Source organism: Methylomonas sp. Kb3 (assembly GCF_002834115.1).
GTDB lineage: Bacteria > Pseudomonadota > Gammaproteobacteria > Methylococcales > Methylomonadaceae > Methylomonas > Methylomonas defluvii.
The window spans coordinates 1-57671 of the sequence record NZ_PIZT01000006.1 but is presented as its reverse complement, the minus strand read 5'-3'; the positions used below and the strand labels follow the sequence as shown (position 1 = coordinate 57671).

Sequence of the window (57671 nt, the reverse complement as noted above, 5' to 3'; positions counted from 1 at the left end):
TTTGCGTCTGCCTGTGGAACTGCCCTGCCCGCTGAATAGCTCGATTGCTATTCAGCTGCGCATTCCGTACGACAATATTCAGCAATATGAATCGCAACTACCGCTGGAACTGATGTGTAGCATAGTGTGGTACAAGCCTATCGATGGCGAGCACCACTACGGGGTTAAATTCAACGAATTCATGCCGCCGGAAACCGCGCAGAGCTTAAAAGCCTGTTTTGCCTTTTTCAATCACTCCGCAACCTATTAACCACGGCTTGGAAATACTTAGTGCAAAAATTCAATCGAATTCGTTGCAGCATGGACATTTCCAATCGACATCGGCTGGCCGCGTCGGATGCACGTGATTCAGCAGTTTTTTCGAGCCGCCGAAATCATGATAGTTTTGGCAGACTTTTTCGAATGCGGCCTTGGGCGATGCGGCATAGCTAAACTTAAATTTGGGATACCTGCCGACATGTTGCTTCAAGCGGGCGTTTAGGTCGGTTTCCGAACGGCCGACGTATTTGACGACAAACTTATTGGTTTTTTGATTAATAATGCCCAAGGCGTAATTGCCTTCGGCGCTTTCCGTAATTAATTCGTTGATTTTGGCATTGCTCAAATCGTAAGCCCCTTGCATATCAAGTGAAGCCATAGTTCCTCCAGTAGCGTCTCGCTATTCTTATAATCAAGTCGTAGGTCTGGCAAATATGCCTGATGACAGGATAATACTCTTATCTGGCCCAAGTATTACTTTAAATATTGCAAGTTCAGTCCGACGCCTTTGTAAGGCGCTGCCGATCAGACAGAACATAGCGCTTGGGATTAGTGAATTTTACAGCTGCCCACAACCAGGAGTCGGGATGCATCGCTTGATATTGTCGGGATGTTTGATCAGTGTGGTTAGTTGGCTGCTGGCCTTCCCGGCGCACGGCACCAATTGGCAAGTCGGCCCGCAGCGCGCGCTTAAGCTGCCTAGCGCGGCTGCAAGACTCGCCAAAGACGGCGATGTGGTCAGCATCGATGCCGGGCTATACCAGGGCGACGTCGCCAGTTGGCCGCAGCAGCGCTTGACCATACGCGGAATGGCAGGCGGCGCCCACCTGGAAGCACTTGGCAATTCAGCGGAAGGCAAAGCGATTTGGGTACTAAAAGGCAATGACACGGTCGTTGAAAATATCGAACTTTCCGGGGCCAGCGCACCGGCGCTGAACGGTGCCGGCATCCGCTTCGAAGGTACTCATCTGACTCTAAGGAATTGCCATTTTCATCATAACCAGATGGGTATCTTGACCGGCGTTAACCCTGACAGCGACATCTTGATTGAAAATTCGGAGTTTAACGACAACACCGTCGATTATCCGCGCTACGGTAAACTCGGCCATAACATCTACATTGGCAATATCCGCCGTTTTACCCTGCAAAATTCTTATATCCACGATGCCAGCACCGGCCATAACGTCAAATCGCGGGCCAGGGAAAACTATATTCTTTACAATCGCATCACCGACGAGCGTAACGGCTCCAGCTATTTGGTGGACTTACCGGATGGCGGTGCCGGCTACTTGATTGGCAATCTGTTTCATCAAAGCGCCAACACCGAAAATGCCGCGATGCTGGCTTTTGCCGCCGAACACAACCAAACTCAGCCGAATCAACAGCTATATCTGGTGAACAACACTTTCGTCAACGATTACCCCGGCGGCTCGTTTCTGCATAATCACAGTATTGCCACCGCGATGTTAATCAACAATCTGTTGATAGGCGAAGCCACCGCCATGATTGGCCCCAACCAGGAAAACCACGACCTCAAGGCTAAGGCCAACGTGTTACTTGATCCGGCAAGTTACGATTACCGCCTGAAACCTAATGCGCCGGCAATCGATCAGGGCATCTCCCCCGGACTCGCCGCCAACGGGATGCTGCTTAATCCCCAATTTGTCTATCGCCATCCGCGCGGCAGCGAAAAACGCCGCCAACAAGGACCGCTTGATGTGGGCGCCTACGAATTTATCGCCAAACAGCCCGATTAAACCTCAGCTGAACAAAGCCAAGGCCTTTTTCAACGTTGACCACACACCCCAACTGAGCGGGATCAGTACATAAAGCCAGAATACCGCCAACAGCCAGGGGCTGGAAGATTTGCCCGATTCGGAGTTATTCATAAAAAGTGCCCTGCCTTACTTAATGTTCGGCTTCGTCAGCCGGATAAATACCGTCCAGCTCGTCGAAATCGCCGTGTTTCATATGATGTTTCTCATGCACCGGGCGGATCGATAGATTGGCGATAAAACCCACCACCAATAGTCCGGCCATAATGTACATGGTGACGTTGTAGGCATCGGCCTTAGCCACGCCCTGGCCTATTTGATATTCGCGAATGTAATTCACCAACACCGGCCCCAACACGCCAGCGGTTGACCAAGCGGTTAATAAGCGGCCATGGATTCCGCCGACAAAGCGCGTGCCGAAAATATCCGCTAAATAAGCCGGAATCGTCGAAAAACCGCCGCCGTACATACTCATGATCAAGGCGTACAGCAACACGAACAGCGCCATATTGCCGCTCATACCCATGGTAGGTATGGTGGAATACAAGCCAGCGCCCACCGCGAAAAAAATAAAATAGGTGTTTTTACGCCCGAGATAATCCGACGCCGACGACCAAAAAAACCGCCCGCCCATATTGAACAAACTCAGCAAACCGACGAAACCGGCCGCCGAGGCCGGCGTTACCGAGCCTTTAAACATCTCCTGTATCATCACCGAAGCTTGCCCCAGCACACCGATACCGGCCGTCACATTCAGGCACAGTACCAGCCACAGCAAATAAAATTGCGGGGTTTTTAAAGCTTGGTCGATATGCACGTGCTTATCGGTGATCATTTTGTTTTGCACCAGCGGCGGCGTCCATCCCGCAGGCTGCCAATCAGGCGGCGGGATGCGGATGGTCAATGCACCTATCAGCATCGAACAAAAATACAGGCCGCCCATCACCAAAAATGTTTGCACTACGCCAACCGATTCGGCCGATTTAAACTGGTCCATCAGCAACACCGATAAGGGCGCGCCTATCATCGCCCCGCCGCCGAAACCCATGATAGCCATACCGGTCGCCATACCGCGCCGGTCGGGAAACCATTTGATCAACGTCGATACCGGCGACACATAGCCCAAACCCAAACCAATACCGCCAATCACCCCATAACCCAGATAAATCAGCCAAATTTCATGCAGGTGCACGCCCAGTGCGGAGATTAAAAAACCACCGCCAAAACAGCAAGCCGCAACGAACATCGTCAGGCGTGGCCCGACTTTTTCCAGCCATTTACCGCCGAACGCCGCCGACAACCCTAAAAACACAATCGCCAGGCTGAATATCCAGCCCAGCGTCGTCAGCTTCCAATCCTCCGGCGCGGAGGTACCGATGCCTATTACCCGAGTCAATGGATCGTTGAACACACTGAACGCATAGGCTTGGCCGATGCACAGATGCACCGATAAAGCCGCCGGCGGCACTAACCAACGGCTATAGCCGGGCTGCGCGACGCTATGTTGTTTGGAAAAAAATCCCGACATACTTGAATCCATTGTTTAACTAAATTTTTGATAGTGGCGTTTTACCGCAGCGCCGGCCCATGCGGCATTTTAGCATTGCCGGCCGGTGGGCTTTAAGTCAAATATCCGCGGACCTAAATCAGTACCAAGCCGGCGAAACAAGCCATATACCGCGAAACCGTCCATTTATCTAACATAGATTAATTAAAAAACTCAGCCCTTATGCCCTGCAACACCCGCCGTGTTGGGACTTCCGTTCCCGGCACACTAATTGCTGCCACCCAAAAGCCTTCTAACTTCTAAATACCTGATAAAAACAATGAAAAAAACCAAGTTACAGGATTTTCCAGTTGCCCAACCCGGCCACCTAGCAGGCGTCGCCGCCTTGCTGTTTTCGCTGCACGGCATCGCTCACGCTGCCGAGCCATCGCCGACCGAGGATCTAAAAACCAGCGAGACCAACAGCAAAACCAAAACGGCCAGAACCACTAGCCAAAGCCAAACCAGCGACACCACCACTACACTGGATACAGTCACCGTAGCGGGAACGGCTCCCTTTAATCCACCCAACCAAAAACCGCAACTGGATACCGAAGCCGCTACCGGCAGCCGCCTGGGCCTGACACCTCGCGAAACGCCGGCTTCGATCACGATTATTGATCGGGCAACTTTCGAAAAGCGCGGCGCGCAGACTACGCAGGAAGCCTTGGAAAGAGCCCCAGGCATCATCGTATCGTCGCAACCCGGCTCGGCGGGCTCGGTGTCGATGCGGGGTTTCACCGGTTCGCAAATCACGCAGCTGTTCAACGGCATTACCGTGCAATATGATGTCGTGGCCGCCCGCCCCATCGACAGTTGGCTCACTGATCGCGTCGAAGTCTTGGGTGGGCCGTCCACATTTTTATACGGCCAAGGTGCAGTAGGCGGCTCGGTCAACTATGTCAGCAAAATTGCGCATCGCGGCCCGGATGAACATCACGGCTTAGTTTCGCTGGGAGAATACTTAAATCGCCGGGCGTCCTACGGTTTCAACGGCCAACTCGGCAATACCGATAACTGGCTGCAAGCCGACATCAGCTATTTGGGTTCCGAAGGCTATATCGACCACACGGAAGCCGATTCCGGCGTGATGTCGTTTTCCTTGTTAAGCGACATTACGTCCAAACTGTCGCACACCATCGCCTTCGAGCATCAGATGGAAGACCGCGATTCTTACTGGGGCACGCCGGTGCTGAATCCGGTCGTCAACGGTAGAATAGTCCCCTGGGGTACCGCCGGTTTAGGGCCCACCGAAGGCCAAATAGACCCCGGCACCCGCTTTAAAAACTATAACGCCAGTGGTTCGGTATTTGATCAGCAGGTGTTTTGGTTACGCGACATTGTCGACTATCAACTGTCCGATAACACCCAATTCAAAAACACCTTTTACTATTACAAAGCGGATCGCCAGTATTTAAACGTAGAAGGTTACGACTGGAACAGCACGAATTCGCTGATTACCCGCAATAAATCGTTTGCGGTAAATCACGATCAAGCCTTGGTCGGCAACCGATTCGAAATCGTGCATAGCAGTAATTGGTTCAGCCTGCCTTCGAAAATTTCGGCCGGGGTCGACATTGCCTACAACAAGCAAACCCGCGCACCCAGCATGGAAAGCTCGACAGGCACCGTCAGTATCGTTAACCCATACAATTTCAGCACCGGCACCTACTACGACAACCCTCTGGCCACCGGGCCAATCTCCAACGCCCGCAACGAACTGTATACCGTCGCCGGTTATGCCGAAAACCGCCTGACTCTGGTGCCCGATTTAAACTTGATCACGGGCGTGCGGGTAGACGATATTCGTCTGGATGCGAAAAATTTACGTACTTCCTTTGTGCCTCCGACCGCCACCAGCCCCGCCGCTTTCGGCCGCCGCTGGACGGCTGTAACTTGGCGGGCAGCGTTGATGTACGACATCACCTCCACCTTTAACGTCTACGCACAATACAGCACCGCAGCCGATCCGCCGTCCGGCATTTTGACCACCGGCACCTTCGCCGCGCTGCAAGACTTCGATCTCACCACCGGCCGGCAAGCGGAGGTGGGTACCAAATTCGATTTTTGGGACGGCAAAGGCTCGGCGACACTGGCAGGCTATTACATCGAACGGAAAAATCTATCGATAACCGATCCGACGGACCGAAATCGGCAGTTACCGATTGGCGCACAGTCCTCTGGCGGTGTAGAGGCCAATATCGGGGTACAACTCACCGACGAATGGAGCGTGCAAGGCAACATGGCCTACGTCGATGCCCAGTACGACAAATTCCTGGAAACCGTCGGCACCAGCACGGTCTCAAGAAAAGGCAATCGGCCGGCCAATGTCGCCAAATGGGTGGCTAATGCCTGGCTGACCTGGGATTTCGATGCCGACTGGCAATGGAATTTTGGCTCGCGCTACGTCGGCGACCGTTTCGTCGATACCGCCAACCTGATCAAAACCCCGGCTTATGCGGTATTCGATACCCAACTGTTCTGGAAATTTAATCCAAAAGCCACGGTCACCGCGCGGGTTAAAAACCTGTCCGACGAGCAATACGTCGAATGGGGTAGCGGCGGTAACGCCCCGTTATTTTTCGTCGCCGCACCGCGTACCTTCATGATGGAATTGAAAGTAGACTTTTAATGCTCAACGGGCTAAAGCGCAATCTATATCTGGTTCACCGTTGGCTGGGTATAGCCTTGTGCTGTTTCATGGCCATGTGGTTCGTATCCGGCGTCGTGATGATGTATGTCGGCTACCCCAAACTGACACCACAGGAAAAGCTGAGCGCCTTGCCTGGCTTGGCGGCTGAGCGCTGCCGCATCAACCTTGCACAAGCATTGGAAGCTAGTGCTCAAGCCAAAAGTCCCGATAGCGTGCGCTTGACCAGCGTGGCCGGCGCGCCGCGTTATGTATTTGCTTACGGCAAAACCCAAATCGCCGTGGATGCCGAAACCGGGAACCGTGTCGATCAGGTGACGCCGGCCCAGGCCTTAGCGTCAGCCGGCAGCTTTCTGGCGACGGCTGACGGCTATTATCTGGATCGCATCGACGAAGACGCCTGGACGCATTCCAAAGCGCTGGACGAACATCGGCCGCTGCACCGCGTGCAAATGGCCGACGAGCAAGCCACGCTGCTTTATATTTCCAACACTACCGGCGAAGTGGTGCGCGATGCCACTCGCCACGAACGCACCTGGAACTGGCTGGGCGCCTGGATTCATTGGCTATATCCGTTTCGCGGCGGCGCTTTGGATCGTTACGCGGCGGACATTGTCATTTACACCGCGCTGGCCGGTTCGGTATTAAGTTTGCTTGGCCTAATCGTTGGCATACTGCGTTGGCGTTTTCAGGGCCGTTACAAACATGGCACAAAAACCCCATACCGCGAGGCCTGGATGCGGTGGCATCACCTGCTGGGATTGGGCTTTGGCGTAATCGCCTTCACTTGGATACTCAGTGGCTTATTTTCGATGAATCCGTGGAAAATATTCGACTCCACCGCCGCCAAACCCAAGCTCCAGACCTACATGGGCGGAGACATTTCGCCGCAGTATTTCCCGTTGTCCGCAGCGGAAGCCTTGGCGCGTTTTCAAAATACCGGGTTTCAGCCGCGGGAAATCGAATGGCGCGTACTGAACGGCCAAGGTTTTTACATTGCTTTTGATGGTCAGGGCCGCAGCCGTATCCAGACGGCGCAGACTGATAGCCGGGTTTTCGAGAAATTCGAGTGGCCGGCCCTGCAAACCGCAGCCGAACGGCTCATGGCTCCGAATAAAATTGCCAGGCAAAGCGTGTTAAACGAATACGATTTTTACTACTACAGCCGCGCCGCGCATACCATGACCGGGCACATCGACAAACGTTTGCCTATCCTGCGTTTGGAATTTGCCGACGCCGACAGCACCTGGCTGCATCTCGACCCCTACACCGGTCACTTCAGCAAACTCGATGCCGGTAGGCGCGTCAGCCGCTGGCTATTTGCCTTTTTACACAGTTGGGACTGGCTGCCTTTACTGAACAATCGGCCTGTCTGGGATATTGTGTTGATAGTATTCAGCACCGGCGGCTTGTTGATTAGCGCAAGCGGCATCGTCATCGGCTGGCGGCGTGCGAAGCGCAAGCTGGCTATTCATTAAGCCAACCCACGAACACCGATGCTTCCAAGCAGGCGGGAGCCACCCATCCCTTATCAGCGCTCCCCAAGCCTGATCGGCTTAGTCGATAACCGTTAGAAAACGTCAGCCAAAACGCTTATTCTGTCGGCACGTTTAACCTCGCCGGGTAGTCCCCTTCTACCAAAACGCCAAAATGCTACGGATACTAAAACCATGAACGACTCAAGAACCCGCTTGGACAGAATCAATACCCGGATTAGAAACAACCCGCTGCTGTCATTGTTGATTGCAGTCAGCACGCTGGTTATTGGCCTTTCGACGTTTACCAACGCCACCCGGAATCTAATAGATCTGTTAAGCGGCGCAGAACAGCGGCCGGCAATCAACGGATTATGGCAAGCCCAAGTCAGCTATGACTGGCCGAACGCTAATTATCAAGAGCGATTCGATTTCGCCGGTAGCGATACGCAGCTATATGGCAGCGCTACATTTACCGGCAGCCCAAACGGCATTTTAGAAGGCGAGATCGCCGGAGGCACCTTGCGTTTTATCACCAAAACCCCGGAATCGCTGGGATCAGGTCCCACACAACAGGCTATCCATCGGTATCAAGGCAAAATGGCCGGCGATGAAATTAAATTTGTGATGCAAACTGAAGGCGGTTATTCGACGCACGTGCCTGTTGAGTTTACCGCGAAGAGAACCGGCAATCCGGCGCTTCAGCCGTCAGCTAACTGATATTTGCGCAGAACAGCAAAGTGACAGGCTTCGCGCCGCTGCCCCTGGCGGCATTTCCAAGTAGACAGCACGATCCGGTGTTTGCGATCTAAAAATATGATCTGAGTTGATTGGCTCGCTCGCAAATTGAATGATTTGGCGAAATGCCACCATAACAGTTATGCGCTTTTTCAAGCCATACAGATTTCATTTCACTAAATCTGTACTTAAAAATTAGGCAATAAACTGAATCTGTTTGGCTTTTTCCTAGCTTAGTAAAGTATTCACCGTCGACCAGGCAACGCTGGCGGCCAGAAATACGTCCCTGTATCCATCCCGCCGATACAGGGCATTTTTTACTAACATCCAGGAGAACTTCATGCCCGCAGTCACCGCACCAGCACATCAAAAAGGCGATTGTTTTGTCGATTTCGAAGAAAAAGTATTTGAAGACGTCAAAGCCGAGCCAGGCCAGAAAGCCTTGGTCAAATTCCATACCGTCGCCTTTGAAGGATCGATCGGCTTCGTCAATCTGCTGCAAGCCACCCGTTTGCAACGCAAAGGCTTCGAAACCTCCATCCTGCTATATGGTCCGGGCGTGACATTGGGTTTGCAACGCGGTTTTCCGCGCCTGGGTGACGAATCATTTCCCGGCCATCAAAACTACGCCAATCAGCTTGCCAAATTCATCGAAGAAGGCGGCAAAGTCTATGCCTGCCGCTTTGCCTTGCAAGCCCTGTATGGTCATGGCGAACCCAGCCTGTTGCCGGGCATCCGTCCGATCAGCCCACTAGATGTGTTAGACATCGTGTTACTGCACCAGCGCGACAACGCCTTCATCCTGGATACCTGGACTTTATAAACCGTAACGCCGAACCCTTCATCGAGAGGGCGTCGTAAAAACCAAAATGTAGGTTGGGTTAGCGTAGCGTAACCCAACAAAATCAAATTGTTGGGCTTCATTGCATTCAGCCCAACCTACGTTTTGAGCTTGTTGATCATCCACAGGAGAAAAAAGTGACCAATCCCAACATCGTCAGAGCGGCGGCGGTACAGATTGCGCCGGTGTTCGAATCCGCCACCGCCACCGGCGACAAGGTTTGCCAAGCCATCAGCGACGCCGCCGCGAAAGGCGCACAAATCGTGGTGTTCCCGGAAACCTTCGTGCCTTATTACCCCTACTTTTCCTTCGTGATGCCGCCGGTCACCCAGGGCCGAGAACACTTGAAGCTTTACGATTACGCGCCGACGGTACCTGGCCCGATTACCGACGCGGTCGCGGCGCAAGCCAAGGCGCATGGCATTGTGGTGGTGTTGGGCATCAACGAGCGTGACCACGGCAGCTTATATAACACGCAACTGATTTTCGATGAAACCGGCCGCCTGGCGCTGAAACGCCGTAAGATCACCCCGACTTATCACGAACGCATGGTTTGGGGTCAAGGTGATGCCTCGGGCTTAAAGGTCGTGCAAACCGGCATCGGCCGTATCGGCGCGCTGGCCTGCTGGGAACATTACAACCCGCTGGCCCGCTATGCGTTGATGGCCCAGCACGAGCAGATTCATTGCAGCCAGTTTCCCGGCTCCTTGGTCGGGCCGATCTTTGCCGAGCAAATTGAAGTGACGATCCGCCACCATGCGCTGGAATCCGGTTGCTTTGTCATCAACGCCACCGGCTGGCTCAACGATGAGCAAATCGACGCGGTCACTACCGAGCCAGCCCTGCAAAAAGCCCTGCGCGGCGGTTGCTGCACGGCCATCATTTCGCCGGAAGGCCAACATGTCGTCGAACCGTTACGGGAAGGCGAAGGCATGCTGATCGCCGATCTTGATATGAATTTAATCAGCAAACGTAAACGAATGATGGATTCGGTCGGCCATTACGCCCGGCCTGAGCTACTTAGTTTGCGCATAGCCGACAGGCCGGCAGTACCGATGTTCAGCGACCTGCCCGCCGTTTCATCTCACCCCATCCAGGAGAGCGACCGCGATGACGCTATCAGCACACACTAAAGTCGGCGTGGCAGAGCTGATCGCCGATTTGCAATCCTTAGGCTTACGCCTGGAAGGCAGCGAAGTCGGCATCACAGGACGGCGTGGCGGTGCCGGCCCTTCTGACCACAAAGCCGTTAACTTGTCGGGCCGAACCGTGATGATACCGATAGCCACGGTCTCGGCTTGCGAGTCGCCGTTCGTCGCCAGTCGGCCCGATGTCAACGGTATCAGCGAGATTCGCCGAGACGGCGCTGTGGTCAGCCACGTTCAATTCCCGCGCCAGCCACGTTTTTATGTTTTGCAAACGGTAGACGGCATTCCTTATTCGCAGATCGCCACGCTGCATTCGTCGGATGTGTTAGCGACCACGCTACTGCAATCCTGTATCCGTTTCGGCAACCGCAAAACATCCTGCCAGTTCTGCGCCATCGGTCAGTCACTGGCAGCCGGTAAGACCATATTACGCAAAACACCCGAACAATTGGCCGAGGTCGCGAAAGCCGCGGTCGAACTGGATCAGGTTAAACACATGGTCATGACTACCGGCACGCCGAATCTCACCGACAGGGGCGCGGCAATGCTCTGCGAAAGTGCCGAAGCTGTTAAAACAGCAGTCGATCTGGCGATTCAAGGCCAATGCGAGCCGCCGGACGACAACATCTGGTTCGAACGCATGAAGGCTTACGGCATTGATAGTTTGGGCATGCATCTGGAAGCGGTGACGCCGGCAGTGCGCGAACGCATCATGCCCGGCAAGGCCAGCGTGCCGCTGGACCGTTACATGGATGCGTTCGACGCCGCGGTGGCGGTATTCGGTCGCGGTCAGGTGAGTACCTATATCCTGGCTGGCTTGGGCGACACGCCGGAAGCGATTCTGTCGATGTCCGAACAGTTGATCGCCAAAGGCGTTTACCCCTTCGTGGTGCCGTTTGTGCCGATCAGCGGCACACCCTTGCAAAACCATCCGGCACCGACGCCGGCCTTCATGGCAAAAATCCTGCCGCCGTTGGGCGCGATGCTGAAGCAGGCGAACCTGCTGTCCCAAAACATGAAAGCCGGTTGCGCCAAATGCGCTGCTTGCTCGGCACTGGCCAGTTATGAGGTGTGAGATGTGGACAACCAACTTTAAACCGTTTTTTGCCAACGCTTACCTGATCAAATTCGTCACCGAAGATTGGGAACGCAAACAAATGCGGGCGCTACGCCAAGCCGTGTTCTGTGAAGAACAAGGTATTTTTGCCGGCGACGATCTGGACGACATCGACCACATAGCCACCCCTATCGTCGCCATCGCCTGCGTCGCTGGGTTGCCGGATCGCGTTGTCGGCACTGTGCGGATTCATCAGGAACAACCCGGCGTTTGGTGGGGCTCGAGGTTGGCGGTGGATCAAGATTATCGTAAACAAGGCAGTCTCGGTGCGGCTTTAATCAAACTGGCGGTTACCAGCGCCCATGCCCAGGGTTGCACCCGCTTTCTGGCGCAGGTGCAAAGCCGCAACCAATTGCTGTTCCGCCGACTGCACTGGAAAACCTTGCAGGAAATCGCGGTGCACGGGCGGCCGCATTATCTGATGCAAGCAGACTTGGCTTGGTATCCGCCTTATGCAGACGGCGCCATCGGTTTTGTAACGACCAGTCGGATCGCGGCATGAGTTCATTGACTGAATTGACCAAGAGCATCCAACAGGGCTTGGGGCTGGCGCATAAGCGCGACATCGCCGAGGTGGTGGGAAGACTCTATGGTTCCCACGCTCAGCGTGGGAACCCAGCCCCGGACGCTCCAGCGTCCCGAACCGCGGAGCGGTTCAGTCTGCATTCCCACGCGCAGCGTGGGAACGATAGTGCCGTAGCGGTCGGCGATGACTGCGCAGCCATCCCCGACGGCGACGGCTTCCTGTTGCTGGCAAGCGAAGGCTATTTGAATGACTTCGTCGCCACCCAGCCCTGGTTCGCCGGCTATTGCGGCGTGATGGTCAACGTCAGTGATATTTATGCTATGGGCGGTCGGCCTATCGCCGTCGTCGATGCCATCTGGAGCGACGGTGAAAATCAAGCCAAACCGATCCTGGAAGGCATGGCAACCGCCTCGCAAGTTTATGGCGTACCGGTGGTTGGCGGCCATAGCAACTTGCGTAACGACCGTCCGCAATTATCGGTAGCTATCCTGGGTCGGGCGCAAAAACTGTTGAGCAGTTTCGCCGCCAAACCGGAACAACAACTGCTGGCAGCCATCGATTTGCGCGGCCATTTTCGCGAACCCTATTTGTGGTGGGACGCCAGCACCGGCGCGCCACCGGAACGTCTACGCCAAGATTTGGAAATCCTGCCAACACTGGCCGAAACCGGCCTATGCGATGCCGCCAAGGACATCAGCAATGCCGGCGTAATCGGCACCTTATTGATGCTGTTGGAGTGCTCCGGTTTGGGCGGCGTGATCGATATTAACGCCATACCGCGTCCAAGCCACATCGATTTGGCAAGATGGTTGCGCTGCTTTCCCAGCTACGGCTTCGTGCTGAGCGTCGATACCCATGACACCGGCGACGTGATCGAACTGTTTAGCCTGCGCGGCATCGCTTGCGCGGCCATCGGCAAGACTGACGACAGTGGCCGGTTGCGGCTTAAAGCCGGCGACGCAGAGCAACTGCTCTGGGATTTAAACAGCGAAGCCCTGATCGGCTGCGGCCCAAACCGGCAGGACTAGCCATGCCAAGACTACGCATTGCCATGCTGACCCATTCCGTTAACCCGCGCGGCGGCGTGGTGCATGCGATGCAATTGGCGGAGGCCTTGCAGGAGTTGGGACACGATGTGACCTTGATCGCCGCAGCGGAACCCGGCAAAAAATTCTTTCGCGCCGTACGCTGCCGGACAACCCTGATACCGCTAACCAGATTGAGCGGCGATTTGGTCGCCACCGTCGGCCAGCGCATCCAGGCTTATATCGATTACTTCAGCCAATCCGCTACCACCACATTCGATATTTACCACGCTCAGGATGCCATCAGCGGTTGCGCGATGGCCGAACTTAGCGAACGCGGCATCATCGATGGCTTTGTCCGCACCGTGCATCATCTGGATAGTTTCGACGACGTTTCGTTGATGACCTGGCAAAGTCGCTCGTTTGTGGCCGCCCAACGAGTCTTGTGCGTCAGCCGCGATTGGCAGGACAAGTTGCACAAGCAGCATCGGATTGCCGCCACCCAAGTCAATAACGGCGTTGATGTGCAACGCTATTCGCCCGTACCGCATGCCCATGACGAAACCCTGCGCCAATCGCTGGGTTTGTCGCGGGGCGGGCCGATTTTCCTGGCGGTTGGCGGCATCGAGGCACGCAAAAACACCTTGCGTATCTTCGCGGCATTCCGTGAGGTTTTGCAGCAGCGTCCCAATACGCAGTTGATCATCGTCGGCGGCGCCAGCCTATTAGACCACAGCGACTACCGCCAACAGTTCAACGCCGCTGTCGCCGAGAGCGCTATTCAGGAGGGCCACGGCCAACCATTGATCATCACCGGTCCATTGCCCGATGCCGACATGCCGAGTTTGTTTCGTCTGGCTGACGCACTGGTGTTTCCATCATTGACCGAAGGCTTTGGCCTAGTGGTGCTGGAGGCCATTCTCTCCGGCACGCCGGCTATCGTTTCGCTGCGGCCGCCGTTTACCGATTATTTGCAAGATCAGGACTGCATCTGGACTGATCCGGAAGATAGCGCCGCGATCTCGATTGCAATGAAAACCGCCATCGATGATTTTCCCAAGGCTCGCTTGCCAACAATCGCCCAGCGTTTAAGCAGCGAGTTTTCCTGGGTGCAGTCGGCCAATACCCATCTTGAAATTTACCGTTCACTCATCAACGCCCAAGGAACCCACTATGCCTGAAATGCGCTTCCGCGTCCGCTGGCCGGACCAAACCGAAAGCCTGTGTTATTCGCCGTCACTGGTGATCAAGGATTATTTCCAACCCGGACAAAGTTATCCCTTGCCGGCATTCGTCGAGTACAGCCGCGAAGCGTTGGAAATAGCCAGCGAAAGAGTACGGCAAAAATATGGCTACACCTGTTCCAGCGCGATGAGCCAACTGGCGGAAATCGAAGCCAAGGCCAGCCAATTTTTGGATAGCGACAACCCCATGGTCAGCGTGACCGAATTCATCGAATAAACCAACACACCCCCAATCAAATAGACGAGGACGCCATGAAAGAAAAATCAGAAAATACCCGCCTGCACTATGACACGATTATCGTCGGCGGCGGCCAGGCCGGTTTGTCCGTCAGTTACAATCTGCAAAAACACGGTATCAACCATATCATCTTCGAAAAAAACCGCATCGGCCATTCTTGGCGCAACGAGCGTTGGGACAGTTTTTGTTTGGTCACCCCCAACTGGCAATGCCAACTGCCGGACTTTCCTTATCAGGGCGACGATCCCAAAGGCTTTATGCTGAAAGACGAAATCGTCGATTACATCGAAGCATTTGCCAAAAAAGTCAATCCGCCGATCCTGGAAGGCGTGGCGGTAAATCGGGTCTGGCGTGGCGAGCAAGGCCAATTGCATGTCAGCACCTCGGTCGGCGAGTTTTCCGCCGATCATCTGGTGGTAGCAACCGGCGGCTACGACATTCCCATCGTGCCCGACTATGCCCACAGCCTGCCTAAACATATCACCCAGATTCATTCGGTCAATTACCGTAACCCCGAGCAACTGCCGGAAGGTGAAGTGCTGGTGGTGGGCACCGGCCAATCCGGCGTGCAGTTAATGGAAGACTTGCATTTGGCCGGCCGCAAGGTGCATCTGGCAGTTGGTAGCGCCCCGCGTTCGCCGCGTATGTATCGCGGCCGCGAGACCACGGAATGGTTGTTTGACCTGGGTTTTTATCAATTGACCATAGACCGCCATCCCCTGGGCGACGAAGCCAAACATAAAACCAATCACTATCTAACCGGGCGTAGCGGTGGTCACGAAATTGATTTGCGCCAGTTTGCCTTGGAAGGCGTGAAACTTTACGGCAGCATGACCAATATCAACGGCAGCCTATTGGAGTTTTTACCGGATTTGACCAAAAACCTGGACGATGCCGACGAAATCTACGTCAACATCCGCAATGACATCGACCGTTACATCGCCGAGCATAATATCGATGCTCCGGTAGAACCGCCGTTCCGCAAAGTATGGGAACCCGAGTTCGATCCCACCCGCATCGACGCCGACGCCGAAAACATCACCAGCATCATCTGGGCCATTGGTTTTAGACCGAACTATCGCTGGATAGAGCTGCCGGCATTCGATGGCCGCGGCTTCCCGCAATACGATCGTGGAGTCAGCAACGTGGACGGTCTGTATTTTATCGGCTTGCCCTGGTTGCATACTTGGGGTTCCGGACGGTTCCTGGGGATTGCCGACGATGCTGAGTATTTGGCGGATGTGATTAAGAGCAAATTGGCGGTTAAGACAGTGGCTGAGCTTTAATAATTGGCCGTCAGTGCGGCAAGGCCAGCATAGAGTGGGCTTTATAATACGGCTTATTGATCGAACTTAAACGAGTGGATGCACGGTGCAAATGCATGGCTTAACCTGGATAAAAACATGAAACACTTGTACGAAAACGTCGCGGATACGGTGATTGCGCATATCGAACAGGGTGTTTACAAGCCGGGCGAAAAGCTACCCGGTGTCAGGAAGTTGAGTCAGCAATTGCATGTCAGCATCTCAACCGCACTGGAAGCCTATCGGATGTTGGAAGACAGCGGCAGGATTCAGGCGCGCTCGCGTTCCGGTTACTATGTCAGCAGCTTTCGCCGGCAGGCGATTGTGGAACCGCAAGTTTCCGATGCGCCGGTGACGCCAGCCAAGGTCACCGGCCAATCGCTGACCCGGCAAATCCTCCGCGCCGCCAAGGACCCGTATCAGATCAACCTGGGTTCGTCGGTACCGCACGCCGATTTCTTACCCACTCATGCGCTGCAACAAGCGACCGGCAAGGTGGCGCGCAGCTTTGGTAAACGCTGTTTCGACGCCGACGAATTGCTGGGTAGTCAGGAACTACGCCGGCAAATCGCCAAGCGCATGGTGGAACTGCAATGCGCCGATAGTCCGGACGACATTGTGGTGACCCACGGCGCGCGCGAAGCGGTCAGGCTGGCGTTAATGGCTATTTGCGAACCCGGCGACTTGATCGCTATCGAATCGCCGACCTTTTACGGCTTATTGCAAGTCATCGAATCCTGCGGCATGGAAGCGCTGGAGATCCCTACGCATCCGCGTGACGGTTTGTCGCTGGATGCGCTGCAAATGGCCATCGAGCAATGGCCGATCAAAGCCTGTTTGCTTGTCTCCAATTACAACAATCCGCTGGGTTCGTGCATGAGCGACGAGCGCAAGCAAGCCTTGGTGGCCTTGCTGGAACAACATCAGATTCCGCTGGTCGAGGATGATGTATACGGCGACCTGGGCTTTGGCTTGCGGAGGCCTTCGGTTTGCAAAGCCTGGAGCCGAAACGGCCAGGTGTTGTATTGCAACTCCTTCGCCAAAACCCTGTCGCCAGGCTTGCGGGTGGGCTGGCTGGTGCCGGGCCGTTACCTGGCACGGGTGGAAAACTTGAAATACATGAAACACCAGGCCGTGCCGACCCTGAATCAATTGATCGTCGCGCAGATGTTGGAGCAAGGCGGTTACGACCGCTACCTGCGGCATGTGCGTCAGGACTATGCCCGCAACGTGGCGTTGGCGGTGAACGCGGTCAGCCTGTTATTCCCGGAAGGCACGCGAGTAACACAGCCCGAAGGCGGCTTTGCCTTGTGGGTGGAACTGCCGGCCGGCGTCGATGCCATGGCACTGCACCGCCGGGCCAGCCAGGAAAATATCATCATCGCTCCCGGCCCCTTATTCTCGGCCACGCAAAAGAAATACGGCAATTTCATTCGCTTGAGTTGCGCGGTGCCTTGGAATGACAGGGTAGAAAAGGCGTTGAAGAAGTTGGGCGATATTGCCGGGGATTTGCTGGCACAATATCCAGTGACTGCAGTTAATTTGATAACGTGGGTATAGTTGTCTTAGCCAATGAAATTGGATGTTGACCGCGACCGGCGGGTTTTTGCCGCTCGTAACCAATCCATTCGCGCTGCCGCAAAAACAGACTAGCGCCCTGCCATATCGGCTTTGCGTGCGATCATTTTGTCAGCCAATGCCAGGGTACCGCCGCTGTCAAAAATGACTTGGCGGATTTTCTCATCCGGAATCCGTAACACCACGTTTATGGCCTGCTTGATGTCGTCGGCGCTCATCTCGGCAAAGAGTTTGACGGCGTGCGGGTTATCGGTATCGCAGCGCAACAGCTCCAGTTCGTCGACGCGGGTACCGAATGCTTTGCCTTTCGGATCGCCCTGAGCCCGAAAGGCCAATGCGCCGCCCACATCCAATGTCAGCACTTTGCCACCGGCAACACCTTGGTTATCGCCATTGTAGCCGGCAGCGTCCCAGTTGGCGGTCCACGCGTGCACACCGAACCAGTACCGAGCCTGTTTGCGTTCGCTGTCATTCAGATGAGCAATGCATTTTTTGGTGAGTTCGACCCATTCTGTCGCCACCTGGTCCGCCGCAATTGTTCTCACATAGGTCAAAGTGGGCGCTCCAGCCAGTTGATAGAGCTCGGCTGCGATCAGCTCATTGCGCGCATGCGCCGCAGATTCCAGTGTTTTCACGTAGTAGCGTCGACCGTTACCGTCCTGAAAAATGCCTGCTGGATTGCTACCCAATTGCCCGCCTATCCGTTGCAGGGTGGTGGTATCAATAGTCGGAGTATCGGCACACATCGTTATGCGCCGGCTTAAGAGATGGGTTTAGTGCGACGCACCAGCGCCAGCTGCGCCGGTGTTTCGATGGCGCCCTTACGCACGTGCCGAACGGCATTGATCGCTTCTTCGGCGTCCATGCCCAGTTCCACCAACAGCCGCGCCGCGATCATGCCCGCCCGACCCAAGCCGCCTTTGCAATGTACCAGCACATCTTGGCCGCTGCGCAACATCTCTCGGATCTCATGGCCTTGTGTGACCCACTGCTGTTCGAAAGCCAGAGTAGGCACGGAAAAATCGGCAATCGGCAAATGTCGCCATTCGATGCCGCGTCGGCGGATTTCATGCCCGAGCTGCGGCACCTTGAGGGCTTTAAGCTCTGCGGGTTCGACGAGTGTCAACACCAGTTTTGCCCCCCAGGCAGCGATGGCATCCAAATCGATACCGAGGTCGCGCTCCCAGGCGCCCGTGTAAGCAAAGTGGTCGTGCTTGCCGGGGCAGAAAGTAATGCCGATCCGTCCATGCGCAGGACTCGCACGTAGTTCTGCGATCTGCAGCGGATGTGTGTGGCTGGTCCGTACAGCTGTCATATTGCTATCCTGCCGGAATATTGAAGGGAGGAGTTTTTTAATTTTTAGAATTAAGTTGTCCGCATGCCGCTAATACATCATCACCTTTAGTGCCTCTTATTAAGGTCGGGATTCTAAAGGTATCTAAAATTGCCTTAAAATTTTCGACTTCAATCAGATCAGGACTCTCGTAACGTGAGCCAGGGAAAGCATTAAATGGAATTAAGTTTATATAAGCCCTTTTGCCTTGCAGTAACGCGCCCAATTTTTTAGCATCATCCGCAGTATCGTTTAAACCTTTTATCAGAATATGCTCATAAGTAATAAATTGTTTCTTTTGCAAAGGTATGGCGTCAATATAGGTTAATACCTCAGCGAGCGGATATTTTTTATTAATCGGAATAAGTTCATTCCTTTTTTCAGTGAACGGTGAATGCAGCGATAAGGCCAAGTTCACGCCGGGCACTTCCTGGAGCCATCTTTTCAGTCCGGGAATATAACCTGCCGTTGAAACCGTAATTTTTTGTACACCAATTGACGTACCACGTTGCGATAAAAAAATTTCACAGGCTTTTTTAACGGCGTCAAAGTTATGTAAAGGTTCGCCTTGCCCCATGAAAACAATATTTAAAATCCGCTCTTCTCCTGGCCTGTTGCTTGCCAACCAACGCCAAGCCTGCAGAAATTGCCCAACCATTTCACTGGTAGTCAAATTCCGTTTAAGTCCTTGTTCTCCGGTAAAACAAAAAGAGCAATTCATGGCGCAGCCAACCTGCGATGACAGACAAATAGAATATTTGTTGTTAAACGGAATAAGGACAGTTTCGACTTTATGATTGTCTTTGAGCTTAAACAGAAATTTTACTGTTCGATCTTTTGACGACTCTTGCACGGTATCTATTTCCGGCAAGGAAAAATCGAAATGTTTTTCAAAAAAAGCCAATGAGGATTTTGAAATATTATCTCGGCATTGCATGCTTTCTTTTTTCTTATAATGCCAATTAAATAGAATACCTGCTACCGATTGATTTAAATCATTCTGCTTTATAACGGCTTCTAAATCAGCATAATTTAAATCGTAAAAAGATTGTTTCAAAATTTCTCCTGGCAATGCCGACATTTTAGCTATCCCTATTAGCTTGGAAATTGGGTATTATTTTCCGAATGTATGCAGGTCCGCAACGCCTCAATACCACACTCGCACCCCGACGACACCGCGCAAACTGTGTTGGTGCTCGCGGAGTGATTCTTCCTCGACATAGTCCATACCCACATAAGGCGCAAATTCGCGTGCGATCTCGTAACGCAAGCGAAAGCCGGCTTCAAACTCGGTAATGCCGGCCTTGACGCCGCGATTTTTTATATCTTCTGCAGCGACATTCACTTCCACCCGCGGTTGCAGAATCAGGCGTTGGGTCAAGAGCATTTCGTAACCCAGCGTCAATCGCCCCAGCACGTTGCCTTTCTCGTTAATGAACATCGCACTGTCCACTTCAATAAAATACGGCGCCAGCCCTTGAAAGCCGATCACCGCATCGAAAGTACGTTCCGGTTCTATCGCCCGCCGCGCACCGATTTGAAAGTCCCAAAACGTGTCGATATTTCGGCTATACAGCACTTGCAAGTCGGCGCGGCCGAAGATATTTTGATCGGCGGAATAATCGCCTTCTGATTTCAACCACAGTTTATTTTCGTCGGTGCCGGTCCAGTTTTGCACGTCCCATTTGAACAGATGCAAGTCTTGATTACCTTCGTATTCCAATCTGTCGGCCTTGAAATGATTAAAAATCATCGAGCTATCGTGCGCAGTAGCGACGGAACAGAATAAGGCCAAGCAAACCCACAAATTGCGAGCACTGAACAGGGCTTTAACGATGTTCATGCTCAGCCCTTTCCACGATCAATTTACGAAACATGCCGGTATCCATGTGATACAGCAGATGACAGTGAAAGGCCCACTCGCCTTCCGCGTCGGCCGGCACATCGACGCTGACGGTCTGGCCGGGCTTGACGTTGATCACATGTTTTTTCGGGTTGTACATGCCATTGCCATTGTCCAGGTACTGCCACAGGCCGTGGATATGGATGGGATGGTTCATCATGGTTTCGTTGACATAGGTAAAGCGAATCCGCTCGCCGAATTTGACCCGAATCGGCTCCGCATCCGCAAACTTGGTGTCGTCGAACGACCAGATATAGCGCTGCATATTGCCGGTTAGCCTGAGTTTGATTTCCCGATCCGGCGGCCCCATTAGCGCATGGTTGGGTTGCGCGGCGATTAACTGGCTATAGCTCAACGGTTTGGCGGTATCGCTGGCATCAGCCACTGGCATGACGTGGCCGGCATGCGGATTCTGAGGTGCCTCGGCAGTGGCATGCTGATGGCCGGCGTGTTCAGTCATGGTCGGGACGGGTGTCGCCGAGTGTTCCGTATGCGCGTGACCAGGTTCCTTGTCGGCAGTCGGCTGAACCGATGCTTGATGAACTGCGTGGCCGGCATGCTCGCCGCCCATATCCGCCAAGGTCAACAAGGTCATGGGGCGCATTGTCGGCAACGTGGCTTGCAAGTCTGCGCGAAGTGTCAGCGTCGCGCTGGCATAACCACTGCGATCCATCGCTTCGGCAAAAATACTGTAAGCCTGTTCGGTTTGCGGCTGAACCAATACATCATAAGTTTCCGCCACGGCAATCCGAAACTCCTCCACATCGACCGGCTCGACCGGTTGCCCGTCGGCGGCAATCACCGTCATTTTCAGACCCGGCAGACGCACATCAAAATGGGTCATTGCCGAAGCATTGATAAAGCGCAAACGCACTGTTTCGCCAGGCTTGAACAGATAGTGCGGTTTCGCTTCCGCGGTTTGGCCATTGATCAAAAACCGGTAATTGGCGCCGGTCACGTCGGCCAGATCGGTAGGCTCCATACGCATTTCACCCCAGGCCAGCCGATCACTAACGGTCTCCCAAAAACCCAAGCGCTGAATATCGACGAAGAAATCGCCCACTGTGCGCTGCTGAAAATTGTAATAGTCGCTTTGCTTTTTTAAGCGGGCCATGGTCCGTTGCGGATCGGCACGCGGCCAGTCGGACAGCATGACCACATAATCGCGATCTACCGTTTGCTGCTCCTGTTGTGGGGCGATGATCAGCGCGCCGAACAAGCCCAGTTGCTCCTGCATACCCGAATGGCCGTGATACCAGTAGGTACCGTTTTGCTTGACCTTAAATTGATATGTAAAAGTCTGGCCCGGCTCAATACCGTCGAAACTGATGCCCGGCACGCCGTCCATTTGGTAAGGCAGAATGATGCCGTGCCAGTGTATTGAAGTGGATTCTTTGAGTAGATTAGTAACCTCTAAGGTCACGTCCTCGCCTTCCCGCCAATGCAAGGTGGGCGCCGGCAAGGCAGCGTCCGCCAGCACGGCCTGCTGGGTTTCGCCGATTAGATTGATCGATTTTTCCGAGATCGACAAACGATAAACATCGGCCTGGGTCCCGCTGGACACCAAGCTAGCCAGCAATAGCCAAGCCGCCGAATACCTAGCGCCGGAGAAATCCCAATAGTGCATAACACCTCTAAAGACCGATTAGCAGGTGTTTACTCTAACATTTTTAAAGGGATCGATACTTTACTGAACGCCAACGCGGGTTTTGCTGGTGACTAATTAGCGCGGCCGCAATATCGTTGCTCCCACGTGCCGCAAGCTCGGTCAGGCTCTGGATTACGGCGTTAATCGTCCAGCACAAAGTCGCGCGAATCGCGCATACCTTCCAGAAAATTAAACAAGCGTTGCGGACTGATCAGACAGCCGGCCGCCGCTTTTCGGGGCATGATTTCTACTAATACGCCCTGTGCGGTCAGCTTGTTCAAGATTTGGTACATGAAAAAATCCAGCGTTTCCGCCACGCCTATCATGTTTTCCCATTCGCCGACCGCCGCCTCGTCGGCGTAACGCCGGTACGGCCAGACCGGCAAGGTTTCGTGGCCGTCCACCACCCGCAAGATCCATTGCCGGCTTTCCTTCAAGCCCCAGACTTCGTCCATTTCGACGATGCGATACATAAAATATTCCAACAGATCTTCATCGCTCATGGATTGAGCCGCATCATATTCTTCTTGGTAGGGTTCGTAGCGCATAGTACCGATCCGGTAATGGAAAACCACTTTGCAGCAATAATCGCACCACGCTAATCCGCCACCATTTAGCCCGCCAAACTCGGCGAATTGTCGGGTTTGCGCACAAATAGGCCCTATCGCCGCGCGTTGACTAAGCAATTGATTGTCGCGTAAGCGACAAAACCTCAAGCAATTACCGCACAGGGCGTATTTAGCAAAAAGCTTAATCCGATAAGTTGTATAGTTGCGGGCCTTTAGCATAAACAAGTAAACCCATGAAATTACTGATACGCAATCTTCCCCGCACCACGACCGAAGCCGAATTGCGGGCCATGTTCGCGGCACACGGCAGCGTGCAGTCCTGTTCGCTGGTGATGGATAAAGACACCCACAGCTCGAAAGGCTTTGGATTTGTAGAGATGCCCAAAGCCGGCGAAGCCAAGGCCGCCATCAAGACCCTGAATGGTCTGGAAATGGACGGCAACCGGATTCGCGTGAAAAAGGCCGAAACCAACGCTGGCGAAGCTGCCGATGACTAAAACCGGCAAGCAAGATCCGTTGCATGGCATCACGCTGGAAACGCTACTGACCCGTTTGGTAGAAAAATATGACTGGGCGGAATTGGCCAACCGCATCGACATCAACTGCTTTGCCAAAGACCCCAGTATTAGCTCCAGTCTGAAGTTTTTGCGTAAAACGCCGTGGGCGAGGCAAAAGGTTGAGGCGCTTTATTTGCAGAGTTCGTGGGAGAAAGACACGGGTTAAGGAGAATTGCATCCCCGCAATTGCAGGCACTATTTGTTTAATGCCAATAAATACCCACCAATCCCACCCAATGATCGCCGGCATAAACATTAGGCCGCTGAACGCCCAAACCCAAACGCCAGTCGCCGACGACGGGATATAGCAATTTGACCGTCGCCGCCCCCAAAGCATTGCTGCCGGATAAATAATCGCCATTGATCCGCCACTTGTCGAACAACGGCGCTTCCATATTCACATGCAGACCTACGCTCTGAAAGCCCGCCAAAGCCGCATTGGCATAATAAAGACCTGTATCCAGATCCGTGTCCCAATTCGGGAAATGTCGCTGATATTCCAGGTAGGAAAAATTCATAAATACGGTAGCTTGCGTCAACAAGCCAAGACCGCTCTGGGTACCGGCGATGAGTTGCATATCGTGCGCCAGCCAATGTTTTTCCACGTTCAGCATCACGTTAGGCTGAAAAGACACTGAAGACGCGGCAGTGGACGCAAATTGCCCGTTCAGCAAACTCAAGCCCTAGTCCCAACCGGATGCCAAACCGTAATTTGCCGACAGATTAGCAACGGCTGCCGAGCTGAAGATATTAGTCTCTTGTTCTATATCGATAGTCCCGACATCGGTAACATCAATGTCCGGCATATTGCGTACCGGCTTTTTATGCTGACCGGCATCGGCGCGCTCTTTTGCCGGCAGATTGGCGGCAAATACCACCAAAAGCATCAAACTTGCTACCGCGATTTTTGCTTTGCAGCCGTCGTTAACCATATTCCTAAACCCAGGGCCAAATGTTCGGCAGCTTGGCTATTTTGGAGGATTAGGCAAGCCAAAGTCAGCCAAAGCTTGTTCTCGTACCACCCTCATAAAAACTATTTGCACAATAAATATTGTATCGATACTATATCGATACAATATTTATCGAGAGGAGTCAGCGATGCGCAAAATAATTATAATAACCGGCATTTTGATGTTGAATTTACTTAGTGCGAATGGCGTTAACGCTCAGCCGCAGTCATTTTCAGAAAACGTAATTCCCGCGAATACCTTGCCGGTGCTGCATAGCAAGACCTCCGAGCAGCTTGACGACCTGAAAACCGAATTGAGCATATATTCCTTGATTGCCGGGATATATGCGCTGTATTGGCTCAAACAACGAGCCTAGACCAAGCGCAGCTTATCCAGGTCCAACCTGCCAAATCAACGCGGGTTGTCGATCTTGTCGGTGGCGTGAACAGCAGTCTGTAAATCGATCATGCTCTGCTGACTCACCCGGATTACGCCCCGATACGGCCGGTCCAAATCCAGAATAATGAACACCATGACCACAATCAACCAGACCATGATGTAAGTGACGAACGATGTGCGATGTCCGGCCAGACCGTTGGTATAACCCACCAATGCTCCGCTCATGACAAAGGTGACGTACAACAGGGCCAGCACCAACTCGGGTACATGCCGCTTCACCTCGGCATCGCGTTTGCCAAAATTATCGATCAAATCGTTCAAGGCGGGGATAAACAAACCGGTGGTCACCGGACTGGGTGCCTGTTCATTCACTTGCCGGGCGTAATCCCAAAGCTTCGCTTGCATGCGTCCGGCCTCGGCGATCAGCGCTTCCCTCTGCCCACGCTGAGTGAGATCGACAGTGCCGGTTCTTACCCGCAAATCCAGGTAGTTGCGTATTAAGCTGCTGACTTCTGCACTGACCGGCTTCGGCAATAATTGCGCGCGCAAATAAGCGGTGCCGATAGCGTTGGCTTCGTCGACCACCGCCTCGCTACGACTATCGTAACGCTGTAAGGACAAGGAGAAGGTAAACCCCAGCAGCAATGCCAGAATGCCTAGTAAAGACCCGGAGATCGAATTGACATGGGCTTTGAAATTATCATCCACCTTAGGTTTAATCCGTAAACCCAAGCGATAACCCAGTTCGATAGTGAGCGCCATGGATACCAGCAACACACAGGCGATCAGTAAACTATCGATGTCGTAAGTAATCTCGTTCATGATTTGAATTGGCAAAAGCAACTGACAGGAAATTTGGGCAAACTTGCCGTGGCTTGATTATGGAGGACAGGTGAAAATTTGTCATTCCGGCATCTGCCGGAAGCGCAAAGTCCTTCAGCTATTAATTCGGCCTTGTTTAACACGGGTACACCATTGGGGCTGAGTCTGTCGACGCCTGATCTGGCATATCTTTCGACAAGGCTCTCCTGAGCGCAGCCGAAGGACTCAGAGATTAAGGCCCAAGCCAAGCTCGGTAAGCAGCCTCGCGAGTCCGCTGCCTGAGTTTAACCTGTCATTCAGTTGGACAACTGCTGTTGCTGGGCCTTGGCGTTGAAATGATCAATATCGGTAATCAACTCGCAGTGGCTTAAATCATTTTGCAATTGCGTGTAATAAAAATAAGCGCCGCTGCCGCCCAACCATACCTGGGTGGGCTCACTGCTGACCGAATCTATGATCAGCTGTAATTCGTCAAGGGTCACTTGCTCCGGCGGCGTCTTGACCAAGCCCATGACTATGACGTCCGGCTTCAAATGCTGACAAGCCTCGATAATATCTTTGGCTGGCAGATCGGCACCCAAGTAGTAACAGTTGTATCCCTGGTTAGCGGCAATCAGGCAGCTCACCAATATGCCAAACTCATGCGGATCACCGCTCGGCGTGGCGAACAGCATGCCCGGATTGTTTTTTGAGTGGTGGTGCAAATTGTTGACCATGCTCAACACAATCCGCTTGATACAGCTGGAAAACATGTGTTCCTGGGCGATGTTCAACTTTCCGTCATGCCAAAGTTCGCCCACTGTTTGCAAGGCAGGCAACAAAATGTCTCTGGCGTAGTCCAAGGGCTCGGCGGCAATCAGAGCCTTCTTCAACAACTGTTCGCAGCGTTCGATTCTGTATTGTTTCAACGAGTCGATGATCTGCGCCAATAGCGGCGACTGTTCTTTCGCCGGTTGTACGCTGACTTGCTTCTGGAAGTCTTGTAGTTGCTGGTTGTCCAGGGTCGCCAGCTTGCCGATGGGATGGCCCTTTCGGGTCAGATTGACCAATAGCGTCAATTTTTCCAAATCCTGTTGCGAATAGAAACGCCGCCCGGTGCTGTTCCGCGCCGGCATGATGCAGGCGTAGCGACGTTCCCAGGCTCTTAGTGTTTCCGCTGTTAATCCGGTTAAGGAAGTGATCGCTTTAATTGAGTACATTGTTCAACTTTTGTATAGAAAATACTTTGACAAACATTCTACATTCTAGTAAGTTATTTGCCAACAACTTAAATAACCAAGTGAATTGATTATGTCCAACTTAGCCACATTGCCAATAGATAGCGAGATGGATTCGGTAACAGAATCCCAACCCAACTCACTTGCCGTTCAAGTTGAACAGGCCAGGCAGACTCTGTTAGCGTTATTGCTTGAGAACAAGCAAACCAACGCTTTGATAATTAACAGGTTCTTGCATGATCTTGATTCGGGAGTGGACTCCTCGGATCTGATCTTAGCCAAGAACTCGGAAGACTATAAAAGACTACTGCAATTACTGGTCAATACCGAGACAGCCAACAGACCCCATCAGCTTGCCTGGGGTGAGAATAACGGACAGGGCAAAGTTGTACAAGCCGAGAATGTTGTACAACTTATGGGTTCGGAGTTTGCCCAGCAATCCCTGATCGCCCGTTCAGTCAATCGCTTGTTGTACAGCCTGCACTTGTTACCGGTATTTTTGTTGGACAGTGCGGCGCAAGCAGAGAGCATATTGACCACCGACACAGAAGACGGCGCAGATTTCAAAAAACGCTTGGGCAAAGCCAAACGCGAATTAAGAAGCTTGCGCCAGGAAATGATCTCCGCCAACACCGGCTTGGTGGCGTTCGTGGCGCACAAGTACAAAACCAGTAACCTGAGCTTTGAAGATTTGATGCAGGAAGGCCTGGTCGGGCTAATTAAAGCAGTAGACAGATTCGATCCGGATCGCGGCATCTGCTTTTCCACTTACGCCATTTATTGGATCAGACAGGCCATATCCCGTCTGATTGTCAAACAAGAAAAAATTGTGCGACTTCCGGTGGCTTTGGCCGAAAAAGCCGCCACCGTATTCGAAGCTATGCGTAGTTGCTACCTTAGATATGAGCGCTGGCCGAGCATCGCAGAATTAAAACTGGCTTGCGATTTATCCGAGCAAGAGATTAAAACCATCAGCAGCTACTATCAAGCCACGCATTCTTTGGATGCGTCTATAGGAGATGATGACGATAACCTGGAATTGATGGCAAAAATGCAGCAGCATCAATTCAGTCTGCCACTCGATGAACTAATTGATCAGGATCTGGCTCAATATGTCGACAAAGCAGTTGCTTCGCTACCTGAAAAACAGGCGGCGATTTTAACCATGCGTTTCGGTCTGCGCGATCACACGGAAATGACCTTGCAGGCAGTAGCGGATCAGCTGCATGTTACTCGGGAGAGAGTCAGGCAAATTCAAAATGAAGCATTAAAAAAACTGAAACAACAATTTGGCTTTGACCTTATGCTATTTCTCGAACCCAAGGACGGCTAACAATAACAATCATTGACCCAGGTCAGGCTAACACTACAAGAGGAGTGATTATGTCATCAGAAAAACAAAACACCAGTAAGCAAACGCCGCAGTCCGACTGGAAGTTGGAATTGGATAAGCAGTGGAAGCACGTCTCTACCAAAGCGGGCGACTTCTTCAACGATCATAAGAGTATGTTTTCGTTAACCAACATCGCCGCCGCCGTGGGTGGTACGTTGACCGTCGTCTGGCTGGCCAGCGGCGTTTACATTGTGGATCAAGGGAATCGAGGGGTGGTAAGCCGCTTTGGCGCTTACACGGAAACCACCCTGCCTGGCCCACACTGGCATATTCCCGCGCCCATCGAAAGCGTCGCCAATGTCAACGTAGAACAACAACGGTTTATCGAAGTGGGCTACACCGACGCCAGCCGGGTGAACAAATCATCTGTGATTCCACAGGAATCGCTAATGCTGACCGCCGACGAAAACATTATTACCGTGCGTCTGGCTGTGCAGTATCAAATCAATAACGCCCGAGACTACTTGTTCAATGTCAAAAACAACGAAAACACGTTGAAACAACTGACTGAAAGCGTGGAGCGGGCGGTGATTGGCCGCAACAATATGGACTTCGTGTTAACCGAAGGCCGTAGCCAGATCGTCGCCGAGATCAAAGAACAAATCCAGGAAGCGATGGATGCTTACAAAGCCGGCATCAGCATTGCCAGCGTCAACCTGCAAGACGCCCAGCCGCCAGAAGAAGTACAAGGCGCCTTTGAAGACGCGATTCGGGCCAGGGAAGATAAACAACGCTTGATAAACGAAGCCGAAGCCTACAGCAACGAAGTAATTCCTAAAGCACGCGGCGCGGCATCACGGATTATTCAGGAAGCGGAAGCTTACGAAGCCGAGAAAGTCGCCAAAGCCAAAGGTGAAACCGAACGGTTCGATCAGTTACTGGTGGAATACGAAAAAAGCCCTGCCATCACCCGCAAGCGTTTGTACCTGGAAGCCAAAGAAAAGCTGTACAGCAGCACCAATAAAATCATGCTGAACGAAGACCAATCCAGCCCGATGATGTATATGCCCTTGCCGCAAACCATGACTCAACATGCGCAGCCCGCGGCCAGCCATACGGAACCGGAAGTTAGCGCAGAACCGCACAACGTTGACAAAAACGGCGTTCGCAAATCAACCGGCAACGAATTACGTCCTAGCAGGAGCAAACCATGAGCAGCAAAACCACCCAAGTTTTAATTCCGGCCGGTTTAACCCTGTGTGTACTGGCCTATATGTCGGTTTTTTACGTCAAAGAAAACGAAAAAGCCATTCTGTTTCGTCTCGGTGAGATGGTCACATCCGACTACACTCCCGGGCTACATTTTAAGACCCCTATCATCAATAACGTCAGCACATTTGATGCGCGTGTGCTGACCTTGGATGCCAAATCCGAGCGTTTTCTTACCTCCGAGAAGAAGAACGTTATTGTTGACTCATTCGTCAAATGGCGAATCGGTGATGTGGGTCTCTTTTACACCACGGTCGGCGGCGACGAGTTTCAAGCCAATCTACGCCTGGACCAAATCATGAAAGACGCTATGCGTAGCGAGTTTGGTGTACGGACCATCAAGCAATTGATCTCCGAAGACCGCAACGAACTAAGGCAAACCTTACTGGCTAAATTAGCGCCGGCCGCCGAAAAGTTCGGCATCGAATTGATCGACATCCGCGTTAAACGCATCGATTTGCCGCCGGAAGTCAGCAGCTCGGTGTACCAACGGATGCGCGCCGAACGCGAGCGGGTCGCCAGAGAATTCCGTTCTCAAGGTGCCGAAAGTGCCGAGCAAATCAGTGCGGAAGCCGATAAGCAAAAACACGTGATAGTTGCCAATGCCCAGCGCGATGCGGAAAGCATTCGCGGTCGCGGTGATGCGCAATCCGCGGAAATTTACGCAAAAAGCTACGGTAAAAACCCCGAGTTTTATGCGTTCTACCGCAGCTTGCAGGCATACCAAACCTCATTTGAAAAAACTCAGGATACTTTGGTGTTAAAACCAAACTCCGACTTTTTCAAATACTTCTCCAGCGAAAAGTAAGTTAGGAGACAGCTATCATGAAAAAAATGTTTATTTTTCTCTCCATCCTGATCGTAGCAGGGTTGGTGGTGTCGGCGGTGATGAACCGCAACATGCCGCAATACGATCCGCATTATGAAATTTCGTACTCCGACTTTATCGAAGACGTGCGTAACAAAGTGGTTACGGAAGTGGTGATAGACGGCAACTACGTTGACGGCCAACGCCAGAACGGCACGCGCTTTGCCACCTACAATCCCAACGACTCAAGAATGATCGACGAGTTGCTGGAATACGGCGTGAAAATCAAAGTTGAGAAGCCCCAACAACCCTCCACTTTGATGAACATCCTCATCTCTTGGGCGCCTACCCTGCTGCTGATCATGGTGCTGGTGTATTTCATGCGCAAGCAGGCCGCGATGGGCGGCCGCGACGGCCAGATGGGTTTTGGGAAAAGCCGAGCCAAGTTGATGGCTGAAGACCAGATCAAGGTGCGGTTTACCGACGTGGCCGGCGTGGAGGAAGCCAAGGAAGACGTCGTGGAAATGGTCGACTTCCTTAAAGATCCGGGCAAATACGAAGCATTAGGCGGCAAAATTCCGCGCGGCGTGCTGATGGTTGGCCCCCCCGGTACCGGTAAAACCTTGTTGGCTAGAGCGATTGCCGGCGAAGCAGGCGTGCCGTTCTTCTCCATCTCCGGTTCGGATTTCGTGGAAATGTTCGTCGGTGTCGGTGCCTCCAGGGTCAGAGACATGTTCGAACAAGCCAAAAAGCGCGCGCCCTGCATCATATTTATCGATGAGATCGACGCTGTGGGCCGGCAACGGGGCGGCAGCGGTATCGGCGGCGGTAACGACGAACGCGAACAAACGCTCAACCAATTGCTGGTGGAAATGGACGGTTTCAGCGGCAATGAAGGCATCATCGTCATCGCCGCGACCAACCGCGCTGACGTACTTGACAAGGCTTTGTTGAGACCGGGCCGTTTCGACAGGCAAGTTCAAGTTGGTTTACCTGACATCAAAGGCCGCGAGCAAATTTTGAGAGTGCACGGTGCCAAAGTCCCGCTGGCCGAAGACGTGAACATCAACGATCTGGCCCGCGGCACACCCGGATTTTCCGGTGCGGAGTTGGCCAACCTGATCAATGAAGGCGCTTTGTTTGCTGCTCGTAACAAAAAGCGCGTCGTCACAATGAACGATTTGGATAAAGCCCGCGACAAAATGATCATGGGTGTGGAAAAACGCACCATGGTCATGACCAAGGAAGACTTGTTGATGACGGCTTACCACGAAGCCGGCCACGCCATCGTCGGCCGCAACGTGCCTGAACATGATCCTGTCTACAAAGTCAGCATCATGCCGCGCGGCGGAGCTTTGGGCATCACCATGTTCTTGCCGGAGCGCGACCAGTACAGCGCTTCCAAGGACAAGTTGGAAAGCCAGATCGCCAGTTTGTTCGGTGGCCGGGTAGCGGAAGCCTTGATTTACGGTAAAAACAAAGTCACCACCGGCGCGTCCAACGACATCATGCGGGCCACGCAATTGGCTAGAAACATGGTCACCAAGTGGGGATTATCAGACCGTTTAGGCCCGATGGATTACGGCGACAGCGAAGGCGGCTATATGGGGCCGCAGTCCAAGCCAATGTCCGAAAAAATGGCCCAAACTATTGATGAAGAAGTTCGGGCGGTGATCGATGCTAACTACAACCGCGCCGAAGCTATTCTGAAAGAAAACATCGAAGTGTTGCACAACATGGCTCAAGCCTTAATGGATTGGGAAACCATCGATAAGTATCAGATTGACGAGCTACTACAAGGTAAAAAACTTGCACCACCGGAACCCGAAGTAGAAGAACCCAAATCGTTTGAAGAGATTGAAGACTCAATAAACGAAGAAACCGGTGGCCACCTGGATCAGGGACAAATATTGGCGTCCTAAAAGTCCTCCTCTATGTACCCTCCAAACGCTGTACTCCTGGAGGGTATCTTTTTTTCAGAGGTAGCAATATGCATACTCAATCGATAACCACAAAAACCATGAATTTCCTGCAATTGTTGTTGCAGATTAATTTTAATGTAGCGGTGATTTTATTATTGATCAGCGGTGCAGCCACCATATTCGGCAATACCCTGTTTTTTGAAGATAGCAGTGACTTGTACGGTCCATTGGCAAACAATATGCGGTTAATGATGTTTTATTTGTGCTTAATCCAAATCGCAGCGTACAGTTTTTATAAATTAAGCAACAGCCCGGAAGCATTGGCGGCGTTAGGGGTTTTTCTGCTGCTATTAATTGGCTCCCTGGAGTTTTACTGCTCGATTAATCAAATTGAAATAGACGAAAACTACCGGCAATTATTTATTTATTCGGGCTTATCGCACCTGCTTTATGGCGGCTGCGCGGCCATGCGCCACCAGCAAAACTAGAGATTGGTAATTTTCCGGTAGAAAGCGGGCTAGAATTAGACATAAAAAGCCGAAGCGCCTGACGGCGATTTAATTGCACAGATTTAAATACCGTTTTATTGGCTTTACGTGTCCAGAAAAATAATAACAACGCTGAGCAGAAAGCTCCGCGAGGGGGGAACATCAAATGCACATCAAATTTCCGTTTGACTCACACAAGCCCATTGCCGGCGAGGCCTGCATCGATATAGACAAACCTGTTGACGATGTTTTTCATTATGTTGGTGAAAATTTTTTTGAAAACTATCCGAAATGGGCTCTGGAAGTAGTCGATTTTGAACCGCTCGACGGCAAGGAAGTATTCATCGGCGCCAAGGCCAAGCAAATTCGTAACGACAACAACGGCGAAATAGAATCGGTTTTTGAAATTACTGAATATGAACCCAAATCCAAGCTGATCTTTCAAGGGTTGACCCAACCTTACAAACACAGCTATCTGCTCGAAGCCGTTCAGGAAGATCGCCGACCTACCCGCTTGACGTTTCGCTTTGAGTTTTTGGAGTTGGAGGTATTTATGCGGCCTTTTGAAAAATTAATTCGTTGCGCGATCGAAGACGGTGCGGAAAACACCGTCGAAAACATCAGGAATTTAATATTAGTAGAATGCAACTAGCATTTACAAACTCATAATTATTATAAAACCCGGAGTTTAACCATGGCTTTTATTGTTGAAAAAGATAGCGGACTGATTCCGCAAGTACTTTCCGCTATTTTGGACGAATGCGTCAACGGCGTCACGCTAGCCGACCCTGACATTGAAGACGCGCCTATTATCTATGCCAATAAGGCATTTGAACGTTTAACCGGATACAGCCATGACGAGATCATCGGCCACAACTGCCGGTTTTTACAAGGTGAAGACAGAGAGCAAGATGCGCGTTTTAAAATTGTGGAAGCCATGAAAAACCACGAAACAGTGGAAGTCACTTTAAGAAACTATAAAAAAGACGGCACTTTATTCCACAATCATTTGAAAATAACCCCGCTATTGGATAAGAAAAATAGAGTCATTTATTATCTGGGCGTGCAATACGACATTACCCAACAAATAAATGCCAATAACGAAATAAAGGAATTGACAAATTTATTAAACGCGATTCAAGGAAATTAAAAACCGTTCGATAAATAGCTCATTACTGGGGACTTCCATGAACACCACTGCAAATAGCCAAGGCGACAGTAGCCTGTTTTTTAACGAAGCCTTATTCGGCTTAGCGATACTGGCTTTCGTGCTGTTGCTGGTCATAGAGAAAACCAAACCTTATCGTCCATTCCAGGCAAAAACCTATAAAGAGTCGTTTGTCACCAATACTACGGCTTTCTTGGTCAACAATTTAATCTTAACCGCGCTTAGAGCCTCATCCTTATTTCTGGTAGCGCAACAATTCGCCAGTTACGGCTTATTAAGCGGCCTGAGTAATGGTCCGCTTAAATGGATTCTGGCGTTTGCTTTTTTTGATCTGGCCATTTACCTGTGGCATTACGCCAGCCATCGGTCTGAGTACTTATGGCGATTTCATAAAATCCACCATAGCGACAAATGCTTTAATGTTTCCACTGGTTTTAGGTTTCATGTTTTCGATTTATTTCTGGAAATAATTTACAAATGTATATTCGTGGTAGTAATCGGCGTGGATGCTTACCTAGTGCTTTCCATCGAAATTATCGAGTTATTTTTCATCTTTTTTCATCACGGCAACATCCGCGTCCCCAACGAAGCTGCGATTTCTCAAATCATTATCACCCCTTCCCTGCACCGCACTCACCATTCCACTTTGCGTTCGGAACATGACAGCAATTACGGCATAGTGCTGGCGATTTGGGATCGAATGTTTGGCACCCGCAAGGAACTGGTACCCGCCAATATAGGATTGGATTTGATTGAAGCCGAGAATTTTATTCAATTGTTTTCTCTGGCATTTATTACCGAACGTAAAATCCGTCAATTGATGGGCTGGATTCCGAAAGGCAAAAAGTAATGGAACTTCTTTGATAAGTTACCGGTAATCAAGCCATGATTATAAAAACAATAAAAAATATTCCCGGCAGTGAAATTACCGATCCCCTGGTTTTTCAGCAACGCCGCACCCTCATCAAAGCGATGGCGGCGATGATGCTGACCGGCACCAGCATCCGTACCGGCGGGGCCGAGGACTCAAAACCACTTTGGAGCGCCGTACCCAAAAGCCCGCTCTCAGCGCCTGAGTTAGTGGTGACGCCGGCTGCGGCCGCAAAAAATTACAACAACTACTACGAATTGGCCTTCAACAAAGAAGACCCCGCCAGCCTGGCCCAAAGCCTGCGCATAGATCCCTGGTCCGTGGAGATCGGCGGTGAAGTGGAAAAACCCGGCATCTACCAGTTGGAAGATATTCTGAGCCGGCACACCTTACAGGAATACATCTATCGTTTCCGGTGCGTCGAAGCCTGGTCCATGGTAGTACCCTGGGTGGGCTTTGCGCTGGGCGATTTACTGAAAGCCGCCAAGCCTTTATCAAACGCCAAGTTCGTAAAGCTCACCTCGGTTCAACAACCGGACACCATGCCCAAGCAACGCGGCAAGGCCATGCTGGACTGGCCCTATGTCGAAGGTTTGCGTATTGACGAAGCCATGCATCCTTTGACCATACTGGCGGTGGGGATGTATGGCGACATTTTACCCAAGCAAAACGGTGCTCCCCTACGCCTGGTGGTGCCTTGGAAATACGGTTTTAAAAGCATCAAGGCCGTCGTGAAAATAGAACTGCTGAGAAGACCTCCCATTAGCAGTTGGAACAAGTTTGCCCCCAACGAATACGGCTTTTACGCCAACGTCAATCCGGACGTACCGCATCCGCGTTGGAGCCAAAATAGCGAGCGACTATTGGGCAGCGGCTTTTTTACCCCGCGTCGGCAAACCGAATTATTTAACGGTTACGGCGAACAGGTCGCTCACCTGTATCGTGATATGGATTTGAGGCATTTTTTCTAATGATTATGCCAATTAATAATTTGCGGCCTTTAACTATCGCGGTTTCCATTATTCCGCTGCTTTGGATAGTGTTCGATATTGCCTTCGATAATCTGGGCCCAAATCAAATGCAGGCATTGCATATTCGTTTAGGCGATTGGGCCTTGCGATTTCTATGGATAACCTTAGCCATTACTCCCGTGCAAACTGTCACAAAATGGCGCGGCATGACTGAGTATCGGCAACTATTCGGTTTATTCGCTTTTTTTTACGCCAGCCTGCACGTCCTGGTTTATTTAGCGGTAGACCAGGTTTTTGCCTGGAGAATGATCGGTATCGATATTCTCGAAAGCTCGTATATTTGGTTTGGATTAATTGCCTATATCATTGTTTTTTCATTGGGGATTACCTCTTCCAAAGCATCCAAAAAACTGTTGGGCAAGAGCTGGAAAAAACTGCATCGATTTATTTACATAGCAGCCGGTGCGGCAATGATTCATTATTTCTGGCAGCTTAAAGGTAACCTGGCCGAGCCTTTATTCTATTTGCTCCTGATATTTATGCTGCTGGGTTTTCGCGCAGTAATCTGGATTAAAAACAAGCAATTAAGTCAAATGATGATTCCAAAAGGTCGCACTTCCACCGATACCGAAGCCGATTAAGCCAGCAATCCCATAGTCGGCGATGCAGTTGGTTGTCAGTAGTTTCCGGAGCAGAACTTATGAATACAAATTCGATTTTAATCAGCGGCGGCACCGGCTTCCTGGGCAGTGCACTGGCCAAACAGCTTATACAAAAAGGCTACGCAGTGACGGTCCTGAGTCGTAGCCGCGAAAAAGTCGCAGCTACTTTCGGCAACAGCGTGCAAGCGGTCAGTTCCGTAGCCGATTTACCGGATGCCGCCACGTTTAAAGCGATAGTCAATTTAGCGGGGGCCGGCATTTTCGACCAACGCTGGACGGAGGCGCGCAAGCAGTTGCTGCGCGATAGCCGGATTAAACTGACCGAGCAGTTGGTGGCCTGGATAGCCTCCTCCGCGCAGCCCGCGCCTGTGCTGATAAGCGGTTCCGCTATCGGCATTTACGGCGATCAAGGCGATAAGTTTCTGACTGAAAGTAGCGCGAGCATTGCCGATTTTTCCCAGCAGTTGTGCGCGGATTGGGAATCGGCAGCCTTAGCGGCGGAAAAATCCGGCAGCCGGGTCTGCCTGATACGCACCGGCTTGGTGCTGGGTGATAATGGTGGCATACTGAAACGCATGCTGTTGCCGTTTCGCTTGGGATTAGGCGGCCGCATGGGAAATGGCAAGCAATGGATGTCCTGGATACATCTGCACGACTGGCTGGCTATCGTCGAAGCGATGCTAGATCAACCGGCAATGCGCGGCCCCTACAATGCCACAGCTCCAGAACCGGTCAGCAACCAACAATTCAGCGTCAGCCTAGCCAGCGTGCTTCAGCGGCCACTGCTCCTGCCGCTGCCGGAAGCGGCCCTTAAATTATTGCTGGGCGAAATGGCGGCGCTAGTCTTGGGCAGCCAGCGTGTTCTGCCGGAGCGGTTACTGGCCCAGGGCTTTGCATTTAAATATTCACAGCTGGATACCGCATTGCGCGATATTTTGCATAAACCCTAGATATAAAAACGGGCATTCTTATGTTGATCGACAGTCTTTCCCTGCTATTTGCCTTTACCTCGTTCGTCACCTGGTACGAAGCGCTGTTGGTCGCGCTGGCATTGGGCACGCTGGTATTTTATCTGACGCCCCCACCCGCCCAGGAATGGGAAGAACGCACGCCGGCCACGCTGTATTTTTACCTGCAATGGAGCTGGCTGGGTTATCTGCGCTTAAAAGATGCGTTCTACCCGTTTTTTATCCTGTACAACGCCGTACTGTTTTTCATCGACTACCGAATTAACGAAGGCAACTTCACCGTCGCCAGCTGGGTGACCATCCATATTATTATGGCGATGCCGCTGATTTACTGGACCGGCGCCGTGTGGCGTTGCTCCGACAAAGGCGCAAGTAGAATTTGGGCCGCCGTGGCGCGCCTGATGACGGTAGCGGCATATTTCGATTTGCTGCTGCGCTGGGTGATTTATCAGTATTACCCCAATATTCTGTTTAATTGCCAACAAATGATTATTCATTGGGGCGACTGTTGAGCCGATGGCAAAAACAGCCTACAAAACCTCGCTGTTCATTTTCCGCCGCGATTTACGCCTGGAAGATAACACCGCTCTGAACGCCGCACTAAACCAGTCCGGGCAAGTCATTGCCTGCTTTATCTTCGATCCCCGGCAAATCCAAACCCATCCTTACCAAAGCACGCCGGGCTTGCAATTCATGCTGGAGTCGCTGAACGATTTGCAGCAACAACTGCAACAGCAAGGCGCCCTGCTGTACATTTTCAACGCTCAGCCGGCGCATCTGCTCCAGCCTTTGCAGCAGGACTTAGGCATCGAAGCGGTATTTGTCAATCGCGACTACAGCCCGTTCAGCCGGCAACGGGACAACGAGCTGCGCGAACAATGCGAAACACTGCATCTGGCTTTTCACAGCCAAGCCGATCTGCTACTGACCGAACCCGAGCAAGGTTTAAGAAGCAACGGCAAGCCTTATCAAGTATTCACCGCGTTTCACCGGCAAGCCCGGCTCCAGCCGGTATCGGCTCCGCAAGGCTTGGCAGCGGGTAAACTATCGGCAAAAGCCTATGCCGGACACAAACCGGAAGTAATACAGCAACTGCAACAGCCGCACCAAAACGCCTTGCCCGGTGGCAGGCAAGCGGCGTTGGCGCGATTAGCCATCATTGGCAACTGCAAAAACTACCTTGCAGTTCGCGATTTTCCGGCCATGGCCGCCACCAGCCAGCTCTCGGCCTATTTAAAATTCGGCTGTTGCTCGGTACGCGAGGCTTTTTACAGCATCCAAGCCGAACTCGATCCCGACCATCCCTTGCTCCGGCAGTTGTATTGGCGGGATTTTTTCACCCATATCGGCTTTCATTTTCCGCATGTATTCGGTCACGCCTTTGATAGACGTTACGACGGTTTGCTGTGGCGCAACGGCCAAGAGGATTTTTGGGCCTGGGCCAACGGCCAAACCGGCTTCCCGATTGTGGACGCGGCCATGCGCGAATTGAACCAGACCGGCTGGATGCATAACCGCTTGCGGATGATCGTCGCATCGTTTTTGGTCAAGGATTTACACGTATCCTGGCGCTGGGGCGAGCGCTATTTCGCGCAACGCTTGCTGGATTACGACCCTTGCGTCAACAACGGCAACTGGCAATGGGCGGCTTCCACCGGCTGCGATGCGCAACCGTATTTCCGGATATTCAATCCCTGGCTACAGCAGAAAAAATTCGATCCGCAATGTGCGTATATCAAGACCTGGATTCCGGAGTTGCAACGCTTCCCGGCAGAAGTCATCCACAAATGGGAAAAGCATCCGCAAGCCGGTGATTACCCTCGGCCAAGAGTTGACCACGGCTTACAAAGCCAGCTAATCAAAGCCCAATTCAAAGCCCTGGGCAATACCACGGCGCCAGCGGCGTAAACCATGCGTTATCTACCCATACTGTTATTCAGCTTGCTATACGCCTGCACCGGCATTCCTGAAGGCATCAAAGTGATAGACGGCTTCGAATTGGAACGCTATCTGGGCACCTGGTACGAAATCGCCCGCCTCGATCACAGCTTCGAGCGCGGCCTGACCGACATCAGCGCCGAATACAGCCTGCGCGATGACGGCGGCGTCAAAGTGTTAAACAGCGGCTACGACGCCGAGCAAGGCCAACGAAAAACCGCCGAAGGCAAAGCTTATTTTATCGACAAACCAGACATCGGCCGCCTGAAAGTGTCCTTCTTCGGGCCGTTTTACGGGGCGTATAACATCATCGCCCTGGATAAAACCGCTTACCGCTATGTGATGATCGCTGGCCCGGATCGCGATTATTTATGGATACTGGCCCGCAGCCCGGAGTTGGAACCGAGCATCCAAAAAGATTTAATAGAACAAGCCAAAACCCTGGGTTTTGCCACTGATAAACTGATTTTTGACCAACACCCCAAGCAATAACAGGATTAAGCATGCAGAAAATTTCGGTGGGCATCAGCGCCTGTTTGTTAGGCCAAGAAGTACGCTACGACGGCGCGCATAAGTATCACAGCTACATCGAACGCACGCTGGGCCAATACTTCGAATTTAGAGCGTTCTGTCCGGAAGTCGAAGCCGGTTTGGGCATCCCCCGCCCCTGCGTACAGTTGCGGGAAACCCCGGACGGCATTCGTTGCGTCGGCGTGAAGGATCATAGTTTCGACGTGACGGAACGCTTGAAACAGGCCTCCGCCCGGCAACACGATTGGCTGGGCGGCTTGTGCGGCTACATTCTGAAAAAAGATTCGCCCAGCTGTGGCATGACCCGCGTCAAAATTTATAAAAACGACATCCCCGCGCGGCAAGGCACCGGCATTTTTGCCGACTATTTACAGCGCACTTTCCCTAGCCTGCCGGTGGAAGAAGAAGGCCGGCTGGGTGATCCGGGCCTGCGGGAAAACTTTATCCAGCGCGTGTTTGTGATGCGCCGCTGGCGCGACTTATGCGAGCAGGGTTTAACAGCGCATGGTTTGATTACCTTTCACAGCCGGCATAAATTGATCGCGATGAGCCACGAGCAAAACCAGGCCCGCGAGCTGGGAAGAATTATTGCCGGCGTCACTAACGCAGACATTGAAAACACCGCCGCTGCCTATATCGGAGCCTTGATGACTTGTCTGAAAATCGTCGCCACCCGCGGCAACCATGTCAATGTCTTGCAACACATCCAGGGCTATTTAAAGCACAAGCTGGACAGCGACGACAAACAGGAACTGGTGGAAACCATCGAAAACTATCGAATCGGTTTATTGCCGCTGATCGTGCCGCTCACCCTGCTCCGCCATCATTTCCGCAGAGAGCCGGATGACTTTATCGACAACTCCTATTACATGCTGCCGCATCCGGCGGAACTGTCGTTGCTGAACAGTATTTAGCCGCTATTGCAGTTGCTCCCGCTCGCGCTGATAGGCGTCGTAACTTTGCCGCCGTTCACAATCGTTAGCCATGGCTTTTTGGCACTGCAATTGTCCGGCGTTCTGCAGCACATGATAGCCAAGCCGCTGCGGCCAGTCCGCACTGCAAGCGCTGCACAAGCCCAACACCCAGGGCACACAGCTTATGGCTTTGATTCTTCGCATAATCCCGCCTCCACATCCTCTGTATAAAAGACCCCTAGTTTAATCCTTGCCGCAAAAACGGTGGTGCCTGTCAGCAAACAGTCATTGACGAGATATTGGAACTGCTGCCTCACCCAAGACAGCTCTACCCCTAAATCATCTTTACAAGTTACCGGTTTTTGTTAAATTTTAATTTCAAGGTTGATCGTTTGAGGTATTCGGAAGGTAGGTCTTAAAACCGGAATTAATAAAATCCTGTTGAAATTGTTCCGCACTCACGGGTCTGCTAAACATGTAGCCCTGCAGCGAATCGCATTTTTGCTCAGTTAGAAAGGATAATTGACCCTTGGTTTCCACCCCTTCGACCACGACCGACAAGTTAAGCTCATGGGCCAGAGCGGTGATGGCCCTGACAAGGGTTTTACTGCCGTCGTCGCCAGGCAGATCAATCACAAAGGATCGATCTATTTTGACGCTTTGTATCGGAAATCGGCGCAGGTAGGTCAAGCTGGAATAACCTGTACCAAAATCGTCGATGCTGAGCCGCACCCCAAGCCCTTGAAATTGATGCAATACCTGCAGCGTGTTCTCGGGATCCTGCATAATTGCCGATTCGGTGATTTCGAGTTCCAGGGCGCTGGGATTAAGGCCGGTTTCGGCCAAGGTTCGTTTTACTGTTTGAAACAGGTTGGTATCGAGGAATTGGCGCGCCGATACGTTCACCGCTACACCGCCGAACGGCCCATCATTTTCAATCCAGGTTTTGGCTTGTAAACAGGCCTCACGCAACACCCAGGCACCAATAGGCACGATCAGTCCGGTTTCTTCCGCCACGGTAATGAATCGGTCCGGATACACCAAGCCCCATTCCGGATGCTGCCAACGCACCAGCGCTTCCGCGCTAACCACCACGCCGCTGCCGGTACAGACCTGAGGCTGATAATGCAGCCGTAATTCATCATGGGCTAAGGCATGCCTCAGACCCCGTTCCACCTTCATGCGTTCGATCGATTTTTCGGTCATTTCCAGGGTATAAAACTGAAAGTTATTTTTACCGCGGTCCTTGGCCAAATACATGGCCGTGTCGGCGTTCATTAACAGCGAATGGCTGTCCTTGCCGTCGTCGGGATGAATACTGATACCAATGCTGGCGGTGACCACAAGATCATTGCCTTCCAAGGTAAACGGCTGGGTGAGGATGTCCAGGGTCTTTTGGGCAATTCTGGCCACATCGTCGATTTGATTGATGTCACTCAACAACACGATAAACTCGTCACCGCCCAACCGAGCCAGAATATCGTTCGAGCGCACCGAGGCTCTCAGGCGGTCGCTGACGGCTTGCAGCAATAAATCGCCCAAGCGGTGGCCCAGCGTATCGTTGATCAACTTGAAGCGATCCAAATCAAGATACATCACGGCCAATTTACGGTTATGTCTTAGACCGGTGGATAATGCTTGAGTAAGGCGGTTATGAAACTGGTCGCGATTCAGTAGCCCGGTCAAGGGGTCGTGATTGGCCAGATAGATCAATTGCTGTTCGGCGTATTTACGGTTGGAAATATTCTGAATTTGCACAATGAAATACTGCGGCTCGCCGCCGGCAGTGCGAACCAGCGAGGCGCTGATCATAGTCCAAATGGTCTTGCCGACCATTTTATGAAGGCACTCCACCTCAATCTGAAACGTCGGCAGTACGTCGGTTACCAATTGCCGCAAGTAAAGGTTTATTACTTTATCATGATGGTCTGCATGCGTGAGTATTTGCAGATTGGAGCCCAGCAACTCATCCCGCGTGTAACCAAAAATTTCACAGAGGGCATTATTGACTTGCAGGAAACTACCGTCCAGGGCTATCAGTGCCATGCCGATGGCGGCCAATTCGAATGAGCTATGGAAACGTTCTTCACTTTCCCGCAGTAAATGTTCCATTTGCCGACGGGCGGTGATGTCCCGAAATACCATCACAGCACCCAACAAGGTTCCATCGTCATCGAGTATCGGGGCGGCGCCGTCGTCCACCGGAATTTCCATTCCTGACTGACTAACGAACAAAGTGGGGCAATCAATGCCGGTCACGGTCCGATTCTGTAATGTACTGAGGACCGGGTTTTCAATGACACTGCGGCTCGACTCAGCTATCAGCGTCATGAGTTCGCTGACCCGTTTACCTTTGGCCTGTTCCAGACTGTGTTCCGTTATCGTTTCGGCCACCGGATTCATAAACCGGATGACCCCTTCAGCGTCGGTGGCAATGACGGCGTCACTGATACAGTGCAGGGTTTTGCCAAACCACTGTTCGCTCTCCTTCAGCTTGCGTTCCAGCTGATACTTATACAACGCGACTTCGATAGAAGCATGCAGTTCATCCGGGCGGAACGGCTTGATCAAATAGCCGTATGCGCCTGTGGCTTTCGCGCGCAACAAGGTAGCCGGGTCGCTATAAGCCGTCAGAAAAATCACGGGAATATGCAGAGACTCCGTGATGGCATGCGCCGCGCTAATGCCGTCCATCTCACCTTTCAACACAATATCCATCATGACTAAATCGGGCTTATGCTCATTGGCCAGCGTAATGGCTTGGCCTCCCGAAAAAGCAGTCGCGACCACCTCATAGCCGAAACCTTCCAACTGCCTACGAATATCCATGGCAATAATGCCTTCATCCTCGACGATCATAATTCTACTGGCTAACATGCGGAGCCCCTCCCGCTTAACAAGTTTTAGTAAAACGCAGAGTAAAGGTGGATCCGTTTGTCCGATCCAGGCTCATCTGTCCCATGAGTTGATTGGTCAAGGTATCAACCAATTGCAGACCCAGCGAGCTGCTTTTTTTGAAATCCATTTCGCTGGGAAGGCCGATGCCGTTATCGGAGATTATCAGGATGTATTCGCCTTGCTCCTGTGTGAAAGCGATGCCGATTTCGCCGCGCCGATCTCCGGGAAATGCGTACTTAATGGCATTGGACAGTAATTCGTTGATGATCAAGCCGCAGGGTATCGCGGTATCGACATCGAGAAACACATTGTCTATCTTCATGTTGAGCTTGAGCTTGTCGGAATACGCGCCGTAGCCGAACAGCAAATGGTCGGATAGGCTACGAATGTATTCGTTGAAATCTATCCTGGCCAAGTCTTTGGATTGATAAAGTTTTTCGTGTAACAAGGCCATGGCTTTGATGCGATCAGCACTTTGTTTGAGTAAATCGGCGGTCTCCGGACTCGTTACATTGCCGGCTTGGAGGTTGATCAGGCTGGACACCACCTGTAGGTTATTCTTGACCCGGTGATAGACCTCCTTAAGCAGCATTTCTTTCTCGTTGAGGGTTTGTTTCAGCTTATCGTGGGCACTCTGGCGCTCGGTAATATCAACGATGGAGCTGAGGACGATGATGCCGTTATCGTCATCGATCAGACCCAGGCCGATTTCGACCGGAAATTCGGTGCCGTCCTTGCGTAGCCCGTACAGATCGCGTCCGGCTCCCATCGGCCTGGAAACCGGATCGGCTAGGTAGGCCCGGCGGAAACCGACATGTCCGTCGCGAAATCGCTCGGGAATCAACATCTCCACCATTTGCCCGATCAGTTCGGTTCGCGCGTAACCGAAGGATGCTTCCGTTTGCGCATTCACCATCACGATGGTGCCGGACTCATTCACCATCACGATGGCATTCGGCGCCGACTCCACCGCTTGCCGGAATCGTTGTTCCAGGCGCTTGCGCTCGGTAATGTCGACGATCGAACTGAGCACCAGGGTTTCTTCATGGCTTTCGATCAGCCCCAGGCCGATTTCGACCGGAAATTCGGTGCCGTCCTTGCGTAGCCCGTACAAATCGCGTCCGGCCCCCATAGGCCTCGAAACCGGATCGGCAAGATAGGCCCGGCGGAAACCGATATGCCCGCCGCGAAAACGTTCCGGAATCAACATCTCCACCCTCTGCCCGATCAGTTCGGTTCGCGCGTAACCGAACGAGGCTTCCGTTTGCGCATTCACCATAACAATGGTGCCGGACTCATTCACCATCACGATGGCATTCGGCGCCGACTCCACTGCTTGCCGCAACCGCTCCTCACGTTGTTTATGTTCGGAAATATTGTCATGGATTACGATAAGCCGGGCTAAATTCTGGTCGGGAAACAGGATGACTTTCCCTGCAAACCATAACTGACCGGAACCGGTGTAATAAGGATATTCAAGCGAAAAGCTGGATAAAGCGCCGTTCAAAACCGACCTAATACCCTCTGCGAACGCCTTTCCGCCCCTATCGTTGGTCAGCCCGGTGTCCAGCAGGGCCAGATAATTCTGTCCGGGTTGAAGGCTTGCTTTATCCCCGGCGTATGCCTGATCGAAATCAAGCCAAGGCCTGCTGACTTTCAAGATATTGGCAGCTCCATCCAACACACAGTATTGTTTTGACAAGGAATCCAATATGGAGCCGTTAAAATGTTCGGCGTTGTGCGCTGTATCTTGCCGGCCCAAGTCAGCCGGCAAGGCTTGGGCCGTGGGTTTTTCCAGGATGTCCGACCGGCTTTTTTCCTTCTGTCTAAGCGCCAAGGCTGTACCGACTTGGCCGGCAAGCATCTTGAGGCCATCAAGTTGATTGACGCTTAACTCGCGCTGTACGACGTCGAACACACAAAGTGCGCCTAATGCTTCACCAGTGGGAACTAGAATCGGGCTGCCCGCATAGAAACGGATATGCGGCTCGGAAACCACTAGGGGATTGGCCGCGAAGCGACTGTCATGCTCGACATGCGTTACAACCAACACATCCAGGTGTGATAGGGTTGGTGTGCCGAATCCGCAGTCTCTGGGTTGTTCGTTGGCCGCTATGCCCTTTTTGGCTTTGAACCACTCGCGGTCACTATCGACCAGTGTGATCACCGCAAAAGGCGTATCGCACATTAGTGCTGCCAGCCGGACAATGTCGTCAAAGTTTGATTCGGGGGGCGTGTCGAGGATGCAGTATTCGTGCAGCTTTTGTATCCGCAGAGTTTCAGCTTTCGATTCAAGCATAGCGAGTACCCCACCTCGGTTTAGCCACTAGGGCTAATCATAATCTATAATTCAAAATCAGGTGCTAATGTCAGTATGGTAAAAATAGTCTCCTGGGGAACGTGCGGGCAGTCCGCCGAATGGCATTCATTATCGGTTTTTCTGCTACAAAAAACTTTTATTTGCCAAAGTTACGCGGCTTATTTCATGATCATTAGATGAAAAATCCCGTTATCCGCGAATAAGCGAAATTGGCTGTCCCGGTCAGTTGGTTTTTTTCAGCAGTTGCTCCACTTCCAAAGCCGGCAACGGTCGGCTAAAGAAATAACCCTGAATTTCATCGCAGCCATTCCGCGCCAAAAAATCCATCTGTGCCTGTGTTTCAACCCCTTCTGCTACCACTTTAAGTTTAAAGTTGTGCGCCATCGCAATAATGGTCAACACTAAAGTAACATCGCCCTCTCCCAACGGAATATCGTTGATAAATGCCTTGTCTATTTTAAGATTATCGAAGGGAAATCGTTTTAAGTAGCTCAAACTTGAATAACCCGTACCGAAATCGTCCATGGAAATCCGAATGCCGATATTCTTTAGCCGGGTCAAAGTAATGGCTACATTATCCGGGTCTTGCATCACCGCGCCTTCGGTTATCTCCAAATCCAGAAAACTCGCGTCCAATCCACTTTGCCGTAAAACACGGGTAATAGTTTGATCAAACGTGGGACTATGCAACTGCTTGGGTGAAACATTGATCGCCATATTGATGGCGGGTAATCCCGCCAACTGCCAAGCTTTAGCTTGCAAACAGGCCGTATGCAACACCCATTCGCCTATCGGCAGAATCAAGCCAGTATCTTCCGTCAATGGAATGAAGTGATCGGGGGGAATCAAGCCCTTTTCCGGATGGTTCCAGCGCAGCAAAGCCTCCATACCGCTAATTTGTTCACTATGCAAATCGAACTTGGGTTGATAATAGACGACAAATTGCTCCAATCGTAAAGCTTGGCGCAAGTCTTCCTCCAGCATCAAACGCTGCATAAGGCGTTGGTTGAACGCTTCAGTATAAAAACTAAAGCTATTCCTACCCTTATCCTTAGCGTCATACATGGCGGTATCCGCATGCTGAAGCAGGGTCTCTTTGTCCGCCCCGTCTGCAGGATAAAAACTGATGCCGATACTTACCCCCCCATGCAGGGTATGCCCATTGAGCTGTAGAGGCTGCGAGATTTCGGTAATGATTCGCGCCGCGATCAAAGCAGCATCATCGGTTTTAGCGATGCCTGGACATACACAGACAAATTCATCGCCGCCATATCGCGCTACGCTATCGCAAGCTCGGACGCAATTCAGCAGTCGCCCGGCAATGATTTTTAGGAACTCATCCCCCACCGAATGTCCCATCGTGTCATTGATGACTTTAAAGTCATCGAGATCCATAAAAAACAGGCAGAATACTTTGTGCTCGCGTTGCGCGGTACTGATGGCGTTATTTAGACGATCATTAAGAAGATTGCGATTGACCAGCCCGGTTAGATCATCATAGTTGGCTCGATATTCCAACTGTGCCTGGTTGGATTTGAATTCGGTAATATCGTCGACGATGGCGACAAAGTGCGTCACTTCATCGTTGGCGTTTTTGATTGGCGCGATAGCCAGTTCATTCCAGAACAACGAGCCATCCTTGCGATAATTACGGATAACGGCATAGCCGGTTGTCTTCCGGCGAATTGCAATTCGGAGACTCTCCAAGCCAGGCTGATCATGATCCTCGCCCAGCAGAAACGAAAGGTTTCGGCCAAGTACTTCCGCTTTGTCGTAACCGGTAATGCGTTGAAACGCCGGGTTGGCATAAACCAGGGGATTGCCGGCTTGTCTGGCATCGGTAATGGTGATGCCATTGCGTGCGGCTTCAATGGCTTGATTGTGGAGCAACAAGGTTTTATTGGCTTGCGCCAGCTCTGCTGTACGTTGTTCGACTTTTTCTTCCAGATGTTCGTTGATGGCTTTCAGTGCATCGTTCTGTTGCCGGATGATAGCCGATAAGCGTTCCTGTTCTTCACGCAAACGTTTTTCTTGCAGTGCGTTATGAATCAATAGTTTTAATTCTTCGCCATTCCAGGGTTTCGTGCAATAACTGTAAATCCGGCCTTTGTTGACCGCTTGGATAGTCGATTCTAAATCGGCATAGCCTGTTAACAAGATACGCACGGTATCGGGCCATCGCTCAAATGCTTGAGCGAAAAATTCGGCGCCGCTCATTGTCGGCATCCGCATATCGCAAACAATTATATCAACGGTATGCTCGCGCAAAACCGTCAAGCCCTCCGCACCGCCCTCCGCAAGATAAAGCGTGTAATTTTCATTCCGAAACAGTCGATGCAAGGCTTTGAGCACATTGGTGTCATCATCGACAAACAGTAAAGCCGCCCGCCGATCGTTGGTCATTGGTGATGGCGGCAAATTCATAAGTCGACCGGCTGTTCTTTTTTTGGCAATACCACGCGAAAGGTGGTGCCTTCGCCGATCCGGCTGTCTACCTTAATTTCGCCCTGGTGCTTTTTAACGATGCTGTAGGAAACGGACAGTCCCAGCCCCGTTCCTTTGCCCACCGGTTTGGTGGTAAAGAAAGGGTCGAAAATTTTATTGGCGTGCTCGGGCAAAATACCTTGCCCCGTATCGCTGACCTCAACCCAAAGGCTGCCGTTTTCGCTGCCGGTACGGATGGTGATCGTACCTTCCTTTTCAATGGCGTGGGCGGCGTTGACCAGCAAATTCATAAATACTTGATTCAACTGATGCGGCAAACACCAGGCACGCGGAATGTCCCCGTATACTTTGACGACACTGGCTTTGTATTTGATTTCGTTATTGACGATATTCAGTGTGCTATCCAAGCAGTCGTGCAAATTCGTCCATTGCCACTCGTCGGCACCGCCAGCATGCGAAAAATCCTTGAGATCCTGAACGATTTTTTTGACGCGCGACGCTCCCTCGTGAGACTCAACCAATAAATCGAGCACATCGGTTTTTAAAAAACCCAGATCGATTTGCTGCTTGAAATCCTGAATTTGCCGAAGTTGTTCGCCGTCGGCGCATTCCCCCTCAGTTTTTTCATATTTTTCCACCAACGCCAGCAAATCTTCCACGTAGGTTTTCAATGAAGTGAGATTGGAGTTGATATAGCCGATAGGATTGTTGATTTCATGCGCGACACCCGCCGCCAATTGGCCGATGGAAGACATTTTTTCGGACTGTACCAATTGCTGCTGGACTTCTTGTATGGTGTCAAGGGCTGTCTGTAATTCCTGATTGCGCTGTTTCAGCAAGTCTTCGGCATTTTTATGCTGGGTAATATCCACAGTGATGCCGTCGATGCGTACCGGTGAGCCGGCATCATCGCAAACGGCGCACATGCGATGAAACAACCAACGAAGCCCGCCATCGGGGCGGTGAATACGATAGATGACTTTCTGGATACTGTTAGTCTTTAAATCGGCCAGACTGGCTTCCACCTGCTTTCTATCAATCGGGTCAATAATATTCAGCCATAACTGCGGATCATTTAAAAAATCCTCGACCGGCCGACCGGATACCTCAGTGGCGGCCTTGTTGAGATACAGCAATTTCATCGTGACCGGCTCCATCGACCAGACCACGCTATCCAGTGAATTTAAAATGTCGTTGAGGCGTTTTTCCGACTCATTCAAGCGTTTGTGAGCCTCTATTAATTGCTGGTTGGCATTGGCATAGCGTTGATTTGCGTTGGCAAGCTGCTGGATGCGCTTGCGTTGATCACCATGTAACCTAATGTTGTCGATCACGAGCGTGATCGGATTAACTAATTTTTGTCCGTGGTCTAAATCCGCTCCCGTGTAACTACACTCATCGTTAAAACTGTTGACCGATAATGCGCCAATCAAGCGCTGGCCTATCTGCAATGGCCAGCACATGGAGGCAACCGGTATGCGGGTTTTGGTTTTGGGTGGGTAGCGGAGAAAGCGCGAGTCTTTATTGATATCGCCCTTGATCAATAGCGCCTGCTGGTTGGCCAATACCCAAGCTATCACGCCGTTGCCATTGGGTATCGCGCTGCCGACACATTCCTCAGGCAAACCGAGCGCAGCGACTATGGTTAAACAGCTGCTGTCTTCGCCTTCATACAAGACTAATGAGCCGGTATCGGCTCTAAATCCCTCTACAATATGACGCAGTAATTTTTCGAATATCTTGTTTGTATCCTCTTCAAACGCATCGGATTGCCCTAATTGGTAGAGGTTATAAATCCAGTCCCATTGTTGCGATTCAGTTAATAACATAATGCTCCCGAATTTATAGACTGGCGACGACCTGATTGGCGAATTGTTGACTAGAATTAGCCCAGTCTATGGCTTGGTCAAGAGGAATGTTCAGCATCTCAAGTATCTGCACAATAGACTCCGGATACTCAAAAGCCTGGTCGTCGCGTTGTGTGGCAAGTACCAGAAAATTGGCCATATGGATCATCAATTCTAACGATTTCCCTTCATCTTGCCCGCGTGGGATTTCGTGCTGTTCGATAGCATACTGAATCGCCATCGGTAAATTCCAATGCTTTGCGACATTGCAGCCGATCTCCGCATGATCAAACCCCAAAACGTGCCGTTCCGCTTCAATTCTATTGAGATGTTGCCCCGTAGTAATACGGCTAAAATCGTCTGGAAATAACAAAACAATGGCCAGCAGCCCGATGTCATGCAGCAATCCCGCCGTAAAGGCAATATCCTGATCCATACCGGTATGAATCGCCAATTGTCGAGCACACTCCGCGACTGCCATGCTGTGATGCCAAAACTGTGAGTAGTCGAAATCTTGGCGGTCCAACCGAAACAGGTTCATAAAACCAAGACCTAACAACAGGTTTTTTACCCGGTTAAGCCCCAACACCACCACCGCTTCCTGCAAAGAACCAATTTCTCGAGACCTACCGTAAAAAGGCGAATTGGCGACGCGCAAAATGCGTACCGCCATGTGTGGGTCTTGACTAATTTTGTTGGCGAGATTGGACAAGTTTTGCTTGTCTGCCGTGAACTGCAAGGCATCCATGATTACGGTGGGTAAGGACGGCAAATCAGCCAGCAGGGTCGCTTGGGATTTCGTATTCATATCGGCAAACTCCACCTCTGTACTTTTCTGAGACAGTCAAGGTTATGTCTTGACTGACGAAAGCGCCACTATAGTGCCTTTTGATTGACTAAGTTCACCCATTGGGCTTATCCACACGTAAAGGGTCTTACTATTGCCTAAATCTAAGCAGCTGCCGTTAAATTCTGCTGCCGTTTCAGAATCCTTGGTTTGCTGTAATACATGCAATAAGGGGGCGGGCAAAACACTCTCTGCTTGCAGGCCAAGCAAGCATTCGTTGGGATAACGCTGGAATAGCGAGTCCGCAAGTCGATTGGAAGAGGCGATCATGTGTTGTTCATCAAGGCCAAGAATAGCCAACGGCAAATGTTCAAGTATTTCCTGAGATATTTCCAGCATTTTGATGTTATGTACGATTTCACGGGTTTTTTGCATCACTTGTTGTTCCAAACTTTGATTAAGTCTGGCAAGTAAATCGTTTGAATGTTGGAGCTCTCGAGTCAGCCGTTGATTTTCCTGTTCCATTTCATGATATTCAAACGCTTCGCGAACGTTCTTACGCAGCAACTCGTCATCCCACGGCTTAGTCATAAATCGGTAAATCGCCCCTTCATTGATGGCGCCAGTCACCGATTCAAGATCGGTAAAGCCGGATAACACCACCCGTACGGTTTTTGGATAGAGCTCTTTAACTTTGCGCAAAAATTCCACACCGCTCATCTTAGGCATACGCTGATCGGATATGATCAGGGCTATTTTATGATCGACAAGTAAATCAAGCGCTTCTTCCGCACCATTGGCAGTGAGTATGCTGTAGCCATCTCTGCGCAACGTACGTTTCAGCGCATTAATAATGTTCGGTTCGTCGTCGACCAATAGCAACGTTCTAGGGGGGTGAGTACTTTCTGCCATAGCCGTATATTTACGTTTTGTTGAGCTTGTCATGGATTGTATCGGCAATACCCGTTTGGTCAAACGCTTCAAATGATCTGACATCTGAATTTATATAAGGATGGCTACAGACATTTGCTTTTGACAAAGGTGCAGGCAGGTATAAGGGCGATGCCAAGCCATTGGGGCTTGCCATCATGATCAACCTACCAAGCAATTGATCAGTATTTAACCGTCAACTCACCATGGTGCGATCTGACAAAAGCGGGAACCCAAGGGCGTCAAAATCCCCAACACTCGCCACCCCAAAAACAAGAAACTGTTCGAGCAGCGCCTCATTCCCTCTCTAACGCGGCACAAGAGTCACCATCCCATAAACAATTACTGCCGGACTGAGTGGAAAATCGCTACAATGCGCCAGAGTTCTGCAAGTTTAGGCCGACACAGTGAACATGGAAACCGTGGAAAACCCCGAAAAATACGCCGCCTTTCTCAGCTTGTTAAAAAAGAAAGGTAAGCTCTCCGACAGCGATTTGAGTAAAGTCCGCCGCATGCAAAAATCGGCATTGGACGACTCCGTGCCGCAACTGCTGATCAAACTGGGTTTGTGTTCGGACAGCGACATCGCCGGCAGCTTCGCCGAAGCCAGCGGGATTGCTCGCGTAGGTCCGGCACAGTACCCGCCGCAAACACCGCTGCCGGATAGTGTTTCGCAGCGTTTTTTAAAGCAATACCATGCCGTAGGTCTGACGGCGGACGACGAACAGATCCAAGTCGCGGTGATGGACCCGGAAGACGACTATGTGACGCAAGCTTTGCAACTTGCCATCGGCAAACCCATTAAATTGCAAATCGGCCAGCTTTCGGAAATAGACGCCGCGTTGGAATTGCAATACGGCGAAGGCAAGTCGCAAATGGACAAGCTGATGGACAACCTGAATGTCGAGGAAGAAGGCAGCGAAGACCTTGAACATCTAAAAGATCTAGCCAGCGAAGCGCCCATCATCAAAATGGTGAACTTCATCCTGCAAAAAGCCGTGGAAAGCCGCGCCTCGGACGTGCATATCGAACCGTTCGAGCAAAGCCTGAAAGTGCGCCTGCGTATCGACGGCGTGTTGCAGGACATCGACTCGCCGCCGGTGGCTTCCACCGCCGCCGTGCTGTCGCGGATCAAGATCATGGCCAAGCTCAATATCGCCGAACGCCGCCTGCCGCAGGACGGCCGCATCAAATTGCAAATGATAGGCAAGGAGCTGGATTTGCGGGTTTCCACCATCCCTACCCTGCACGGCGAAAGCGTGGTGATCCGCTTGCTGGACAAGGAAAACGCGGTACTGGATTTCGAAACCCTCGGCTTCGTCGGCAAGCAGGCCGAACGTTTCATGGAAGTATTGGCGCAACCGCACGGCATTTTGTTGATCACCGGCCCGACCGGTAGCGGTAAATCCACCTCGTTGTATGCCGCATTAAAAACCCTGAACACCTCCGAGCGCAAAATCATCACCGTCGAAGATCCGGTGGAATATCAACTGGAAGGTATCAACCAAATTCAAGCTAAACCACAAATTGGTTTGACTTTTGCATCGGCCTTGCGCTCCATCGTCCGCCAAGACCCGGACGTGATCATGATCGGCGAGATGCGCGACCTGGAAACCGCCAAGATCGCCGTGCAATCGGCACTGACCGGTCACTTGGTGTTATCCACGCTGCACACCAATGATGCCGCCGCTGGTGTTACCCGTTTGCAGGACATGGGCCTGGAAGAATACCTGCTTAGCTCGACCATCAACGGTATCCTAGCCCAGCGCTTGGTCCGCCGCCTGTGCCCGCATTGCAAACAAGCCCACCCAGCCTCGGACACGCTGATAGAAGAAATGAAACTTAGACAGTGGCAACCTACCGGCGAAATCCTGCTGCACAAACCAGTCGGCTGTCCCACCTGCAACGGCATCGGCTACAAGGGTCGCTTGGCAATCATCGAGTTTTTGACGATGACCGACACAATACGCAAGCAAATCATGAAGCACGAAGAAGCCTTCGTGATCCAACAGACTGCCATTCAGGAAGGCATGCAAACCATGTACGAAGACGGCGTCGGCAAAGCCTTGCAGGGCATCACCACCTTAGAAGAGGTATTAAGGGTAACGACCGAAGCTTGAGCTGTTTAATCGGCGCCCGACAACAAACTTTCGTTGATCTAAACCTAGAAAGGCTTTGAATAACAAAGCCAACATACCCATAACAAATAGCGTCAAGTGGAATATGACTAAAACCCACTTTTTAATCAACATCATGGATTCAAGATGTGCCAATCGCCAGCCGAGTCTGCAAATAATCCACCGATAGCCAAACGACGTTCGCGCAGCGTCGGCGCCGATGCCTCTTGCGCTTTCTCGGCGTTGCTGATCGGATTTTTTTCAACTGCCGACGCTGCCGTTTGTACCTGGCAAGGTGGGGATGATATTTGGTCTACGCCCGCTAACTGGTCATGTGCCGCAAGCCCCGGAGCGGCCGATGATGCGGCTATCAATGTCGGCCAAAATGTGGCTCTTGATATTTCGCCCACTGTAGCAAATTTCAGTTTGGCGCATACTGGGGCGACTTTGAGCGGTGCCGGCACATTATCCTCAAACAACGACTTTGATATGCAAGCCGGTACGGTCAGCGCGGCGTTGGGCGGCAGTGTGGGCTTGAGTAAAACCACCGCAGGTACCGTGACGCTGAGCGGTAGCAATACCTATACCGGCAACACCCAAGTAAATGCCGGCACGTTGGCCTTGGGCGCCAGCGATGTGCTCGCCAATGCCTCCAATCTGATCGTCAACGGCGGCACTTTCGCTCTAGGCAGCAATAACGATACGGTGGCCGGGCTGCAATTACTGTCCGGTTCGATTACCGGCACCGGTACGTTAACGTCTACTAGCACGTTTGATGTGCAATCAGGCACGGTCAGCGCCAAGCTAGGTGGCACCAATATCGGCCTAAACAAAACCACCGCCGGTACCGTGACGCTAAGCGGAACCAATACCTACACCGGCAACACCCAAGTCAATGCCGGCACGTTGGCCTTGGGTGCCAGTGACGTCCTCGCCAATACCTCGAGTCTGATCGTTAACGGCGGCACTTTTGATTTGGGTGCGAACAACGACACCGTCGCCGGGGTGCAATTAACGTCCGGCTCGATTACCGGCACCGGCACGTTAACGTCTACCAGCACATTTGATGTGCAAGCCGGCACGGTCAGCGCGGCGTTGGGCGGCAGCGTGGGCTTGAGTAAAACCACCGCAGGTACCGTGACGCTAAGCGGCAACAATACTTACACAGGCACAACCCAAGTTAGCGCCGGCACATTGGCTTTGGGCGCCGGCGACGTACTCGCCAATGCCTCGAGTCTGATCGTTAACGGCGGCACTTTTGATTTGGGTGCGAACAACGACACCGTCGCCGGGGTGCAATTAACGTCCGGCTCGATTACCGGCACCGGCACGTTAACGTCTACCAGCACATTTGATGTGCAAGCCGGCACGGTCAGCGCGGCGTTGGGCGGCAGTGTGGGCTTGAGTAAAACCACCGCAGGTACCGTGACGCTGAGCGGTAGCAATACCTATACCGGCAACACCCAAGTAAATGCCGGCACGTTGGCCTTGGGCGCCAGCGATGTGCTCGCCAATGCCTCCAATCTGATCGTCAACGGCGGCACTTTCGCTCTAGGCAGCAATAACGATACGGTGGCCGGGCTGCAATTACTGTCCGGTTCGATTACCGGCACCGGTACGTTAACGTCTACTAGCACGTTTGATGTGCAATCAGGCACGGTCAGCGCCAAGCTAGGTGGCACCAATATCGGCCTAAACAAAACCACCGCCGGTACCGTGACGCTAAGCGGAACCAATACCTACACCGGCAACACCCAAGTCAATGCCGGCACGTTGGCCTTGGGTGCCAGTGACGTCCTCGCCAATACCTCGAGTCTGATCGTTAACGGCGGCACTTTTGATTTGGGTGCGAACAACGACACCGTCGCCGGGGTGCAATTACTGTCCGGTTCGATTACCGGCACCGGCACTTTGACGTCTACCAGCACGTTTGATGTGCAAGCCGGCACGGTCAGTGCCAATTTGGGCGGCAGCGTGGGCTTGAACAAAACCACCGCAGGTACCGTGACGCTAAGTGGCACCAACACGTACACCGGCACCACCCAAGTCAATGCCGGCACGTTGGCCTTGGGCGCCGGCGATGTGCTTGCCAATACGTCCAGTCTGGTCGTCAACGGCGGCACTTTCGATTTGGGTGCAAACAGCGACACCGTCGCCGGGGTGCAATTAACGTCCGGTTCGATTACCGGCTCCGGCACTCTGACGTCGAACAGCACGTTTGACGTGCAATCCGGCACGGTCAGCGCCAAGCTAGGTGGCACCAATATCGGCCTAAACAAAACCACCGCCGGTACAGTGACCCTGAGCGGGACCAATACTTACACCGGCAACACCCAAGTCAATGCCGGCACGTTGGCCTTGGGCGCCAGCAATGTGCTCGCCAATGCCTCCAATCTGATCGTCAACGGCGGCACTTTCGATTTGGGTGCGAACAACGACACCGTCGCCGGCGTGCAATTACTGTCCGGTTCGATTACCGGCTCCGGCACTCTGACGTCGAACAGCACGTTTGACGTGCAATCCGGCACGGTCAGCACCAAGCTAGGCGGCACCAATATCGGCCTAAACAAAACCACCGCCGGTACCGTGACGCTAATCGGAACCAATACCTACACCGGCAACACCCAAGTCAGCGCCGGCACATTGGCCTTGGGTGCCAGTGACGCGCTTGCCAACACCTCCAGCTTGATCGTCAACGGCGGCACTTTCGATTTGGGCGCAAACAGCGACACCGTCGCCGGCGTGCAATTAACGTCCGGTTCGATTACCGGCACCGGTACGTTAACGTCTACTAGCACGTTTGATGTGCAAGCCGGCACGATCAGTGCGGCGTTAGGCGGCAGCGTGGGCTTGAGCAAAACCACCGCTGGTACCGTGACGCTAAGCGGCAGCAATACTTATACCGGCAACACCCAAGTCAACGCCGGCACGTTGGCCTTGGGTGCCAGTGACGTGCTCGCCAATACCTCCAGCTTGATCGTTAACGGCGGCACTTTCGATCTGGGCGCAAACAGCGACACCGTCGCCGGCGTGCAATTACTGTCCGGTTCGATTACCGGCTCCGGCACTCTGATGTCGAACAGCACGTTTGATGTGCAATCCGGCACGGTCAGCGCCAAGCTAGGTGGCACCAATATCGGTCTAAACAAAACCACCGCCGGCACCGTGACCCTGAGCGGGACCAATATTTACACCGGCAACACCCAAGTCAGCACCGGCACGTTGGCTTTAGGTGCCAGTGACGTGCTTGCCAACACCTCCAGCTTGATCGTCAACGGCGGCACTTTCGATTTGGGTGCGAACAACGACACCGTCGCCGGGGTGCAATTAACGTCCGGTTCGATTACCGGCACCGGTGCGTTAACGTCAACCAGCGACTTTGATATGCAAGCCGGCACGGTCAGCGCGGCGTTGGGCGGCAGTGTGGGCTTGAGTAAAACCAACGCCGGCACCGTGACCCTGAGCGGGACCAATACTTACACCGACAACACCCAAGTCAATGCCGGCACATTGGCCTTGGGTGCCAGTGACGTGCTTGCCAATACATCCAATCTGGTCGTCAACGGCGGTACCTTTGCTCTGGGCAGCCATAACGACACAGTGGCAGGCGTACGACTGCTGTC

The 57671-nt window shown here is 52.1% G+C and carries 54 protein-coding genes (1 of these 54 running past the window's edge); 34 read left to right on the top strand and 20 right to left on the bottom strand.

Features of this window, described 5'->3' with window-relative positions; all coding sequences use genetic code 11:
• On the top strand, nucleotides 1–250 hold the end of the coding sequence (locus tag CWO84_RS04520) for a methyl-accepting chemotaxis protein (protein ID WP_101051893.1). 1781 nt of this gene lie to the left of the window's left edge; only the last 250 of its 2031 coding nucleotides appear in the window; its start codon lies beyond the left edge, outside the window; its stop codon occupies nucleotides 248–250.
• A gap of 30 nt (nucleotides 251–280) precedes the next feature.
• Here CWO84_RS04520 and CWO84_RS04515 read toward each other — a convergent pair whose 3' ends face one another.
• Nucleotides 281–637: a hypothetical protein gene (locus tag CWO84_RS04515; RefSeq protein ID WP_101051892.1), complete on the bottom strand. Its 357-nt coding sequence runs from the start codon at nucleotides 635–637 to the stop codon at nucleotides 281–283.
• A gap of 208 nt (nucleotides 638–845) precedes the next feature.
• Here CWO84_RS04515 and CWO84_RS04510 point away from each other — a divergent pair, with 208 nt between their 5' ends.
• Nucleotides 846–2015, top strand: coding sequence for a right-handed parallel beta-helix repeat-containing protein (locus CWO84_RS04510; protein ID WP_101051891.1), 1170 nt, complete (start codon nucleotides 846–848; stop codon nucleotides 2013–2015).
• A 3-nt stretch (nucleotides 2016–2018) separates the two neighbouring features.
• Here the strand turns inward: CWO84_RS04510 and CWO84_RS25135 are convergent, their stop codons facing one another.
• The gene (locus CWO84_RS25135) at nucleotides 2019–2147 is read right to left on the bottom strand and encodes a hypothetical protein (protein ID WP_256438971.1); all 129 of its coding nucleotides are present in this window, start codon (nucleotides 2145–2147) and stop codon (nucleotides 2019–2021) included.
• Nucleotides 2148–2166: 19 nt separating this feature from the next.
• A complete protein-coding gene (locus tag CWO84_RS04505) occupies nucleotides 2167–3561 on the bottom strand; it encodes an OFA family MFS transporter (RefSeq protein WP_033156678.1) in 1395 nt (464 codons plus the stop codon).
• A gap of 298 nt (nucleotides 3562–3859) precedes the next feature.
• Here CWO84_RS04505 and CWO84_RS04500 point away from each other — a divergent pair, with 298 nt between their 5' ends.
• From CWO84_RS04500 to CWO84_RS04445, 12 genes are all read left to right on the top strand, one after another.
• Nucleotides 3860–6211, top strand: coding sequence for a TonB-dependent receptor (locus CWO84_RS04500; RefSeq protein WP_101051890.1), 2352 nt, complete (start codon nucleotides 3860–3862; stop codon nucleotides 6209–6211).
• Nucleotides 6211–7707, top strand: a complete 1497-nt coding sequence (locus tag CWO84_RS04495; protein ID WP_101051889.1) for a PepSY domain-containing protein — start codon at nucleotides 6211–6213, stop codon at nucleotides 7705–7707. Before CWO84_RS04500 ends, CWO84_RS04495 begins: the two co-directional genes overlap by 1 nt.
• Nucleotides 7708–7899: 192 nt before the next feature.
• A complete protein-coding gene (locus CWO84_RS04490; protein ID WP_101051888.1) occupies nucleotides 7900–8424 on the top strand; it encodes a hypothetical protein in 525 nt (174 codons plus the stop codon).
• Between the two features lie 358 nt (nucleotides 8425–8782).
• Nucleotides 8783–9265, top strand: coding sequence for an MSMEG_0572/Sll0783 family nitrogen starvation response protein (locus CWO84_RS04485; RefSeq protein ID WP_101051887.1), 483 nt, complete (start codon nucleotides 8783–8785; stop codon nucleotides 9263–9265).
• A 155-nt stretch (nucleotides 9266–9420) separates the two neighbouring features.
• On the top strand, nucleotides 9421–10416 hold the full coding sequence (locus CWO84_RS04480) for a Nit6803 family nitrilase (RefSeq protein WP_101051886.1): 996 nt from the start codon (nucleotides 9421–9423) through the stop codon (nucleotides 10414–10416).
• Nucleotides 10394–11506, top strand: coding sequence for an MSMEG_0568 family radical SAM protein (locus CWO84_RS04475; protein WP_205800341.1), 1113 nt, complete (start codon nucleotides 10394–10396; stop codon nucleotides 11504–11506). The genes CWO84_RS04480 and CWO84_RS04475 overlap by 23 nt, the downstream gene beginning before the upstream one ends.
• A gap of 1 nt (nucleotide 11507) precedes the next feature.
• On the top strand, nucleotides 11508–12050 hold the full coding sequence (locus CWO84_RS04470) for an MSMEG_0567/Sll0786 family nitrogen starvation N-acetyltransferase (protein ID WP_101051885.1): 543 nt from the start codon (nucleotides 11508–11510) through the stop codon (nucleotides 12048–12050).
• Nucleotides 12047–13102: a sll0787 family AIR synthase-like protein gene (locus tag CWO84_RS04465; RefSeq protein ID WP_205800340.1), complete on the top strand. Its 1056-nt coding sequence runs from the start codon at nucleotides 12047–12049 to the stop codon at nucleotides 13100–13102. Before CWO84_RS04470 ends, CWO84_RS04465 begins: the two co-directional genes overlap by 4 nt.
• 2 nt (nucleotides 13103–13104) lie before the next feature.
• A complete protein-coding gene (locus tag CWO84_RS04460; protein WP_033156686.1) occupies nucleotides 13105–14280 on the top strand; it encodes an MSMEG_0565 family glycosyltransferase in 1176 nt (391 codons plus the stop codon).
• Nucleotides 14273–14560: an MSMEG_0570 family nitrogen starvation response protein gene (locus CWO84_RS04455; RefSeq protein ID WP_033156687.1), complete on the top strand. Its 288-nt coding sequence runs from the start codon at nucleotides 14273–14275 to the stop codon at nucleotides 14558–14560. The genes CWO84_RS04460 and CWO84_RS04455 overlap by 8 nt, the downstream gene beginning before the upstream one ends.
• A gap of 35 nt (nucleotides 14561–14595) precedes the next feature.
• Nucleotides 14596–15867 (top strand): MSMEG_0569 family flavin-dependent oxidoreductase, encoded by a 1272-nt coding sequence (locus CWO84_RS04450; protein WP_033156688.1) that lies wholly within the window; start codon nucleotides 14596–14598, stop codon nucleotides 15865–15867.
• Between the two features lie 117 nt (nucleotides 15868–15984).
• Nucleotides 15985–17445 (top strand): PLP-dependent aminotransferase family protein, encoded by a 1461-nt coding sequence (locus CWO84_RS04445; RefSeq protein ID WP_101051884.1) that lies wholly within the window; start codon nucleotides 15985–15987, stop codon nucleotides 17443–17445.
• Between the two features lie 89 nt (nucleotides 17446–17534).
• Here the strand turns inward: CWO84_RS04445 and CWO84_RS04440 are convergent, their stop codons facing one another.
• From CWO84_RS04440 to CWO84_RS24790, 6 genes are all read right to left on the bottom strand, one after another.
• Nucleotides 17535–18209 carry a hypothetical protein gene (locus CWO84_RS04440; protein ID WP_101051883.1) on the bottom strand — a complete coding sequence of 225 codons (675 nt, stop codon included), beginning with the start codon at nucleotides 18207–18209 and terminating at the stop codon, nucleotides 17535–17537.
• Between the two features lie 14 nt (nucleotides 18210–18223).
• A complete protein-coding gene (locus CWO84_RS04435) occupies nucleotides 18224–18778 on the bottom strand; it encodes a cyclin-dependent kinase inhibitor 3 family protein (protein WP_101051882.1) in 555 nt (184 codons plus the stop codon).
• Nucleotides 18779–18815: 37 nt separating this feature from the next.
• Nucleotides 18816–19877 carry a 23S rRNA (adenine(2503)-C(2))-methyltransferase RlmN gene (gene rlmN / locus CWO84_RS04430; protein WP_240348280.1) on the bottom strand — a complete coding sequence of 354 codons (1062 nt, stop codon included), beginning with the start codon at nucleotides 19875–19877 and terminating at the stop codon, nucleotides 18816–18818.
• Nucleotides 19878–19943: 66 nt separating this feature from the next.
• Entirely contained in the window at nucleotides 19944–20639 is a 696-nt protein-coding gene (locus CWO84_RS04425; protein WP_240617962.1) for a copper resistance protein B, read from the bottom strand.
• On the bottom strand, nucleotides 20626–22326 hold the full coding sequence (locus tag CWO84_RS04420) for a copper resistance system multicopper oxidase (protein WP_101051881.1): 1701 nt from the start codon (nucleotides 22324–22326) through the stop codon (nucleotides 20626–20628). Before CWO84_RS04420 ends, CWO84_RS04425 begins: the two co-directional genes overlap by 14 nt.
• Before the next feature lie 161 nt (nucleotides 22327–22487).
• A complete protein-coding gene (locus CWO84_RS24790; RefSeq protein WP_240617961.1) occupies nucleotides 22488–23063 on the bottom strand; it encodes a DUF2750 domain-containing protein in 576 nt (191 codons plus the stop codon).
• 86 nt (nucleotides 23064–23149) lie between these two features.
• Here CWO84_RS24790 and CWO84_RS04410 point away from each other — a divergent pair, with 86 nt between their 5' ends.
• Both CWO84_RS04410 and CWO84_RS04405 read left to right on the top strand, forming a co-directional pair.
• On the top strand, nucleotides 23150–23413 hold the full coding sequence (locus tag CWO84_RS04410) for an RNA-binding protein (RefSeq protein WP_033156691.1): 264 nt from the start codon (nucleotides 23150–23152) through the stop codon (nucleotides 23411–23413).
• A complete protein-coding gene (locus tag CWO84_RS04405; protein WP_033156692.1) occupies nucleotides 23406–23639 on the top strand; it encodes a VF530 family protein in 234 nt (77 codons plus the stop codon). Before CWO84_RS04410 ends, CWO84_RS04405 begins: the two co-directional genes overlap by 8 nt.
• Nucleotides 23640–23676: 37 nt before the next feature.
• Here the strand turns inward: CWO84_RS04405 and CWO84_RS04400 are convergent, their stop codons facing one another.
• Complete coding sequence (locus CWO84_RS04400) at nucleotides 23677–24153, bottom strand: hypothetical protein (protein WP_033156693.1); 477 nt, start codon at nucleotides 24151–24153, stop codon at nucleotides 23677–23679.
• Nucleotides 24154–24156: 3 nt separating this feature from the next.
• Nucleotides 24157–24405: a hypothetical protein gene (locus tag CWO84_RS04395; protein ID WP_033156694.1), complete on the bottom strand. Its 249-nt coding sequence runs from the start codon at nucleotides 24403–24405 to the stop codon at nucleotides 24157–24159.
• Nucleotides 24406–24571: 166 nt separating this feature from the next.
• On the opposite strand from CWO84_RS04395, the gene CWO84_RS04390 reads away from it, so the two are divergent.
• Nucleotides 24572–24799: a hypothetical protein gene (locus tag CWO84_RS04390; protein ID WP_033156695.1), complete on the top strand. Its 228-nt coding sequence runs from the start codon at nucleotides 24572–24574 to the stop codon at nucleotides 24797–24799.
• 35 nt (nucleotides 24800–24834) lie between these two features.
• On the opposite strand, the gene CWO84_RS04385 is transcribed toward CWO84_RS04390, so the two are convergent.
• Together CWO84_RS04385 and CWO84_RS04380 are read right to left on the bottom strand one after the other, a co-directional pair.
• Nucleotides 24835–25644, bottom strand: a complete 810-nt coding sequence (locus CWO84_RS04385) for a DUF4239 domain-containing protein (protein ID WP_033156696.1) — start codon at nucleotides 25642–25644, stop codon at nucleotides 24835–24837.
• A 296-nt stretch (nucleotides 25645–25940) separates the two neighbouring features.
• Nucleotides 25941–26843, bottom strand: coding sequence for a MerR family transcriptional regulator (locus CWO84_RS04380; RefSeq protein WP_101051880.1), 903 nt, complete (start codon nucleotides 26841–26843; stop codon nucleotides 25941–25943).
• 91 nt (nucleotides 26844–26934) lie between these two features.
• Between CWO84_RS04380 and CWO84_RS04375 the strand changes: the two genes are divergently transcribed.
• The 15 genes from CWO84_RS04375 to CWO84_RS04305 all read left to right on the top strand — a co-directional run bounded on the left by CWO84_RS04375 (nucleotide 26935) and on the right by CWO84_RS04305 (nucleotide 40704).
• Nucleotides 26935–28194: a sigma-70 family RNA polymerase sigma factor gene (locus CWO84_RS04375; protein WP_101051879.1), complete on the top strand. Its 1260-nt coding sequence runs from the start codon at nucleotides 26935–26937 to the stop codon at nucleotides 28192–28194.
• A 50-nt stretch (nucleotides 28195–28244) separates the two neighbouring features.
• Nucleotides 28245–29408, top strand: a complete 1164-nt coding sequence (gene hflK / locus CWO84_RS04370; RefSeq protein WP_101051878.1) for an FtsH protease activity modulator HflK — start codon at nucleotides 28245–28247, stop codon at nucleotides 29406–29408.
• Entirely contained in the window at nucleotides 29405–30271 is an 867-nt protein-coding gene (gene hflC / locus CWO84_RS04365) for a protease modulator HflC (protein WP_033156700.1), read from the top strand. The genes hflK and hflC overlap by 4 nt, the downstream gene beginning before the upstream one ends.
• Before the next feature lie 17 nt (nucleotides 30272–30288).
• A complete protein-coding gene (gene ftsH, locus CWO84_RS04360; protein WP_033156701.1) occupies nucleotides 30289–32193 on the top strand; it encodes an ATP-dependent zinc metalloprotease FtsH in 1905 nt (634 codons plus the stop codon).
• 68 nt (nucleotides 32194–32261) lie between these two features.
• Nucleotides 32262–32681, top strand: coding sequence for a hypothetical protein (locus CWO84_RS04355; protein WP_240617960.1), 420 nt, complete (start codon nucleotides 32262–32264; stop codon nucleotides 32679–32681).
• Nucleotides 32682–32847: 166 nt separating this feature from the next.
• Nucleotides 32848–33333 carry an SRPBCC family protein gene (locus CWO84_RS04350; RefSeq protein WP_101051877.1) on the top strand — a complete coding sequence of 162 codons (486 nt, stop codon included), beginning with the start codon at nucleotides 32848–32850 and terminating at the stop codon, nucleotides 33331–33333.
• Between the two features lie 42 nt (nucleotides 33334–33375).
• Nucleotides 33376–33831, top strand: a complete 456-nt coding sequence (locus tag CWO84_RS04345) for a PAS domain-containing protein (protein ID WP_101051876.1) — start codon at nucleotides 33376–33378, stop codon at nucleotides 33829–33831.
• Nucleotides 33832–33868: 37 nt separating this feature from the next.
• Entirely contained in the window at nucleotides 33869–34699 is an 831-nt protein-coding gene (locus tag CWO84_RS04340; RefSeq protein ID WP_101051875.1) for a sterol desaturase family protein, read from the top strand.
• 35 nt (nucleotides 34700–34734) lie between these two features.
• Nucleotides 34735–35691 (top strand): protein-methionine-sulfoxide reductase catalytic subunit MsrP, encoded by a 957-nt coding sequence (msrP, locus tag CWO84_RS04335; protein WP_101051874.1) that lies wholly within the window; start codon nucleotides 34735–34737, stop codon nucleotides 35689–35691.
• Nucleotides 35692–35696: 5 nt separating this feature from the next.
• Complete coding sequence (locus tag CWO84_RS04330; RefSeq protein ID WP_240617959.1) at nucleotides 35697–36332, top strand: protein-methionine-sulfoxide reductase heme-binding subunit MsrQ; 636 nt, start codon at nucleotides 35697–35699, stop codon at nucleotides 36330–36332.
• A 59-nt stretch (nucleotides 36333–36391) separates the two neighbouring features.
• Nucleotides 36392–37303, top strand: a complete 912-nt coding sequence (locus tag CWO84_RS04325; protein WP_101051872.1) for a TIGR01777 family oxidoreductase — start codon at nucleotides 36392–36394, stop codon at nucleotides 37301–37303.
• 20 nt (nucleotides 37304–37323) lie between these two features.
• Entirely contained in the window at nucleotides 37324–37833 is a 510-nt protein-coding gene (locus CWO84_RS04320) for a hypothetical protein (protein WP_101051871.1), read from the top strand.
• Between the two features lie 4 nt (nucleotides 37834–37837).
• A complete protein-coding gene (locus tag CWO84_RS04315; protein WP_101051870.1) occupies nucleotides 37838–39229 on the top strand; it encodes a deoxyribodipyrimidine photo-lyase in 1392 nt (463 codons plus the stop codon).
• Between the two features lie 3 nt (nucleotides 39230–39232).
• A complete protein-coding gene (locus tag CWO84_RS04310) occupies nucleotides 39233–39751 on the top strand; it encodes a lipocalin family protein (protein ID WP_101051869.1) in 519 nt (172 codons plus the stop codon).
• Between the two features lie 11 nt (nucleotides 39752–39762).
• A complete protein-coding gene (locus CWO84_RS04305; protein WP_101051868.1) occupies nucleotides 39763–40704 on the top strand; it encodes a DUF523 and DUF1722 domain-containing protein in 942 nt (313 codons plus the stop codon).
• 3 nt (nucleotides 40705–40707) lie between these two features.
• Here the strand turns inward: CWO84_RS04305 and CWO84_RS04300 are convergent, their stop codons facing one another.
• The 7 genes from CWO84_RS04300 to CWO84_RS04270 form a co-directional block, all read right to left on the bottom strand.
• Complete coding sequence (locus tag CWO84_RS04300) at nucleotides 40708–40908, bottom strand: hypothetical protein (protein ID WP_101051867.1); 201 nt, start codon at nucleotides 40906–40908, stop codon at nucleotides 40708–40710.
• A 174-nt stretch (nucleotides 40909–41082) separates the two neighbouring features.
• The gene (locus tag CWO84_RS04295) at nucleotides 41083–43581 is read right to left on the bottom strand and encodes a GGDEF domain-containing response regulator (RefSeq protein ID WP_101051866.1); all 2499 of its coding nucleotides are present in this window, start codon (nucleotides 43579–43581) and stop codon (nucleotides 41083–41085) included.
• Between the two features lie 16 nt (nucleotides 43582–43597).
• A complete protein-coding gene (locus CWO84_RS04290; RefSeq protein ID WP_051669987.1) occupies nucleotides 43598–45901 on the bottom strand; it encodes a PAS domain S-box protein in 2304 nt (767 codons plus the stop codon).
• 243 nt (nucleotides 45902–46144) lie between these two features.
• Entirely contained in the window at nucleotides 46145–48325 is a 2181-nt protein-coding gene (locus CWO84_RS04285; protein WP_165385941.1) for an EAL domain-containing protein, read from the bottom strand.
• A 17-nt stretch (nucleotides 48326–48342) separates the two neighbouring features.
• Nucleotides 48343–50196, bottom strand: coding sequence for an ATP-binding protein (locus CWO84_RS04280; RefSeq protein ID WP_033156715.1), 1854 nt, complete (start codon nucleotides 50194–50196; stop codon nucleotides 48343–48345).
• 13 nt (nucleotides 50197–50209) lie between these two features.
• Complete coding sequence (locus CWO84_RS04275) at nucleotides 50210–51022, bottom strand: HDOD domain-containing protein (RefSeq protein WP_101051865.1); 813 nt, start codon at nucleotides 51020–51022, stop codon at nucleotides 50210–50212.
• Between the two features lie 42 nt (nucleotides 51023–51064).
• Complete coding sequence (locus tag CWO84_RS04270) at nucleotides 51065–51946, bottom strand: response regulator (protein WP_240617958.1); 882 nt, start codon at nucleotides 51944–51946, stop codon at nucleotides 51065–51067.
• Between the two features lie 398 nt (nucleotides 51947–52344).
• On the opposite strand from CWO84_RS04270, the gene gspE reads away from it, so the two are divergent.
• Nucleotides 52345–54051, top strand: a complete 1707-nt coding sequence (gspE, locus tag CWO84_RS04265) for a type II secretion system ATPase GspE (RefSeq protein ID WP_101051864.1) — start codon at nucleotides 52345–52347, stop codon at nucleotides 54049–54051.
• Between the two features lie 144 nt (nucleotides 54052–54195).
• A partial coding sequence (locus CWO84_RS04260) for an autotransporter-associated beta strand repeat-containing protein (RefSeq protein ID WP_205800339.1) occupies nucleotides 54196–57671 on the top strand: 3476 nt, incomplete at its 3' end.

Excerpts from the sequence above, each read along its gene's own strand:
- CWO84_RS04405 (WP_033156692.1), top strand. The coding sequence starts at position 23,406 with ATGACTAAAACCGGCAAGCAAGATCCGTTGCATGGCATCACGCTGGAA.
- hflC (WP_033156700.1), top strand. The coding sequence starts at position 29,405 with ATGAGCAGCAAAACCACCCAAGTTTTAATTCCGGCCGGTTTAACCCTG.
- gspE (WP_101051864.1), top strand. The coding sequence starts at position 52,345 with ATGGAAACCGTGGAAAACCCCGAAAAATACGCCGCCTTTCTCAGCTTG.
- CWO84_RS04470 (WP_101051885.1), top strand. The coding sequence starts at position 11,508 with ATGTGGACAACCAACTTTAAACCGTTTTTTGCCAACGCTTACCTGATC.
- CWO84_RS04440 (WP_101051883.1), bottom strand. The coding sequence starts at position 18,209 with ATGTGTGCCGATACTCCGACTATTGATACCACCACCCTGCAACGGATA.
- CWO84_RS04275 (WP_101051865.1), bottom strand. The coding sequence starts at position 51,022 with ATGAATACGAAATCCCAAGCGACCCTGCTGGCTGATTTGCCGTCCTTA.
- CWO84_RS04395 (WP_033156694.1), bottom strand. The coding sequence starts at position 24,405 with ATGGTTAACGACGGCTGCAAAGCAAAAATCGCGGTAGCAAGTTTGATG.
- CWO84_RS04460 (WP_033156686.1), top strand. The coding sequence starts at position 13,105 with ATGCCAAGACTACGCATTGCCATGCTGACCCATTCCGTTAACCCGCGC.
- CWO84_RS04500 (WP_101051890.1), top strand. The coding sequence starts at position 3,860 with ATGAAAAAAACCAAGTTACAGGATTTTCCAGTTGCCCAACCCGGCCAC.
- CWO84_RS04465 (WP_205800340.1), top strand. The coding sequence starts at position 12,047 with ATGAGTTCATTGACTGAATTGACCAAGAGCATCCAACAGGGCTTGGGG.
- CWO84_RS04450 (WP_033156688.1), top strand. The coding sequence starts at position 14,596 with ATGAAAGAAAAATCAGAAAATACCCGCCTGCACTATGACACGATTATC.
- CWO84_RS04340 (WP_101051875.1), top strand. The coding sequence starts at position 33,869 with ATGAACACCACTGCAAATAGCCAAGGCGACAGTAGCCTGTTTTTTAAC.
- ftsH (WP_033156701.1), top strand. The coding sequence starts at position 30,289 with ATGAAAAAAATGTTTATTTTTCTCTCCATCCTGATCGTAGCAGGGTTG.
- CWO84_RS04380 (WP_101051880.1), bottom strand. The coding sequence starts at position 26,843 with ATGTACTCAATTAAAGCGATCACTTCCTTAACCGGATTAACAGCGGAA.
- CWO84_RS04305 (WP_101051868.1), top strand. The coding sequence starts at position 39,763 with ATGCAGAAAATTTCGGTGGGCATCAGCGCCTGTTTGTTAGGCCAAGAA.
- CWO84_RS04385 (WP_033156696.1), bottom strand. The coding sequence starts at position 25,644 with ATGAACGAGATTACTTACGACATCGATAGTTTACTGATCGCCTGTGTG.
- CWO84_RS04320 (WP_101051871.1), top strand. The coding sequence starts at position 37,324 with ATGTTGATCGACAGTCTTTCCCTGCTATTTGCCTTTACCTCGTTCGTC.
- CWO84_RS04515 (WP_101051892.1), bottom strand. The coding sequence starts at position 637 with ATGGCTTCACTTGATATGCAAGGGGCTTACGATTTGAGCAATGCCAAA.
- hflK (WP_101051878.1), top strand. The coding sequence starts at position 28,245 with ATGTCATCAGAAAAACAAAACACCAGTAAGCAAACGCCGCAGTCCGAC.
- CWO84_RS04285 (WP_165385941.1), bottom strand. The coding sequence starts at position 48,325 with ATGACCAACGATCGGCGGGCGGCTTTACTGTTTGTCGATGATGACACC.
- CWO84_RS04290 (WP_051669987.1), bottom strand. The coding sequence starts at position 45,901 with ATGCTTGAATCGAAAGCTGAAACTCTGCGGATACAAAAGCTGCACGAA.
- msrP (WP_101051874.1), top strand. The coding sequence starts at position 34,735 with ATGATTATAAAAACAATAAAAAATATTCCCGGCAGTGAAATTACCGAT.
- CWO84_RS04345 (WP_101051876.1), top strand. The coding sequence starts at position 33,376 with ATGGCTTTTATTGTTGAAAAAGATAGCGGACTGATTCCGCAAGTACTT.
- CWO84_RS04425 (WP_240617962.1), bottom strand. The coding sequence starts at position 20,639 with ATGAACATCGTTAAAGCCCTGTTCAGTGCTCGCAATTTGTGGGTTTGC.
- CWO84_RS04310 (WP_101051869.1), top strand. The coding sequence starts at position 39,233 with ATGCGTTATCTACCCATACTGTTATTCAGCTTGCTATACGCCTGCACC.
- CWO84_RS04475 (WP_205800341.1), top strand. The coding sequence starts at position 10,394 with ATGACGCTATCAGCACACACTAAAGTCGGCGTGGCAGAGCTGATCGCC.
- CWO84_RS04315 (WP_101051870.1), top strand. The coding sequence starts at position 37,838 with ATGGCAAAAACAGCCTACAAAACCTCGCTGTTCATTTTCCGCCGCGAT.
- CWO84_RS04410 (WP_033156691.1), top strand. The coding sequence starts at position 23,150 with ATGAAATTACTGATACGCAATCTTCCCCGCACCACGACCGAAGCCGAA.
- CWO84_RS04435 (WP_101051882.1), bottom strand. The coding sequence starts at position 18,778 with ATGACAGCTGTACGGACCAGCCACACACATCCGCTGCAGATCGCAGAA.
- CWO84_RS04510 (WP_101051891.1), top strand. The coding sequence starts at position 846 with ATGCATCGCTTGATATTGTCGGGATGTTTGATCAGTGTGGTTAGTTGG.
- CWO84_RS04325 (WP_101051872.1), top strand. The coding sequence starts at position 36,392 with ATGAATACAAATTCGATTTTAATCAGCGGCGGCACCGGCTTCCTGGGC.
- CWO84_RS04270 (WP_240617958.1), bottom strand. The coding sequence starts at position 51,946 with ATGACAAGCTCAACAAAACGTAAATATACGGCTATGGCAGAAAGTACT.
- CWO84_RS04355 (WP_240617960.1), top strand. The coding sequence starts at position 32,262 with ATGCATACTCAATCGATAACCACAAAAACCATGAATTTCCTGCAATTG.
- CWO84_RS04490 (WP_101051888.1), top strand. The coding sequence starts at position 7,900 with ATGAACGACTCAAGAACCCGCTTGGACAGAATCAATACCCGGATTAGA.
- CWO84_RS04375 (WP_101051879.1), top strand. The coding sequence starts at position 26,935 with ATGTCCAACTTAGCCACATTGCCAATAGATAGCGAGATGGATTCGGTA.
- CWO84_RS04455 (WP_033156687.1), top strand. The coding sequence starts at position 14,273 with ATGCCTGAAATGCGCTTCCGCGTCCGCTGGCCGGACCAAACCGAAAGC.
- CWO84_RS04495 (WP_101051889.1), top strand. The coding sequence starts at position 6,211 with ATGCTCAACGGGCTAAAGCGCAATCTATATCTGGTTCACCGTTGGCTG.
- CWO84_RS25135 (WP_256438971.1), bottom strand. The coding sequence starts at position 2,147 with ATGAATAACTCCGAATCGGGCAAATCTTCCAGCCCCTGGCTGTTGGCG.
- CWO84_RS04350 (WP_101051877.1), top strand. The coding sequence starts at position 32,848 with ATGCACATCAAATTTCCGTTTGACTCACACAAGCCCATTGCCGGCGAG.
- CWO84_RS04445 (WP_101051884.1), top strand. The coding sequence starts at position 15,985 with ATGAAACACTTGTACGAAAACGTCGCGGATACGGTGATTGCGCATATC.
- CWO84_RS04280 (WP_033156715.1), bottom strand. The coding sequence starts at position 50,196 with ATGTTATTAACTGAATCGCAACAATGGGACTGGATTTATAACCTCTAC.
- CWO84_RS04485 (WP_101051887.1), top strand. The coding sequence starts at position 8,783 with ATGCCCGCAGTCACCGCACCAGCACATCAAAAAGGCGATTGTTTTGTC.
- CWO84_RS04505 (WP_033156678.1), bottom strand. The coding sequence starts at position 3,561 with ATGTCGGGATTTTTTTCCAAACAACATAGCGTCGCGCAGCCCGGCTAT.
- CWO84_RS04420 (WP_101051881.1), bottom strand. The coding sequence starts at position 22,326 with ATGCACTATTGGGATTTCTCCGGCGCTAGGTATTCGGCGGCTTGGCTA.
- CWO84_RS04300 (WP_101051867.1), bottom strand. The coding sequence starts at position 40,908 with ATGCGAAGAATCAAAGCCATAAGCTGTGTGCCCTGGGTGTTGGGCTTG.
- rlmN (WP_240348280.1), bottom strand. The coding sequence starts at position 19,877 with ATGTCGGCATTGCCAGGAGAAATTTTGAAACAATCTTTTTACGATTTA.
- CWO84_RS04295 (WP_101051866.1), bottom strand. The coding sequence starts at position 43,581 with ATGTTAGCCAGTAGAATTATGATCGTCGAGGATGAAGGCATTATTGCC.
- CWO84_RS04390 (WP_033156695.1), top strand. The coding sequence starts at position 24,572 with ATGCGCAAAATAATTATAATAACCGGCATTTTGATGTTGAATTTACTT.
- CWO84_RS04330 (WP_240617959.1), top strand. The coding sequence starts at position 35,697 with ATGCCAATTAATAATTTGCGGCCTTTAACTATCGCGGTTTCCATTATT.